At 66.2% G+C, this 57,671-nt stretch carries 48 protein-coding genes (1 of these 48 cut by a window edge); 33 read left to right on the top strand and 15 right to left on the bottom strand.

All coding sequences use genetic code 11. The features are described from left to right. Positions 1-12: the 5' end (the start) of a 1-acyl-sn-glycerol-3-phosphate acyltransferase gene (locus tag MJ797_RS01070; RefSeq protein ID WP_239330538.1), read on the bottom strand. The gene continues 738 nt to the left of window position 1, outside the view; only the first 12 of its 750 coding nucleotides appear in the window; its start codon is at positions 10-12; its stop codon lies off the left edge, out of view. A 245-nt stretch (positions 13-257) separates the two neighbouring features. Here MJ797_RS01070 and MJ797_RS01065 point away from each other — a divergent pair, with 245 nt between their 5' ends. The 6 genes from MJ797_RS01065 (at position 258) to MJ797_RS01040 (ending at position 6,054) form a co-directional block, all read left to right on the top strand. Continuing rightward, positions 258-932 (top strand): M50 family metallopeptidase, encoded by a 675-nt coding sequence (locus MJ797_RS01065; RefSeq protein ID WP_239330535.1) that lies wholly within the window; start codon positions 258-260, stop codon positions 930-932. A gap of 60 nt (positions 933-992) precedes the next feature. Continuing rightward, positions 993-1,730, top strand: a complete 738-nt coding sequence (locus tag MJ797_RS01060) for an SOS response-associated peptidase (RefSeq protein ID WP_308128266.1) — start codon at positions 993-995, stop codon at positions 1,728-1,730. Between the two features lie 388 nt (positions 1,731-2,118). Next, positions 2,119-3,039: a ComEA family DNA-binding protein gene (locus MJ797_RS01055; RefSeq protein WP_239330514.1), complete on the top strand. Its 921-nt coding sequence runs from the start codon at positions 2,119-2,121 to the stop codon at positions 3,037-3,039. A gap of 55 nt (positions 3,040-3,094) precedes the next feature. Then, entirely contained in the window at positions 3,095-4,672 is a 1,578-nt protein-coding gene (locus MJ797_RS01050) for a ComEC/Rec2 family competence protein (protein WP_239330511.1), read from the top strand. A 78-nt stretch (positions 4,673-4,750) separates the two neighbouring features. Continuing rightward, positions 4,751-5,746 carry a DNA polymerase III subunit delta gene (gene holA, locus MJ797_RS01045; RefSeq protein ID WP_239330508.1) on the top strand — a complete coding sequence of 332 codons (996 nt, stop codon included), beginning with the start codon at positions 4,751-4,753 and terminating at the stop codon, positions 5,744-5,746. Between the two features lie 83 nt (positions 5,747-5,829). Next, positions 5,830-6,054 carry a hypothetical protein gene (locus tag MJ797_RS01040; protein WP_239330489.1) on the top strand — a complete coding sequence of 75 codons (225 nt, stop codon included), beginning with the start codon at positions 5,830-5,832 and terminating at the stop codon, positions 6,052-6,054. Between the two features lie 253 nt (positions 6,055-6,307). On the opposite strand, the gene rpsT is transcribed toward MJ797_RS01040, so the two are convergent. Further along, complete coding sequence (gene rpsT, locus MJ797_RS01035; protein ID WP_239308347.1) at positions 6,308-6,577, bottom strand: 30S ribosomal protein S20; 270 nt, start codon at positions 6,575-6,577, stop codon at positions 6,308-6,310. A 363-nt stretch (positions 6,578-6,940) separates the two neighbouring features. Between rpsT and lepA the strand changes: the two genes are divergently transcribed. Beyond that, entirely contained in the window at positions 6,941-8,833 is a 1,893-nt protein-coding gene (gene lepA, locus MJ797_RS01030; protein WP_239330486.1) for a translation elongation factor 4, read from the top strand. A 222-nt stretch (positions 8,834-9,055) separates the two neighbouring features. Here the strand turns inward: lepA and MJ797_RS01025 are convergent, their stop codons facing one another. Continuing rightward, positions 9,056-9,217, bottom strand: coding sequence for a hypothetical protein (locus tag MJ797_RS01025; RefSeq protein ID WP_239330469.1), 162 nt, complete (start codon positions 9,215-9,217; stop codon positions 9,056-9,058). A 243-nt stretch (positions 9,218-9,460) separates the two neighbouring features. Between MJ797_RS01025 and hemW the strand changes: the two genes are divergently transcribed. The 10 genes from hemW to MJ797_RS00975 all read left to right on the top strand — a co-directional run bounded on the left by hemW (position 9,461) and on the right by MJ797_RS00975 (position 19,658). After that, positions 9,461-10,705 (top strand): radical SAM family heme chaperone HemW, encoded by a 1,245-nt coding sequence (gene hemW, locus MJ797_RS01020; RefSeq protein WP_239330466.1) that lies wholly within the window; start codon positions 9,461-9,463, stop codon positions 10,703-10,705. A gap of 243 nt (positions 10,706-10,948) precedes the next feature. After that, on the top strand, positions 10,949-11,968 hold the full coding sequence (gene hrcA / locus MJ797_RS01015; RefSeq protein WP_239330444.1) for a heat-inducible transcriptional repressor HrcA: 1,020 nt from the start codon (positions 10,949-10,951) through the stop codon (positions 11,966-11,968). Further along, a complete protein-coding gene (dnaJ, locus tag MJ797_RS01010; protein WP_239330431.1) occupies positions 11,968-13,116 on the top strand; it encodes a molecular chaperone DnaJ in 1,149 nt (382 codons plus the stop codon). The genes hrcA and dnaJ overlap by 1 nt, the downstream gene beginning before the upstream one ends. Positions 13,117-13,208: 92 nt before the next feature. Then, entirely contained in the window at positions 13,209-13,994 is a 786-nt protein-coding gene (locus tag MJ797_RS01005; RefSeq protein ID WP_239330428.1) for a 16S rRNA (uracil(1498)-N(3))-methyltransferase, read from the top strand. A gap of 122 nt (positions 13,995-14,116) precedes the next feature. Continuing rightward, on the top strand, positions 14,117-15,145 hold the full coding sequence (locus MJ797_RS01000; RefSeq protein WP_239330425.1) for a PhoH family protein: 1,029 nt from the start codon (positions 14,117-14,119) through the stop codon (positions 15,143-15,145). A gap of 108 nt (positions 15,146-15,253) precedes the next feature. Beyond that, entirely contained in the window at positions 15,254-15,730 is a 477-nt protein-coding gene (ybeY, locus tag MJ797_RS00995; protein WP_239330422.1) for an rRNA maturation RNase YbeY, read from the top strand. An 80-nt stretch (positions 15,731-15,810) separates the two neighbouring features. Then, positions 15,811-17,268: a hemolysin family protein gene (locus tag MJ797_RS00990; RefSeq protein ID WP_239330405.1), complete on the top strand. Its 1,458-nt coding sequence runs from the start codon at positions 15,811-15,813 to the stop codon at positions 17,266-17,268. A gap of 75 nt (positions 17,269-17,343) precedes the next feature. Beyond that, positions 17,344-17,871 carry a cytidine deaminase gene (locus tag MJ797_RS00985; protein WP_374581160.1) on the top strand — a complete coding sequence of 176 codons (528 nt, stop codon included), beginning with the start codon at positions 17,344-17,346 and terminating at the stop codon, positions 17,869-17,871. Positions 17,872-17,882: 11 nt separating this feature from the next. After that, positions 17,883-18,800, top strand: a complete 918-nt coding sequence (gene era, locus MJ797_RS00980; protein WP_239330400.1) for a GTPase Era — start codon at positions 17,883-17,885, stop codon at positions 18,798-18,800. A 51-nt stretch (positions 18,801-18,851) separates the two neighbouring features. Further along, complete coding sequence (locus MJ797_RS00975) at positions 18,852-19,658, top strand: N-acyl homoserine lactonase family protein (RefSeq protein WP_239330380.1); 807 nt, start codon at positions 18,852-18,854, stop codon at positions 19,656-19,658. Here the strand turns inward: MJ797_RS00975 and MJ797_RS00970 are convergent. Together MJ797_RS00970 and MJ797_RS00965 are read right to left on the bottom strand one after the other, a co-directional pair. Further along, positions 19,651-20,163, bottom strand: coding sequence for an NUDIX domain-containing protein (locus MJ797_RS00970; protein ID WP_239330363.1), 513 nt, complete (start codon positions 20,161-20,163; stop codon positions 19,651-19,653). The genes MJ797_RS00975 and MJ797_RS00970 overlap by 8 nt on opposite strands. Before the next feature lie 53 nt (positions 20,164-20,216). After that, on the bottom strand, positions 20,217-22,709 hold the full coding sequence (locus MJ797_RS00965) for a S8 family serine peptidase (protein ID WP_239330360.1): 2,493 nt from the start codon (positions 22,707-22,709) through the stop codon (positions 20,217-20,219). 342 nt (positions 22,710-23,051) lie between these two features. Here MJ797_RS00965 and recO point away from each other — a divergent pair, with 342 nt between their 5' ends. The 4 genes from recO (at position 23,052) to MJ797_RS00945 (ending at position 26,640) form a co-directional block, all read left to right on the top strand. After that, positions 23,052-23,783 carry a DNA repair protein RecO gene (gene recO / locus MJ797_RS00960; protein ID WP_239330343.1) on the top strand — a complete coding sequence of 244 codons (732 nt, stop codon included), beginning with the start codon at positions 23,052-23,054 and terminating at the stop codon, positions 23,781-23,783. A gap of 117 nt (positions 23,784-23,900) precedes the next feature. Further along, a complete protein-coding gene (locus tag MJ797_RS00955; RefSeq protein WP_239330332.1) occupies positions 23,901-24,719 on the top strand; it encodes an isoprenyl transferase in 819 nt (272 codons plus the stop codon). Positions 24,720-24,773: 54 nt separating this feature from the next. After that, positions 24,774-25,100: an antibiotic biosynthesis monooxygenase family protein gene (locus tag MJ797_RS00950; RefSeq protein WP_239330311.1), complete on the top strand. Its 327-nt coding sequence runs from the start codon at positions 24,774-24,776 to the stop codon at positions 25,098-25,100. Between the two features lie 154 nt (positions 25,101-25,254). Beyond that, a complete protein-coding gene (locus MJ797_RS00945) occupies positions 25,255-26,640 on the top strand; it encodes a glycine--tRNA ligase (RefSeq protein ID WP_239330308.1) in 1,386 nt (461 codons plus the stop codon). A gap of 134 nt (positions 26,641-26,774) precedes the next feature. On the opposite strand, the gene MJ797_RS00940 is transcribed toward MJ797_RS00945, so the two are convergent. The 4 genes from MJ797_RS00940 to MJ797_RS00925 form a co-directional block, all read right to left on the bottom strand. Next, positions 26,775-27,464, bottom strand: coding sequence for a hypothetical protein (locus MJ797_RS00940; protein WP_239330895.1), 690 nt, complete (start codon positions 27,462-27,464; stop codon positions 26,775-26,777). A gap of 57 nt (positions 27,465-27,521) precedes the next feature. Beyond that, on the bottom strand, positions 27,522-29,093 hold the full coding sequence (locus tag MJ797_RS00935; protein WP_374581158.1) for a VWA domain-containing protein: 1,572 nt from the start codon (positions 29,091-29,093) through the stop codon (positions 27,522-27,524). 71 nt (positions 29,094-29,164) lie between these two features. Continuing rightward, positions 29,165-30,409, bottom strand: a complete 1,245-nt coding sequence (locus MJ797_RS00930) for a toxic anion resistance protein (protein WP_239330286.1) — start codon at positions 30,407-30,409, stop codon at positions 29,165-29,167. Further along, positions 30,409-31,509 (bottom strand): hypothetical protein, encoded by a 1,101-nt coding sequence (locus MJ797_RS00925; RefSeq protein WP_239330283.1) that lies wholly within the window; start codon positions 31,507-31,509, stop codon positions 30,409-30,411. Before MJ797_RS00925 ends, MJ797_RS00930 begins: the two co-directional genes overlap by 1 nt. 432 nt (positions 31,510-31,941) lie before the next feature. Here MJ797_RS00925 and ppdK point away from each other — a divergent pair, with 432 nt between their 5' ends. Continuing rightward, entirely contained in the window at positions 31,942-34,641 is a 2,700-nt protein-coding gene (gene ppdK, locus MJ797_RS00920; protein WP_239330280.1) for a pyruvate, phosphate dikinase, read from the top strand. A gap of 630 nt (positions 34,642-35,271) precedes the next feature. Continuing rightward, a complete protein-coding gene (locus MJ797_RS00915) occupies positions 35,272-37,146 on the top strand; it encodes a transketolase (RefSeq protein ID WP_239330277.1) in 1,875 nt (624 codons plus the stop codon). Positions 37,147-37,265: 119 nt separating this feature from the next. Here MJ797_RS00915 and MJ797_RS00910 read toward each other — a convergent pair whose 3' ends face one another. Together MJ797_RS00910 and MJ797_RS00905 are read right to left on the bottom strand one after the other, a co-directional pair. Further along, entirely contained in the window at positions 37,266-37,805 is a 540-nt protein-coding gene (locus MJ797_RS00910) for a PH domain-containing protein (RefSeq protein WP_308127769.1), read from the bottom strand. Between the two features lie 46 nt (positions 37,806-37,851). Beyond that, complete coding sequence (locus MJ797_RS00905; protein ID WP_239308370.1) at positions 37,852-38,007, bottom strand: hypothetical protein; 156 nt, start codon at positions 38,005-38,007, stop codon at positions 37,852-37,854. Positions 38,008-38,102: 95 nt separating this feature from the next. Between MJ797_RS00905 and MJ797_RS00900 the strand changes: the two genes are divergently transcribed. The 3 genes from MJ797_RS00900 (at position 38,103) to MJ797_RS00890 (ending at position 42,718) form a co-directional block, all read left to right on the top strand. Then, positions 38,103-39,353 (top strand): deoxyguanosinetriphosphate triphosphohydrolase, encoded by a 1,251-nt coding sequence (locus MJ797_RS00900; RefSeq protein WP_239330274.1) that lies wholly within the window; start codon positions 38,103-38,105, stop codon positions 39,351-39,353. Positions 39,354-39,606: 253 nt separating this feature from the next. Next, positions 39,607-41,496 (top strand): DNA primase, encoded by a 1,890-nt coding sequence (dnaG, locus tag MJ797_RS00895; protein WP_239330257.1) that lies wholly within the window; start codon positions 39,607-39,609, stop codon positions 41,494-41,496. 40 nt (positions 41,497-41,536) lie between these two features. Next, positions 41,537-42,718 carry an RNA polymerase sigma factor gene (locus MJ797_RS00890; protein WP_239330237.1) on the top strand — a complete coding sequence of 394 codons (1,182 nt, stop codon included), beginning with the start codon at positions 41,537-41,539 and terminating at the stop codon, positions 42,716-42,718. Positions 42,719-43,329: 611 nt separating this feature from the next. Here the strand turns inward: MJ797_RS00890 and MJ797_RS00885 are convergent. Then, the gene (locus MJ797_RS00885; protein ID WP_239330234.1) at positions 43,330-44,586 is read right to left on the bottom strand and encodes a hypothetical protein; all 1,257 of its coding nucleotides are present in this window, start codon (positions 44,584-44,586) and stop codon (positions 43,330-43,332) included. Between the two features lie 82 nt (positions 44,587-44,668). Beyond that, the gene (locus MJ797_RS27325; protein ID WP_374581108.1) at positions 44,669-45,499 is read right to left on the bottom strand and encodes a class I SAM-dependent methyltransferase; all 831 of its coding nucleotides are present in this window, start codon (positions 45,497-45,499) and stop codon (positions 44,669-44,671) included. Positions 45,500-45,930: 431 nt separating this feature from the next. Here MJ797_RS27325 and MJ797_RS00875 point away from each other — a divergent pair, with 431 nt between their 5' ends. Continuing rightward, a complete protein-coding gene (locus MJ797_RS00875) occupies positions 45,931-46,950 on the top strand; it encodes a GDP-mannose 4,6-dehydratase (RefSeq protein WP_239330228.1) in 1,020 nt (339 codons plus the stop codon). Between the two features lie 61 nt (positions 46,951-47,011). Here the strand turns inward: MJ797_RS00875 and MJ797_RS00870 are convergent, their stop codons facing one another. Further along, a complete protein-coding gene (locus tag MJ797_RS00870) occupies positions 47,012-48,046 on the bottom strand; it encodes a glycosyltransferase family 4 protein (RefSeq protein ID WP_239330225.1) in 1,035 nt (344 codons plus the stop codon). A 524-nt stretch (positions 48,047-48,570) separates the two neighbouring features. On the opposite strand from MJ797_RS00870, the gene MJ797_RS00865 reads away from it, so the two are divergent. From MJ797_RS00865 to MJ797_RS00855, 3 genes are all read left to right on the top strand, one after another. Continuing rightward, positions 48,571-50,070 carry a DUF362 domain-containing protein gene (locus tag MJ797_RS00865; RefSeq protein WP_239330222.1) on the top strand — a complete coding sequence of 500 codons (1,500 nt, stop codon included), beginning with the start codon at positions 48,571-48,573 and terminating at the stop codon, positions 50,068-50,070. After that, positions 50,070-51,410, top strand: a complete 1,341-nt coding sequence (locus tag MJ797_RS00860; protein ID WP_239330219.1) for a phenylacetate--CoA ligase family protein — start codon at positions 50,070-50,072, stop codon at positions 51,408-51,410. Before MJ797_RS00865 ends, MJ797_RS00860 begins: the two co-directional genes overlap by 1 nt. Before the next feature lie 136 nt (positions 51,411-51,546). Then, entirely contained in the window at positions 51,547-52,305 is a 759-nt protein-coding gene (locus tag MJ797_RS00855) for a bifunctional 2-polyprenyl-6-hydroxyphenol methylase/3-demethylubiquinol 3-O-methyltransferase UbiG (protein ID WP_239330216.1), read from the top strand. Between the two features lie 276 nt (positions 52,306-52,581). Here the strand turns inward: MJ797_RS00855 and MJ797_RS00850 are convergent, their stop codons facing one another. After that, positions 52,582-52,827, bottom strand: a complete 246-nt coding sequence (locus MJ797_RS00850) for a hypothetical protein (protein WP_239330936.1) — start codon at positions 52,825-52,827, stop codon at positions 52,582-52,584. On the opposite strand from MJ797_RS00850, the gene MJ797_RS00845 reads away from it, so the two are divergent. From MJ797_RS00845 to MJ797_RS00835, 3 genes are all read left to right on the top strand, one after another. After that, positions 52,723-54,414 carry an asparagine synthetase B gene (locus tag MJ797_RS00845; protein WP_239330892.1) on the top strand — a complete coding sequence of 564 codons (1,692 nt, stop codon included), beginning with the start codon at positions 52,723-52,725 and terminating at the stop codon, positions 54,412-54,414. The two genes, MJ797_RS00850 and MJ797_RS00845, sit on opposite strands and share 105 nt — an antisense overlap. Before the next feature lie 251 nt (positions 54,415-54,665). After that, positions 54,666-55,538 (top strand): bifunctional 2-polyprenyl-6-hydroxyphenol methylase/3-demethylubiquinol 3-O-methyltransferase UbiG, encoded by an 873-nt coding sequence (locus tag MJ797_RS00840; protein WP_239330213.1) that lies wholly within the window; start codon positions 54,666-54,668, stop codon positions 55,536-55,538. Positions 55,539-56,145: 607 nt separating this feature from the next. Continuing rightward, positions 56,146-57,546 (top strand): O-antigen ligase, encoded by a 1,401-nt coding sequence (locus tag MJ797_RS00835; protein ID WP_239330210.1) that lies wholly within the window; start codon positions 56,146-56,148, stop codon positions 57,544-57,546. Positions 57,547-57,671: the final 125 nt, after the last annotated feature.

The raw sequence follows: 57,671 nt of genomic DNA, 5'->3' as shown, positions 1-57,671 counted from the left end.
GAGATCCGCCACCCGCTCCTTACCTCCAGACGTTCCCTGTCGTGACGATGACTCGATCGGAGGCCCCGACCGACCACGAGAAGTGATTATCTGATTGTACCCTTGGCGCGATGACCCGGCGGAACCTCATACCGCCTGGTGCTTGACGCCCCTTTTCTCGAGCATTGCATACTCGGGTCCTGGCGGTCGCACCGACACCGCGCCCGCCCGTCGGCGGCGACAGTTGAGACAGGAGACGTACGACGCCTGACGAGTGGATGCAGTTGCTCACCACAGGGGACCCGCCACGATGGACAGCCATTGCCGGTGGCGCGGCAGCCCTCCTTGTGGTGCTCAGCAATCGCCTGTGGCCATTGGCCCGACATGTGATCACTATTGCGCACGAGGGCGGGCATGCGCTTGCGGCGGTCGGAAGCGGCCGGCGCCTTGGCGGCATCCGGCTGCATTCGGATACATCCGGGGTAACTGTGTCGGCGGGCCGCCCGACCGGGCCAGGCGTCGTCATCACGGTAGCGGCCGGCTATGTTACGCCCTCCGTCCTCGGGCTTGGCGGTGCCGCGCTGCTGGCGGCCAACCAGGTGAGCCTGTTGTTGCGACTGAGCGTCGCGCTGCTGCTCGGGGTCTTGGTGGCCATCCGCAACGCCTTTGGCGCACTGTCGATAGTGCTGAGCGCCGCGACAGTCGTCGCGGTGTCCATGCTGGCACCATTTCGTTCGCAGGAGGTGTTCGCGGCCTTCATCACCTGGTTCCTCCTCATCGGTGGGGTGAGGCCGATCATCGAGGTGCAGCGGACCCGTCGCCGCGGTGCGCCGACGTCCGACCCGGACCAGCTGGCACGCCTGACCCGCATACCGGCGGGGCTCTGGGTGGCCTTGTTCGCGATGGTGGCGCTGTTCTGCCTGGCTGTCGCGGCCGCGTGGCTGTTCCGTTGATGATCGACACCCGACGCGATCAGACGGTGCTGGCCGATCGGCGATGGCCGGGCCGGTGCCGTGACGGCCGGATGCCGGCCGGGCCGCTCGCTGGCAGACTGTCATGCTGTGTGCGGTCGTTACGCCAACGCTTTGAGCGCACGGCAACTGACGGAGTCGTTCGCGGCACGTGATGAGACTGACGGCGTCCAGCCGAACTTCAACGTGTCACCGACCAACGTCGCTCCGGTGGTTGTCATTCCGTCTGAGCGGCCGCTGGCAGGCGCGCGGTTGCGGACGGCCCGCTGGGGGCTGGTGCCGTCATGGGCACGTGATGTCGCGATCGGTAACCGTCTGATCAATGCTCGGGCGGAGACGGTCGCCACCAAGCCCGCGTTCCGTGCCGCGCTGCGCGCCCGCCGCTGTCTGGTACCGGCAACCGGCTATTACGAATGGCACCGGGCCGACGGCGCCCGCCGTGGGCAGCCCTACCTGGTACGGCCGGCTGATGATACGCCCGCCGGGCTCGCGGGCCTTTACGAGGTGTGGCATCCGCCATCGGGCGGTGTACTCGCGACCTTCACCATCATCACCACCACCGCGGCCGGTGGGCTGGAGTTTCTGCATCCACGTTCGCCCGTGCTTCTCCCACGGGCCTCCTGGTCGCGCTGGCTCGACCCGCGCGTCGACGACCCGGAAGTGGTGACGGGGATGCTCGGGCCGGCACCCGCCGGCATGTTGCGGGCGTACCCCGTCAGCTCGAGGGTTGGGAACGTACGCAACAACGACCCCCACCTGCTCGACCCGGTTGTCGTCTGATCTTGCGGTTCACCTGGCTTGTTGGGCGTCGAGCGGCCGGCAGCTCCTTCGTTCCTCCGCCGGGCAGGCGAAGCCGAGGAGAGTCGACAACGACAGGCCGTAGCCGCCCCATCGGCCCGCGGGCCATCGGTGATTGTCAGCGAGCTGAGCGCCGCCGCACGCATGCCGCCAGCATCTCAGCCGGTGACGGACACCGGCTGACCGATTGGCTGTGGATAAAACCTGATTATCCACAGCCAATCGGTCAAAGGAGCCATAGCGGACGCAGGCTCCTACTGTCGTGGACATGATTGTTCCTTCGTTTACTCGTGGTAGCCGCGGCGCCGGTATCCGGCCCCCGAGCGGATATGACGGTCACCCGTCGGCGAGCCCTCCTGGGGAGGACGGCGTGGCGCCGCTGACCGTTCCGGCATGGTGGACGCCAGCCATGGCCGGTACGGTGTCCTCGGCTGCGGATCCCGACGTTGCGGAGCGGCCGGCAGGCTCCGGCACCCTCACCGGGGAGACCAGCGGGCTTGCCGCGCTCGGCGAGCCCTCGGCCGAGGACACCCCCGGTCGATCGGAGCGGCAGCCGGTTGTTGGGTCCGGCCCGCCGGGTCCGGCCGGACGCTTCCCCCGGGTTCCGCGCGGCGCCCTGGTCGATCCAGCCATCCGTGGAGCGCTGTTGCTCGTGGTGGTGGCGCTTGCCGCGGCGTTGATGGTTGGCTGGTTCGCCTGGCGGAACAGGCCGGTGTCCGTGACGGCTCTCCCCAGCGGGACGCAGTCGGAGCGGGCACAGGGCCGTGTGCCGACAGACGCGGACAGCGCTGGTTCGAAACCGGTGCTCTGGTCATCGGGCGCCGCAGCCCGGAGCCCGGCGGCGCAGATCGTCGTCGAGGTCGTGGGCAAGGTGCGCAGCCCTGGCGTCCTGACTCTGCCCGCCGGATCCCGCGTGGTGGACAGCCTCGCACAGGCTGGCGGAGTGCTACCGGGAACGGAAACCACTGGTCTCGCGCTGGCGCGCCGTCTGGTGGACGGAGAACAGATCCTGGTGGATGGCCGTCCTGGGCCAGCGCCTCCGCAGCCGGCTGGCGCTGGCACCAGCGAGGGCGCGGGATCGTCGGGTGCCGTGCCCGCGGCACCGTTGAATCTCAACACCGCCACGGCCGAGGCTCTTGACGGCTTGCCAGGGGTGGGTCCGGTGCTGGCACAGCGGATCGTCGAGTGGCGCAAGGCCCACGGTGACTTCACCTCGCCCCGGCAGTTGGGGGAGGTGACCGGCGTCGGTGACCGGCGGCTCGCCGACCTCCTGCCATTGATCGCGGTCTGATGGGTGGCAGGCAGCCCGGTCGGCCCGGAACGACCGCACGGCGCGGGCGGGCGGCGTGACGAGGGCCGGACCCGACGGGGAGGAGCGCCCCGTTGATCTCCGGCTCGCGGGGCCAGCGCTCGCCGCCTGGGCTGGTGCGGCGGGTGCCGGCCTGGCGGACCTGGCCCCGGCCGTGCTGCTGATCGCCGGGATGCTCCTGGGCGCGGCGTTGGTGTGCGCTGCCGCCCTGGTGCGGCGTCCGCGGGTCTGGCGGCCCGCAGCAACAGGACTGGCGGTGTTGGCCTGCCTGGCGGCCGGGGTCCTGACCGCGGGCGTCACGACCCGCGCTCGCACCCACGGCCCATTTTCTGATCTTGGTGCCACCCGGGCGGTTGCCACCGTCGAAGGTAAGATCACCGGCGATCCGCGAATAAGCCGTGGCGGTGGCACCCAGCTGGTCGTAGTCCCGGTACGGGTGGAACGGCTGCGAGCGGGCGGGCGTGAGTTCCGGTTGCGTCAGCCGGTGCTCGTGCTGGCGACCGCGACCGGTTGGGCGGGCTTGTTGCCGAGCCAGCGGGTCCGCGCCGAAGGTAATCTTGCGCCACCGCGCGCGGCTGACACCGTCGCCGCGGTCCTCTTCGTGCGGCTCCCGCCAGTAGTGGTCGGCGGGCCTTCGGCGGTGCAGGCGGTGGCGGCTCATCTCCGGCAGGGGCTCCGTGATGCCGTGTCCGGTCTGGACGCCTCGCCTCGCGGGCTGCTGCCGGGTCTTGTCGTCGGCGATACGAGCGATCTTGATGAGAGCCTCAAGGACGACTTCCGAGTTGCCGGGATGTCTCATCTGGTCGCTGTGTCCGGCGCGAACTGCGCGATCGTCATCGCGGCGGCCACGCTGCTCGTCCGGCGTAGCCGGTTGGGTCCGTGGCTTCAGGCCGGCTGGGTTGCGTTGGCCCTGTCCTGCTTCGTCATCCTGGCCCGACCGTCACCCAGCGTTCTGCGCGCAAGTGTCATGGGGATGATCGGAATTCTCGCGGCGGGCAGCGGACGGCAACGGGGGGCTCTGCCCGCACTCTGTGCCACTGTGCTGATGCTTGTCCTTGTCAGTCCCGATCTTGCTCGTTCGGTCGGTTTCACTCTTTCGGTGTTCGCTACCGCGGGGCTGGTGATCATTGCTCCAGGCTGGCGCGAGCGACTGTCGCGACAGATGCCGACGTGGTTGGCGGAACTGCTCGCGGTCGCCGCGGCGGCACATGTCGCCTGCGCACCGGTGCTGGCCGCGATCGGTGGTGGGGTCAGTCTCGTCGCCATCCCGGCCAACATGCTCGCCGATGCGGCAGTGGCCCCGGCGACGGTCCTCGGGGTACTCGCCACAGTGGCCGCAGTCTGCTGGATGCCGCTGGCCCGATTGTTTGCGGCCCTTGCCGGTGTGCCATGCAAGTGGTTGATCATGATTGCCAGCGTCGCCGCGCGAGCGCCGGGAGCGCAGATCGGTTGGCCGGCCGGCCCACTTGGCGCCATGGTCCTGGTCGCAGCCACCGTGGCGACGTTCAGCGTGCTGCGCCGCCGCGGCGGCCGGCGTGTTCTCGCCGCGGCGGGGATCGGAGCGTTCACCGCCCAGGCGATCTTTATGTTTCGATCATGGATGGTCACGAGATGACGATCCATACTGAGGCCGGGTGCGGGCAGGCGGCACCTTTCAGCGAGGGCATCGCAGTCCACGGAGCACACGCATGACATGCTCCCCAACGTGTCGTCGACATCCGCACCGCCACGGCTGGTCCTTGTCGCCGGGGACGAGGAACTGCTGGTCGCCCGCGGGGTCCACGCGGTCGTGAACGCGGCTCGGGCCCACGATCCCCAAGCGGAGATCGTGGATCGGGCGCCTGGCGAACTGACCGACAGCGACCTGGTTGATCTGTCCAGCTCATCGATGTTCGGTGGGCTGCGCGTCGTGGTGGTTCGCGGTGCGCAGGAGCTGGCGGACGACCTCCGAGATGCGCTGCTCGCCTACCTGGCCCGACCGTTGGATGACGTTGTGCTTGTCGTCGTGCACAGCGGCGCCGTGCGTAACCGCAAGCTGGCGGACGCGATGAAGGCTGCCGGGGCACGGGTGGTTGCGGCGGCGCGCCTCACCCGTCCTCGCGACCGGCACGACTTCGTCGCGGCTGAGATCCGCCGGCTGGGTGGTCAGATCAGCCCGGGCGCGGTGAGGGCTCTGGCGGACGCTGTCGGCAGCGATCTGCGCGAGCTTGCGGCTGTATGCGATCAGTTGGTTGCCGATTCGGGCGGCCTGGTCAACGAGGCTGTGGTGGCTCTTTATCATCGCGGGCGGGCGGAGACAACCGGTTTCACCGTGGCGGATGCGGCGATCTCCGGAGACCTGGCCCAGGCGTTGACCGCGCTGCGACAGGCGCTGGGCAGCGGAGTCCCCCCGGTGCTTGTGGTGAGCGCTCTCACCACCGGGCTACGGGATCTCGCCCGGGTGGCCGCGACCGGTGGCGGCTCCACCTGGGAGATAGCCCGTAGCCTGGGCATGCCTGACTGGAAGGTGGAACGCTCTCTGCGGGCGGCTCAGGCCTGGAGCGATGAGGGGCTGGCGCGGGCGATGCGGGCCATCAGCGCGGCGGATGCGGCCGTCAAGGGCGGGGCCGCTGATCCGGCCTACGGGTTGGAACGCCTGGTCACCGAGATCGTGGCGGTTCGTGGCCGCGCGGCGGGAGTTCGCCGGTGACTTCCGGCACCTCACCCGGTTCGGATCGGGAGCACTCAGCCAGGATCGAGCGACCCGGTGTCAGCCGTGGTGACGACAGTGCAATGGGCGCCGAGCCGGCGGATGTCGTACCGCTGGGCCGTCACCGGTTACGAGGGTTCCTCGGCGCCGGCAGCGTGATCATCGGGATTGTCATTGCCCTGACGGATCTGGCAAGCGCATGGGTGATCGTGGCGCTCCCGCTGGCAGCAGCTGGCATGGCGGCTTATGACAACATGATCAAAATCATGCTGCAAGCGCCCACCAACAAACGCAGCCTCCGGCAATAGGACGGCTCGGCTCGCGCCGCTCGGGCGGCACCTCGCATTGTCGCTGGTCGACGCCGAGTACCTCCGGTGCCTCCCGCCGCCGCCTCGCGATCCAGCCACCCGGCGGACGGCGCTCCCTGGCCGAACGCCCTGCTGCCGGGTGGGCTGAGCACGAACATGTTGACCAACCGGGACGACTCACGACCGGCTCAGGCCCGTGCATGAGCGGAAAACCCGCACGGGCCCGCGGCGTGACAGGTGTGGTGGAGCGAGCTCAGGCGTCGGTCAGCGAAGCGTGCCGCGCGGCCATGGCCGACTTCTTGTTGGCGGCCTGGTTGGCGTGGATGACGCCTTTACTGACTGCCTTGTCCAGCTTTCGCGAGGCGACGCGCAGCTCAAGGCCGGCGCGCTCCGGGTCACCGGCGTCCGCGGCCGCGCGGAAGCGGCGGATGACCGTCTTCAGTTCGGACTTAACGGCCTTGTTGCGCAGCCGCCGCTTCTCGTTCGTGAGGTTGCGCTTGATCTGCGACTTGATGTTGGCCACGCGAAAGAACCCCTGGTCGTCGAATCGGTATGGGCGGCGGTCGGGCACCGGTGTCGGTTCACCGCCACCGAGCGGCGTACGTCCGCCTTCCGTCCCCTGGAAAGCAGAGCCGCCCAGGAGACGTCGGTAAGCCTATCAAGGTTTCAACGAGCCGCTCGCGGGCGGGCGTCGGTTCCTCCCGGCCGCTCGCGGATGTCGACGGTTGCGAGGTGCCGGCCGCGTGCACGCCCAGGCGCGAGCCTGCCGCGCCGGTGTAACGCCGGTGCAGCGCGATGGCCGTCGCCGAGTGCTTGCATGACGGGCCTGGCACGATGGGTGTAGTGCCCCCGACGGGCGTGACCCCGCTGGGCACGGTCCGTCCTGATGAAACGAGAAGACTCCCGCGTGCCCGCAGCCTCCGGCCCCCGTCGTGTCAACCAGGCCTCGGTTGACCAGGCGTTGATCCGCAACTTCTGCATCATCGCCCACATTGACCACGGCAAGTCGACCCTCGCGGACCGGATGCTTGGTGTGACCGGCGTCGTCGAAGCCCGCAACATGCGTGCTCAGTATCTGGACAAAATGGATATCGAGCGTGAGCGTGGCATCACGATCAAGGCGCAGAGCGTCCGGCTGCCCTGGCAGGCCGATGACGGTCGCGACTATGTCCTGCATCTGATCGATACTCCTGGCCATGTGGACTTCACCTACGAGGTGAGCCGCTCGCTGGCGGCATGCGAAGGCGCGGTCCTGCTGGTCGACGCGGCCCAGGGCATCGAGGCTCAGACGTTGGCAAACCTCTATCTGGCACTCGAGAACGATCTTCAGATCATCCCCGTGCTTAACAAGATCGATCTTCCGGCCGCGCAGCCCGAGAAGTACGCGGCTGAGCTGGCGCAGATCATCGGCTGTGATCCTGACGATGTCCTGCGAGTGTCGGGCAAGACCGGACTGGGTGTGCCCGAGTTGCTCAACGAGATCGTCCGCCGGGTCCCCGCGCCCATGGGTGACCCGGATGCACCCGCTCGAGCCATGATTTTCGACAGCGTCTACGACAGCTATCGAGGCGTCATCACGTATGTGCGGGTGGTCGACGGCCGGCTGACCACCCGGGACCGTTGCCTGATGATGTCCACGCGGGCCAGCCACGAGACCCTTGAGGTCGGGGTGATCTCGCCGGACCCGATTGCCCGCGACGGTCTGTCGGCGGGCGAGGTCGGTTACCTGATCCCGGGTGTCAAGGATGTCCGGCAGGCTCGCGTCGGCGACACCGTGACATCGGCGAGTCGGCCGGCCGACCGGCCGCTGGGTGGATACCGTGATCCGCGCCCAATGGTTTACAGCGGTCTGTATCCGCTTGATGGCAGCGAGTATCCGGCGTTGCGCGAAGCCTTGGACAAGCTGCAGCTCAACGACGCCGCGCTGACCTACGAGCCGGAGACGTCCGCGGCATTGGGTTTTGGGTTCCGCTGCGGTTTCCTCGGGCTTCTTCATCTGGAGATCGTCCGGGAGCGGCTGGAGCGGGAGTTCGGCCTTACACTCATCTCCACCGCGCCGAACGTGGTCTACCGCGTGCTTCTGGACGATGGTACCGAGACTGTTGTCACCAATCCGAGTGACTGGCCCGCCGGAAAGATCACCGATGTTTACGAGCCGGTTGTGGAAGCGATGGTGCTGTTGCCGGCGGACTTTGTGGGGCAGGTGATGGAGCTGTGCCAGGGCCGCCGGGGCACACTGCGCGGAATGGACTATCTATCCACAGACCGGGTGGAGCTCAAGTACACGCTGCCGCTCGGCGAGATTATTTTTGACTTCTTCGACGCGTTGAAATCCCGTACTCGCGGGTATGCCAGCCTCGATTACGAACCTGCCGGGGAACAGGCGTCCGACCTGGTGAAGGTCGACATTCTTCTGCAGGGGGAAACCGTGGACGCATTCTCCGCGATCGTGCACAGGGACAAGGCGTACGGCTATGGCGTGGCGATGACATCCCGGCTGCGGGAGCTGATCCCGCGCCAGCAGTTCGAGGTGCCGATCCAGGCGGCGATCGGCAGCCGGATCATCGCCAGGGAGAACATCCGCGCGATCCGCAAGGACGTTCTCGCGAAGTGCTACGGCGGTGACATCACGCGTAAGCGCAAGCTGCTGGAGAAGCAGAAGGAGGGCAAGAAGAAGATGAAGACCATCGGCCGGGTCGAGGTCCCGCAGGAGGCTTTCATCGCGGCCCTGTCGACGGATGCCGCCCAGGCCTCGAACACCTCGAAGGGCACGAAGTAGCGGCGAGCGTCGCCTGGGCCTCATCGAGGTGACGAGGCCCAGGCGACGCGGCCCGGTCCAGCCGGGCCGCGGGTGGGGCCTGGGGGCGCCGCCTCGGCCGGGCTGTACATGCCGGGACATATTGCGTTGATCATTTGGTCGTGCTGGTCGTGCTGGTCGTGCTGGTCGTGCTGGTCGTGCTGGTCGTGCTGGTCGTGCGGATGGGGTTGGGCTGCGGCGCGTTCAGTTGATCCGGGGAGCGGGCGAGGGCAGTCGGATGGGTTCGGTGACGGGTTCGTCGCGATCGGTGGAGCCGGTTTGCGCGCCGGATCGGTACTCCGTCGCGTGGGGGGGAAGAAGGTCCTCGATGTTGTCGAGGACACCGCGCGCGGTGTCGTCATTCATGTGAATCAGCTTTCCTGACCGGGGACCACGAGTTCACGACGCTTCGCCCATATTGTCTGGTTGATTATCAACGACTGCCCAATATGATTGTCCGCCGGGTGGCGGTTCTCTCCGGGTGCTGGATGTCACGCCCGGGAGCGGGGCGTTCGGCCTGGCTGGCGGCCGTGATTGCGGTAACGAAAGTGGATTCAAGGGGCAGACACAGCGTTGCTGTTCGGGCACACTATGGTCATGTCACGGGTCATGTCACGCATCACCGCGGCCGCTTCCGGTCGCGGGCTGTCCGGTGAAGCCGTCCCGGCTGGTGGTGGGCTTCCAGCGTCGGCCACAAACACGGTGGGCACCCGCCCGTTCGGCGTCTACGTGCATATCCCGTACTGCACGACCCGGTGCGGCTACTGTGACTTCAACACCTACACGGCCACCGAGCTCGGCCCGGGCGTCGCGATCGGGACGTTCGTCGAGACCCTTGCCGCCGAGTTCCGCTTGGCCCGTGCCGTGCTCGGCACGGCGGACGTGCCCGTCTCCACGATCTTTCTTGGTGGCGGGACACCGACCCTGCTTCCGATCGAGGATCTCCGGTCGTTGCTTCGAATGATCGATACGGAGTTCGGTATCGCCCCGGATGCCGAGGTGACGACGGAGGCGAACCCCGAATCCGTGGACGCGAACATGTTGGAGCAGCTGCGCGCCGCGGGCTACACACGGGTCTCGTTCGGTATGCAGAGCGCCCGGTCACACGTGCTTGCCGCACTTGACCGCCGGCATACCCCCGGGCGGGTACCGGACGTGGTCAGCTGGGCGCGCAAGGCGGGATTCACCCATGTCAACCTTGATCTCATCTACGGCTCGCCGGGCGAATCGGATCAGGACTGGCAGGCGAGCCTGGATGCCGTGGCCGAACTCGCTCCCGATCACGTGAGCGCGTACGCCCTGACCGTCGAGGACGGTACCCGGCTGGCCCGCCGTATCCGGCGCGGCGAGCTGCTCCCGCCGGACGACGACATGATGGCCGACCGCTATCAGCAGGCCGAGGAGACACTGACCACGGCGGGCCTGCGTTGGTATGAGATCAGTAACTGGGCCCGCGAACCCGACGCCCGCAGCCGGCACAACCTCGGCTACTGGCGCGGTCATGACTGGTGGGGTTTCGGGCCGGGGGCACACAGCCATGTCGGCGGCGTGCGCTGGTGGAACGTCCGCCATCCGGCCGCCTACAGCGCGTTGCTCGCCGGGCAGGCGAGTCCTGCCGCGGCCCGTGAGGTGCTGGACGGCGAAGCCAGGCGGACGGAGCGGGTGATGCTCGGGGTGCGGCTGGCCGACGGCCTCGCCGTTGACGAGCTGACCGAAGCAGGCCGCGCGCGGACCGGAGCGCTTGCCGCTGACGGGCTGATCGAGCCGGCGGCGCTGGCGGCCGGACGAGTGCTGCTCACTCTGCGCGGCAGGCTCCTAGCCGATACTGTCATTCGCGGCCTTCTTCCGGACTGACGGGCACCGCTGTTCCGGGCTGACGGACACCGCTCGCCGGGGTGGGCCTTGAGTTTCCGCACTCGGTGACGCGCTCGACCGTCTCGGCGGGAGGCCGAGACGGCTACAATTGGCACTCGAGGCAATGGAGTGCCAGGACCAAGCTGAGCTGGGTGCTGGCCTTGGTCGCCTCATGCGGTCGTGGCTGGCCCTGTCAAACGGCTTCGCCAAACGGGCCTCAACGTGGCGAAGGGGTGATACGACGTGCTGGAGGAACGGCGGTTGGACGTACTGCGCGCCATCGTTGAGGACTTCGTGCTGAGCAACGAGCCTGTAGGGTCCAAGGCGTTGGCGGAGCGTCACCAACTGGGGGTCTCTCCTGCTACGGTGCGTAACGACATGTCCGCGCTTGAGGAGGAAGGGTACATCACCCAGCCGCACACGAGCGCAGGGCGGATCCCTACGGACAAGGGCTACCGGCTGTTCGTCGACCGGCTGTCAGGGGTCAAACCCCTGTCGCGGGCGGAGCGGCGGGCGATCCAGAGTTTCCTTGAGGGGGCGATCGACCTCGATGACGTGGTCCGGCGGTCGGTTCGGCTGCTGGCGCAACTGACTCGCCAGGTCGCTGTCGTACAGTACCCGTCGCTGCCGTGCAGCAGCATCCGGCATATCGAGATTGTGACGATCACGCCGGCTCGACTACTGCTTGTATTGATTACTGACACCGGTAGGGTCGAGCAGCGGGTGGCCGAGGTGCCCGCGCCGGTTGACGATCTGATCGTCGGCGAGCTGCGGGGAGTGCTCAACGCGGCGTTGAATGGGCGCAGGCTCGTTGACGCGCCCGACGCGGTTGCCGACCTGTCGGACGCCGCCCGCCCTGATCTGCGTCCGCATCTGAACACGTTGATCGCGGTGGTGATGGAGGCGCTGATCGACAAGCCTGAGGAACGGGTGGCGCTGGCGGGTACGGCCAACCTGACGCTGTCGGCCTTCGACTTTGCCGATACACTGCGTCCCCTTCTGGAAGCTCTGGAGGAGCAGGTTGTTCTGTTGAAACTGATCGGCGAGGTACGCGACCTCGACACCGTCACGGTACGTATTGGTCAGGAAAACAGCATGGATGCGCTACGTTCCACCTCGGTAGTGGCCACAGGATACGGTCGCGGAGCATCGGCTTTGGGCGGCCTGGGAGTGGTCGGCCCGCGGCGGATGGACTATCCAGGGGCAATGGCGGCCGTACGAGCCGTCGCCAAGTACGTGGGTGATCTTTTGGGTGCCGACTGATGGCCACCGACTACTACGAAGTGCTGGGCGTACGCCGGGACGCTTCGAACGACGAACTCAAGCGGGCGTATCGCAAGCTCGCTCGGGAGCTGCATCCCGACGTCAACCCCGACCCGGCGGCGCAGCAGCGCTTCAAGGCCGTGACCGCCGCCTACGAGGTGCTGTCCGACCCGGAGAAACGCCAGCTCGTCGATCTCGGCGGTGATCCACTGGCTCCCGGCGGGGGAGGCGGCAACGGGGCTCCCTTCGGGGCGGGCTTCGGCGGCCTCGGCGACATCATGGATGCCTTTTTCGGCGGCGGGGCCAATCGTGGGCCGCGCTCACGGGTCCGCCGCGGCAACGACGCGCTGCTCCGCCTCGAGCTCGACCTTGCCGAGACCGCGTTCGGAACGACCCGGGAGATCACTGTCGATACGGCGGCGGTCTGCACGACCTGCTCCGGCGAGGGAGCGGCACCGGGCAGTCACCCGGCGACCTGCTCGGTGTGCCACGGTCGCGGGGAGGTCCAACAGGTGACTCGGTCGTTCCTGGGCCAGATGGTCACCTCAAGACCGTGCACCCGGTGTGGCGCGACCGGGACCGTGATCGAACATCCGTGCCGGGAATGCGGTGGCGACGGGCGGGTGCGTAAGCGGCGCAACCTGACCGTCAAGATTCCCTCGGGTGTCGAGGACGGGATGCGGATCCGGTTGTCCGGCGAAGGCGAGGTCGGACCGGGTGGCGGGCCCAATGGTGATCTTTATGTCGAGGTGCAGGAGCGTCCCCATCCGGTCTTCACCCGGGAAGGCGACGATCTCCACTGCGAGCTGCGCATCCCGATGACGGCCGCCGCCCTCGGTACCACGTGCGGGCTGGAGACCCTCGACGGCGGCGAGACCCTCACGGTCAAGCCCGGCACCCAGCCGGGGCATGTCATCACGATGAGCGGTCGAGGGGTACCGCATCTGCGTTCGGTCGGCCGTGGTCACCTGCATATCCATGTGGTGGTGGAGACGCCGACCAAGATTGATCCTGAGCAGGAGAAGCTGCTGCGGGAGCTGGCGAAGCTGCGGGACGAGGAGCAGCCGGCGGTGGTGACCAGCGGTAACGGGACCGTCGACGGGCAGGGCTTCTTCTCCAGGCTCCGCGGGGCACGCGGCACGCGGTAGGTGGCTGCGGTGGGCCGGATGGGAGCCACTGGGGACGGGACCGGGACGGGGGGAGTCGACCGCTGACAGCGCCCCTTTTCCAGCAGGGCGTGGTGCCGGACGAACGGGAGCTGACACTGTCCGGCCCGGAGGGCCGTCATGCGGCGACGGTCCGCCGGCTGCGTCCTGGTGAACGCGTGGATATTACCGATGGTTGTGGTGTTGTTGCTGAATGTACCGTGCTGCGCTGCCGGCGTGACGAGATCGACTGTGCGGTCGAACGCAGGGTTGTGTATCCGGAACCCACGCCTCGGCTGGTCGTGATCCAGGCGCTGGCCAAGGGCGACCGCGGTGAGCTCGCCGTCGAGCTCATGACCGAGGTGGGGGTTGACGAGATCGTCCCGTGGTCGGCCGCCCGCTCGATCGTCCGCTGGGAGGGGGAGCGCGGTGCCCGGGCACACGCGCGTTGGTCGGCCACCGCGCGGGAGGCCGCGAAGCAGTCACGGCGGGTTTTCTGGCCCCAGCTGGCATGCCTCGCGGACACCGCCACGGTCAGTGCCCGGCTCGCGGCCGCGGACGTCGCGGTGGTCCTGCATGAGGAGGCGAGCGAACCGCTCGCCGTGGGGCTGCGGGCGGCGGGGGTGACCTCCGCCCGGCCGCGGCCCGCCGCGCCAGCGGGCGCCCAGCTGCCGGCACCGGCGGGATCGTTGGAAGCGGGATCGTTGGAAATCGTGCTGGTGGTGGGGCCGGAAGGCGGGATCACCGGAAGTGAGCGTGAGGTGTTCGGCGCGGCCGGGGCCGTGCCGGCTCGGCTTGGCCGCACGGTGTTGCGGACGTCGACCGCGGGGGTTGTCGCGGCTGCGATTGTGTTCTCTCATACCTCCCGCTGGGATCGGTAGACCGACGGTGGCGCGATGCTGGTTTTCGGTATCCGACCGATGGCTGCCGAGGATCGTTAGACTAGGGGCCGTACTGACTCATGTCGTTTGAGAGGTCTCGTGGCCGCAGCCGGCCGCAACCCATGACCGATTCCATTTCCCCGTCCGACCAGCGGACCGTCACGCGCATCGTCGTCCCGGCCGTGCACAGCATGCTGAGCTTGCTGGGCCACCAGGACGAGTTGCTCCATGTCATCGAGCAGGCCTTACCGTCCGATATTTACGTCCGGGGCAACGAGATCACTATTACCGGTCAGCCGGGCGAGAACGCCTTGGCCGCCAAGCTTTTCGCCGAACTGATCGCTTTGTTGGAGTCCGGCACGGAACTGACGCCGTCCCATGTCAACCACTCGTTGTCGATGTTGCGCAGTGGCAGCGAGGAGCGGCCGGCCGAGGTTCTCACCCTCAACATCCTGTCCAGCCGAGGGCGGACGATCCGCCCGAAGACGTTGAACCAGAAGCGGTATGTGGACGCGATCGACGTCCACACGATCGTGTTCGGCATCGGCCCGGCTGGCACCGGCAAGACCTATCTGGCCATGGCCAAGGCCGTGCAGGCGCTGCAGTCCAAGCAGGTGAACCGGATCATTCTGACCCGGCCGGCGGTCGAGGCGGGGGAGCGGCTGGGTTTCCTGCCCGGTACTCTTTATGACAAAATTGATCCTTATCTGCGGCCACTGTACGACGCCCTGCACGACATGGTCGACCCGGACTCGATCCCACGACTGATCCAGAGCGGGACCATCGAGGTCGCGCCGTTGGCGTACATGCGTGGCCGGACCCTGAACGACGCGTTCATCATCCTGGACGAGGCGCAGAACACCTCCGGTGAGCAGATGAAGATGTTCCTCACCCGGCTCGGTTTTGGTTCCAAGATCGTTGTTACCGGGGATATCACCCAGGTGGACCTGCCCAGCGGCACCCGCAGCGGTCTGCGGGTGGTCCGGGAGATTCTCGACGGCGTCGACGACGTCCACTTCGCGACCCTGACCAGCACGGACGTGGTGCGTCACCGGCTGGTCAGTGACATTGTCGACGCCTATGCCCGCTGGGACGCGGCAAGCGCGCCCAGCCCGCGACCCGCGCAGGCCGGTCGCCGAGACCGACGATGACCAGCGCTCGACCGGGCGCGACCGGGCGCGACCGATGGAAGCACAGGTGGATGAGACACAACCGGTGGTGTGCCGCGGGTGGTGGCGCCGGACGAGGATGGATGGCTGATGGCCGTTTTCGTAGCTAACGAATCAGGCACTGACGCCGACGAGGTCGCCCTTGCCGCCCTTGCCCGGTTCGTGTTGGACGAGATGAAGGTCAACCCGCTGGCGGAGTTGTCGATCATGCTTCTGGAGCTGTCCGCCATGGAGGAGCTCCACGTCCGTTACATGGGTGAGGAGGGGCCGACCGACGTGCTGGCCTTCCCCCAGGACGACGCCTTCGACCCGTCCGCGCCCGACTCGGGTGAGGACGACCCGGCCCTGCTTCTCGGCGATGTCGTCCTGTGCCCGGAGATCGCCCGCAGGCAGGCGGCAAAGGCGGGCCACTCAACCGAGCGCGAGCTGCATCTGTTGTGCACGCACGGCATCCTGCACCTGCTCGGCTACGACCACGCCGAACCGGAGGAGGAGCGCGAGATGTGGGCTGTGCAGTCCCGCCTGCTGACATCGTGGGACGCCGCCCGGAGCGCTGGCACGCGCTGAGCGCGGCGATTGCTGAACGTAGCGACTTCCGGGCATGGCACATACTGAGCATGGTGCGGGGGAGTTGACGGGACGAGCCCATGGGCTACGGTGATGTTCCACTTCTGCTGATCGCGGTGGTTGCCGCGTTGGCCGCCGCCGGGATCGGGTGTATCGACGCGGCGCTGACCCGGGTCTCCCGAGTGTCGGTCGAGGAGTTCCTGCGGGCTGGCCGGCCACGGGCCATCCGCCTGGCCGCGATCGTCGCGGACCCCGGTCGTTATCTGGCGCTGCTGCTGTTGCTGCGGATCGTCGGAGAGATGATCACAACAGCCTGCGTGACGGTCATAGCCGTGCACACCTACGGAGCCGGTTTCGCCTCGGTCGCGCTCGGGGCACTGGTCGGCACGCTGTTCGCGTACATCCTGGTGGGAGTGGTGTTCCGGACGCTGGGCCGGCAGCACGCACCGGTGGTGGCGCTCGCGACCGCGGGACTTACCAGCTGGCTCGGCCGGATGTTCGGCCCGTTGCCCCGCCTGTTGATCGCGTTTGGCAACGCGGTGACCCCTGGGCGGGGCTACCGGGACGGTCCGTTCGCCACCGAAGCGGAACTGCGTGATCTTGTTGATCTCGCTCAGGAGCGTGACGTCATCGAGCGCGGCGAGCGTGACATGATCGCTTCTGTTTTCGAGCTCGGGGACACCCTGGTGCGCGAGGTCATGGTCCCTCGTCCCGACATGGTCCACATCGAGTCGGCGAAAACCGTCCGACAGGCCATCTCGCTGGCGTTACGCAGCGGTTTCTCACGGATCCCGGTGACCGGGGAGACCGTGGACGACGTGGTCGGGATCGCCTTCCTCAAGGACATGGTGGGCCGTGAGCGCGAGGGCTTGGACGCCCGGCCCGTTTCGGAGGTGATGCGCCCGCCAGCGCTGGTGCCCGAGAGCAAGCACGCTGACGCCCTGCTGCGTGAGATGCAGGCGTCCCGGACCCACATGGCGATCGTCATCGACGAGTACGGCGGTACCGCTGGGCTCGTGACCATCGAGGATATCCTCGAGGAGATCGTCGGAGAGATCACCGACGAATATGACACCGAGACCGCGCCGGTGGAATGGATCGGCGACGACGCGGCCAGGGTGACCGCCCGGCTGCCAGTGGACGATCTGCGTGACCTGTTCGGAACGGGCGAGCTGCCCGGATCCGGCGACGTCGAGACCGTCGGTGGGCTGCTGGCGAGCGCGTTGGGACACGTGCCGATCCCGGGAGCGACAGCAACCGTCGGTGTGCTCACGCTCACCGCCGAGAGCGCCGCCGGGCGCCGGAACCAGATCGGTACGGTGGTGGTCCGGCGGTCGTCGTCTGCTGACGAGGACTCCGCTGGCGGATCCCTGGCCGACGTGGTCCGTGCCGGCGGTCATCGAGGTGGCTCCGAGCGGGGCGGCCAGGAGCGCGGGGACGAAGGCGGGGATGAGGACGCGAAACATGGTGACAGCGGCTGCGGCGGGAACGCCATCGGCCCGGTCGCGCGCCGTACCGCATCCGGGACGCGCACATGAGGGACCCGTATATGGATCACATGAGTGACCCGCGCATGCGTGCGCATGGGTAAGGGCGAGAAGGACGAGACAGGGATGGGTGTGCCGGAGCGGGAGTCGGACGGACCGGGTTCGCAGGGGCAGAACCCGGGCGGAGCGCGTCCGGGCGCGGGCGCCGCGCCGGTTGCCCCTGGCGTGCTGGAGCCGGAGGACGCAAAGCTCGTGACCCTGGCCCGGTCGGCAAGGCCGCGTGCCTACGTGCCGCGAGGCGGAGCCGCCGCGGCCGAGGGCGCGGCCGTCCGTGACACCGATGGGCGAACATACGCGGCGGCGACCGTGGAGAATGCCGACGCTCGACTGAGCGTGTCGGCGCTGCGGGCGGCGGTGGTCGCGGCGGCGTCCAGCGGTGCCCGCAGCTTCGAGGCCGCGGCGATCGTGTCCGAGCGGGTGGCGCTCCCAGCCCCGGACGGCGGCCCAGCCCCGGACGGCGACGCACCCCCGAGCGTGCCTGGCACGGCCGCGCCAGCCGCCGACGACCTGCTCGTGCTCGGTGAGTTCGGTGCCGGCGTCCCGGTGTTCCTCGCCAGCCCGGACGGGGTGGCGCGCGGCCGGGTGACAACCTAGTGGCTCTCGCCGTGGGGACTGAACCGCGGTTCCGGTCAGGGTTCGCGTGCTTTGTCGGACGTCCCAACGCGGGTAAGTCCACCCTGACCAACGCACTCGTCGGAGCCAAGGTCGCGATCACCTCCGGGCGTCCGCAGACGACCCGGCACGCCATCCGGGGTATCGTGCACCGCGCCGATGCTCAGCTTGTGCTGGTTGACACCCCCGGGCTGCACCGCCCTCGGACGCTGCTCGGCCAACGCCTCAACGACGTGGTGCGCACGACCTTGTCCGAGGTGGACGTGGTCGCCTTCTGCGTCCCGGCGAACGATCCGGTCGGCCGTGGTGACCGCTTCATCGCCGAGGAGCTCGCCCGGCTGCCCAAACGGACGCCGGTGATCGCAGTCGTCACCAAGACCGATCTGGTGTCTGACCGGGACGAGCTGGGCGCCCAGCTGCTCGCGGTCTCCTCGCTGGCCGACTTCGCCGAGGTGGTACCGGTCAGCGCGGTGTCGTCGTTTCAGGTGAACCTGCTCGCGGACCTGCTGGTCGAGCGGTTGCCGGCCGGTCCGCCGCTGTATCCGGACGGCGATCTGACCGATGAGCCTGAGCAGGTGATGGTCGCCGAGCTGGTACGCGAGGCCGCTTTGGAGGGCGTGCGGGACGAGTTGCCGCACTCGCTGGCCGTCGTTGTGGAGGAGATGATCCCGCGTGCGGACCGGCCCCCTGACCGCCCGTTGCTGGACGTCCATGTGAACGTCTACGTCGAGCGGCAGAGCCAGAAGGCGATCGTCATCGGCGCGCGGGGCACCCGCCTGAAGGACGTCGGGACGCGGGCCCGTACCCAGATCGAGGCGCTGCTGGGCACCCCGGTCTTTCTGGACCTGCACGTCAAGGTCGCCAAGGACTGGCAGCGCGATCCCCGCCAGCTCCGAAAGCTCGGCTTCTGACCGCCGCTGGCCGTTGCACACCTTCGGCCCGGTCGGCGGATAGTGACGCTCATGGCTGGCGTGCGGCGGGTGATCCCGCTGACTCTGGGGTGGGTCGAGGTGCCGTACTCGATGTCGGTGTATGGCGCCCCGGACGGCATCCGGCTGTGGGAGCCCGTCCCGGCGCTGCTGCTGGAGGTCGACGGGGGCTGGTTACTGGTCGACACCGGGCTCAACCCGGCTTTCGTCCGGGATCCGGCCCTGTGCCGTCGGTTCCACCAGGACACCGGCGTGGAGGTACGGCTCCCGGCCGGCGCCGGCGACCCGCTGGAGGGCGAACTGGGACGAGTCGGGCTCACGCTCGACCAGATCGACGCGGTTGCCGTCTCGCACCTGCACAACGACCATGCCGGCGGGCTGCGCCACTTTGCGCGGCGGGACACCCCCGTCCATATTCAGCGCCGGGAGCTTGATCATGGACTTGGCGCGCACCCGGCGCGGCTGGAGGCTGACGGCATCATCCGGGTCGACTTCGATGATCCGGCGATCGCCTGGCGGCCGGCCGACGGTGACAGCGAGATCGCCACGGGGGTGACCGCGATCCTCACCGCCGGGCACACCCCCGGTCACCAGAGTTTTGTCGTCGAGATGGATCCCGCGGTAGGCGGTGGCGGGTATGTCTTCGCGTTTGACGCCGCGGATCTGCGGGAGAACATCGACTCGGAGCGAGCGGTCGGTGGGTCGATCGGCGTTCCACCGGAGGCGACCATCGAGCCGATCCGGCGGTTGAAGGCCATCGCGTCCGCCCGCGGGCTGCGCCTGGTCCCCGGGCACGACCCGGTCGTGTGGCCGGCGCTCACCACGGAGCTGGCTACCTGAACCCGGACCCGGACCCGGACCGGTCCCGGTCTGGCGCCGGGTCCGCGACAGCCTCGAGGAGGGCGTCCCGGTTCGCCAGGATGAAGTCCTTGAGCGCGCTGGGCTGGAGGGCGAACCGGGCCAGGTCCTCGCCGCGCAGGTCGATGCGCTCGACGTCGTAGCGTCCCTTTGCCGGGTTGGTGAATTCGTCGCCCGTCCTGGCGGCAAGATTCATCGAGGTGAGCCGGCAGACGAAGAAGTGCTGGACGGTGATGCCCGGCGTGCCGCCCCCGCTGTGTCTTGTCGCGCTTGTGAGGAACACCTGCTGGACGCGGTCGACGGTAGCGCCCAGCTCCTCGGCGACCTCCCGGTGCAGGGCAGCCTCGACCGAGGTGTCCTGCTGATCGACCCCGCCGCCCACGGTGGCCCAGTAGGGGGGCTGGCCGGGCAGGCTCCGGCGGAACACGATCAGCTGCCCGCCGGAGTCGATCAGAATCGCTCTGGCGGCCCGTCGCACCACTCGCACCAGCCCATCATTGTCCGCAGCGGAGATCTGCGTCCGGGTACGCCAGGAACCCGCTACGGTTCCTGGCTGATCCGGGTCACCCCCACCCCGAGCAGGTAGGTGCCACCGAGATCCGTCCAGCCCACGTCCAGCGGGGCGGATGCCGCCAGTCGCCGGCTGTGGAGCGCACGGTCTGTGCCGGCGGCGAAGGCGTCCACCGTCCCGTTCCCGGCCCGGACGAAGGCGGGCGGCCCGACTGTCCGCCCACCGGCGTCGATGAACCGTATGAACGGCACAGCGGCGTAGGCGAGTGTTCCCGACGCCAGCCGGCAGCCGACGAACGCCCGCCCGGCCCCGTTCGGGGCAGGATGATAACCCTGGTCACCGTGGGATCCGTAGGCGTCCGGGTAGGTGTCTGCGTAGGTGTCGTTGCCGCCGGCACCTGGCGCCCCATCGCACCGGACGCCGAGCACCTTCCAGAACGAGGTGGCTGTCCGCCGGTAGAGGTTGGCCGCGGGTGGGGCGCTGTCGCTGGCGCGGGTGATGAACCAGGTGACGGCCCCGTCCACGACGGCCACCGCGGGAGCGGCGTCGGTCCGCCCGCCGTAGTTCGTCCACCAGGTCACCCGGGCTGGCTGGCCGGTGGTGTCGATGGGCACGGCTGTGACGTACAGTGCACGATCACTTCCGCGGCATCCCAGGTGCAGCGTTGATCCGACGACGATCGCGGCCTGTCCGTAACACTGTGTCCCGGGTAGGCCGAGCGGGGACCATGCATCATCGGTATCGCCCCGCATCCAGAGATTCCCGTCGGTGCCACCCACGATGTAGGTGACCCTGCCGGCGGCCTGGATCACTGTCGGAACTGATGTGGCCTGGCCGCCCAGCGACATGGGGCGGGCCTGGTCGGACCGTTTCGCCCAGACGGCGTGATCGACGCCTACGCCAGCGACGATCGTGTACCCGGCCGGGGCTAGGCCCAGGGGCCGGCTGACGAGCGCCGCGGCAAGCTTGTTCCACAGCGGAGCGCCACGTCCGGTCACCAGATCGAATCCGGCCGTGGCGCTGTGGGCGCCGTTGCCCCCGGTGATGACGTCCCGAAATGCTGCGGCGGGCGCCTGGTACAGCTGGTCGTGGATGTCGCCGTACCCGCCCGAGCGTTGCCCGCCCGACGCCCACACGGCCGCGAGCATCCCGGCGGCGGCGGGTGCGGCGAGGCTGGTGCCACCGAAGCGCAGCCAGCCGGGTGTGACCGTGCCGCCGTGGCTCTCCCAGTAGCGGTGATCATAGACGGCAAAGCCGGTTGCCGGGTCGGCATCCATGGCGAGGTCGGGCAGCGCACGTGACGCGCAGCTGGTGGCCGGTTGCCAGCCTGGTCGGGCGAACAGCGTCGAACATCCCCCACCAGAGCCGGCCCAGGCCGTTTCCGACACGGTCGTGCTGGCCGGGTGGAGCATGCTCGTGCCACCTACCGCGATCGCTGACGGTGATGACGCTGGATAGCTCGCGGTGGCGGTGCCGTTGCCGCAGTCGTCGGAACCGCTGTCGCCGGATGCGGCGAAGGTGGTGACGCCCGCGGCCGCGATCGCCGCCAGCAGCGTCTCGGCGGTGCTGACGAAGGCGGCGCTGTTGTGCGGCTCGCACAGCCCCCAGGAGACGTTGAACGCCACCAGGTTCGCCGCCGGATCGGCGGCGTCGGCGCGGACCCGGTCAAGGATGTCGAGGAAGCCCTGGTCGGTGTTGGGGCCGAAATAGACGCGTTGACGCGCGGTGGGCGCGACCGCCAGCAGCGCCTCCTGGTCGAGGGCGACCTCGCTGTCCCCGTCGCCGTCCCGGGCCGGGTCGTAGCCGGGTTCGCGCCCTACGCTGACCGCTGTGTAACGCCCGTTCATGACCGGGTCGGGTATGCCCGCCGCCGCCGCGTAGGCCCGCAGGTCGGCGGAGTCCCAACCGGACAGCTGAAGGCTCGCGACGGTCGGCTCCGGTCCGCCGTCGCCGCGGCGGCCGTCCGGGGCACCATAGGCGGTACGCAGGTCAGCGCCGGTATAGCCACTGTTCGCCGGGATGGCCGCGGCGGTGCGCGCAGGGGCCGGCGCCGTCTTGGCCGCCGATGTGCCCAGGGGACGGAATGCCGGTCGGGTCTCGTCACCGCCAACGGCGACCGAGACAAGGCCGTACAGGGACGGGGGGACGGTTGGCAGGCTCTGCGCGTAGCGCAGAGCGGGACGAGAGCGCCGGGCGCTGCCGAACAGCTGCCGGAGATGGCCTGCCTCGCCGCTGGCGGTGACGCTCCATGTCGTGCTCCTGATCACGCGCAGGCCCAGTTCGTCAAGCTTGTTCGCGACCGTGTCGTGGGTCGCCCGCGAGGGCAGAAACGCTCTCAGCCGGGCGGCCCGGTCCTGCGAAGATCCGGTGACTGTCCCTGCGGCCGACCGCGCGAGGCGGTCCAGGCCGGCCGGGTCGGGCGCGGTGAGATAGACGGTGACGGTCTGGACGGCCGCGCTCTGGGCGGTCGTGGCCGCGGTCGCGGCGATGTGGACCTGGGTCACGATTAAGACGAGAGCCACGTGGAAAACCGTCATTTTTTCGCTGATACATACCAATCGTCTACATGCCAATCGTTCCCGCATCGCCAGCACTATTACTCCTAGTTCTTTTATGGATTCTTAAAGTGACTATTGCAGAGTGTGGTGGCCGGGAGCGGGCAGGCATCGCATCGCATCGCGGGCCGGCAGGCGAACGGGCCACCGCCAGCCAGCCCACCCACCGCCGGATGGGCCGATACTCCGCAGCGGCTACGGCGTGTTTCAGAACACGCCCCAGGCCGCTCCCCGGGCGGTGGCATGTCACGATCGGCCCGAGGGGACCGTGTCCTGCCCGCTTACCGGGATGCGTGCAACCATGGGTGGGTGCCGGTCTACCGCGATGAAGGCGTTGTCCTGCGAACGACGCCGCTCGCGGAGGCCGATCGCATCGTCACCGTGTTGACCCGGCGGACTGGACGGGTACGCGCGGTGGCCAAAGGGGTGCGGCGCACGTCGTCCCGCTTCGGCGCCCGGTTGGAACCGGGTACCTACGTCGACCTCCAGCTGCATGAGGGGCGCTCCCTCGACACCGTCACGCAGGCCGACATCCTCAGCCCCTATGGCGCGGTGATCGCTGGCGACTACTCTCGGCACACGGCATCGGCTGTCATGCTGGAAACGGCCGAACGGCTGACCGGTGAGGAACGTCAACCGGCCATGCGCCTGTTCCTGCTCCTGGTCGGCGGTCTGCGTACCCTCGCCCAGAGTGAGCGTGCGCCGGGTCTCGTCCTGGACGCCTTTCTGCTGCGCGCCTTGGCTGTCTCGGGCTACGGAATGGCGTTGCAGGCATGCGCGCGCTGCGGCGCGCAAGGGCCCCACCAGGCGTTTTCCGTGTCGGCGGGAGGCGTAGTGTGCCCGCAGTGCCGACCGCATGGTGCGGCTTCGATGTCCCTGGCCGCCGTGCGGCTGCTGTCCGACCTGCTCACCGGCGACTGGGCCGCCGCCGACGCGAGCGAGGTCCGCACCCGGCGTGAGGCTGGTGGCTGCGTCGCGGCCTACCTGCAGTGGCATCTCGAGTACGGCTTACGCGCGCTGCCCCACCTGGAGCGGGCGTGAACCGGGCTGGGCGTGTCGTGGGTGGCGCACTCGACGAAGATGCGTCGATGATGTTTGTGGGCGCGGGAGGGGCAATGATCGCGCTACCGTTGGCTGGCGGTAGAAGGGAGGTGTCCGGTGAATCGACGTAACGGGAGAGCCGGACGGTTCCGTGAGCCGCACCCGCATCCTTCCGGCGCATGCCGGCCGGAGATTCCTTCCGCGTTGATCCCGCGGCATGTTGCCATCGTCATGGATGGCAACGGTCGCTGGGCGAAAATGCGTGGCCTGCCGCGTACGAAGGGCCACGAGGCCGGTGAGGAGGCCCTCTTCGACTGTGTGGAGGGCGCGATCGAGCTGGGAGTCCGGTGGCTGTCGGTGTACGCCTTCTCCACGGAGAACTGGAAGCGTTCGCCGGACGAGGTCGCCTTCCTGATGCGCTTTACCGACGGGGTGTTCGGCAGGCGCATCGACGACATGGACTCCCTGGGAGTACGGGTCCGGTGGGCCGGCCGGCGGCCTCGCCTGTGGGGCAACGTCATCCGGCGGCTGGAGGCGGCCGAGGAGCGTACCTGCGGTAACGACCGTCTTACGCTGGCGATGTGCGTGAACTACGGCGGGCGCGCTGAGCTCGCCGATGCCGCGGCCGCCATCGCCCGCGATGTCCGTGACGGTCGGCTGCGAGCGGACCGCATCGACGAGAACACCGTCGCCCGCTATCTCGACGAGCCGGAGATGCCCGACGTCGACCTGCTGATCCGTACGTCGGGGGAGCAGCGGCTGAGTAACTTCCTGCTCTGGCAGGCCGCCTACGCGGAGTTCCTGTTTGTCGAGCGGTTGTGGCCTGACTTCGACCGTCGCGACCTGTGGGCAGCCTGCGAGGATTTCGCCAAACGGGACCGCCGGTACGGCGGGGTCGTGGGCCATCCGTCGGGAGTCCGCTCGGTGCTGCCGTGACATCTCTGGCGGGCGGCTCGCGGCCGGACGGACGCGAACTGATAGAACCGTGCGGTGCTTGCTGTCATGCGGCTGCGGGTCCCGGTCAGCGAGGCCGAGGCCTTCCGCGAGCGTGCGGAACGGGTCCTGGCCGCTCTCGCCGGTGAGCGTGGCTATCGCTGGGCCCGGCTGGGCCGTGCCGTGGACGATTCCGGGCTGTGGGTGATCACATCCGAGTGGGACGGGGCGGGCGCCTGGCGCCGGGCGGTGTCGGCGTTCGCTGTCCGGTTGGAGCTGACGCCGTTGATGGTCTACGCCGTCGATGAGCCGGGCGCGTTCGAGGTGCTGCTCGCCCATGACGGCGTCACGGGCGCTGTGCGCCGGGCATCGGATCTTGCCTGACCTCTCTGCTTCGGCTCGGCCCGCGGCCCGTACGCTGGGCACCTGTCTGCCTGATCGGTACCTGCCCGCCTGATCCCCACCTGGCGCGGGTGTACGCAGGATGCGACCGCCCAGCGTCACCGATGATGCTGGGCGATAGGAAGGGAGTGCCCACATGGCCAGTGCGTCCGACCGTATGGACACCATCGTCAGTCTGTGCAAGCGCCGTGGGCTGGTCTTCCCCTCGAGCGAGATCTACGGTGGCCTGCGGGCGTCGTGGGACTACGGCCCGCTCGGGGTGGAGCTGAAGAACAATGTCAAGCGTGCCTGGTGGAAGGCGATGGTCCAGGGCCGCGAGGACGTGGTCGGCCTCGACTCGTGTGTGATCCTCGCACGCGAGGTCTGGGAGACCAGCGGGCACGTGCAGGTCTTCGTCGACCCGCTGACCGAGTGCCTCACCTGCCACAAGCGCTTCCGTGCCGACCATCTTCAGGAGGCATTCGAGGCCAGGCGCGGCCGGCCGCCGGCCGCGCTCACCGAGGTCAACTGCCCCAGCTGCGGCGCGCGTGGCACGTTCACCGAGCCGCGGATGTTCAACGGCCTGCTCAAGACCTACCTGGGACCGGTCGAGGACGAGTCGGGCCTGGCGTACCTCCGGCCGGAGACAGCCCAGGGCATTTTCATCAACTACGCGAACGTGCAGGCGACCGCCCGGCGCAAGCCGCCGTTCGGCATCGGTCAGATCGGCAAGTCGTTCCGTAACGAGATCACCCCGGGAAACTTCATCTTCCGGACCCGCGAGTTCGAACAGATGGAGATGGAGTTCTTCGTCCCGCCGGGCGAGGACGAGACCTGGCACGACTACTGGATCGACGAGCGGATGAAGTGGTATCGAGACCTGGGCGTCCAGGACGAGAACCTGCGCCGTTTCGAGCACTCCAAGGAGAAGCTCTCCCACTACTCGAAGCGGACCGTCGACATCGAGTACCGGTTCAACTTCGCCGGGCTGGAATGGGGTGAGCTGGAGGGCATCGCGAACCGCACGGACTACGACCTGACCGTGCACGCGAAGGCGTCCGGCGCGGATCTGACCTATTTCGAGCAGGCCACCGGCGTCCGCTACACCCCGTACGTGATAGAGCCCGCGGCCGGAGTGGACCGTGCCACCCTGGTGTTCCTGCTGGACGCCTACGCCGAGGACACCGCACCCAACACCAAGGGCGGGGTGGACCGCCGGGTCGTGCTCCGCCTTGACCGCCGGCTCGCCCCGGTCAAGGCGGCGGTACTCCCGCTGTCGCGCAACGCCGATCTGTCGCCGGCCGCCCGCGACCTTGCCGCCGAGCTGCGTAAGCACTGGAACGTCGATTTCGACGATGCCGGCGCGATCGGGCGCCGGTACCGCCGGCAGGACGAGATCGGCACGCCGTTCTGTCTCACGGTCGACTTCGACTCACTACAGGACCACGCCGTCACGATCCGGGAGCGGGACACGATGGCGCAGGAGCGCGTGGCCATGGACCAGGCGGTGTCCTATCTCAACACCCGCCTCGGCCCCTGCTGACAGGTTCACATGGATGCCGCGGCGCTCGCTCCTCGGGGATGATGTGTCGCCGGGGGCAGCCGACGGCCGTGTTTTCATCCCACCAGCGTTGTACGTGCCGCCGGCCGGACCGCGAGCCGCCCGCACGGCAGCTGTCATACCGGTGGCTGCGGGGATGGGGCCGGCAGCTCGAGGTCGCTCGACCCGAACCGGTCGGCCAGGAAACGGCCGTGCGACAGCAGCTTCGCGGTGTCCCCGGCCGCCGCTGCCTCGGTGACGTCACGGATGCCCGCTTCCAGCAGACCGAGCTGGTCGATGACAACCCGGCGCGGTGTGCGCCCGTCGTCCAGCCGGTGCGTCTCGGCGTACTGCGTGGGCAGACCGAGGTAGACCTCCAGCGCGGTCGGCAGGTAGTCGGCGATGGTCCGCACGACCACGAACGTCTCGGGCGAACCGGCCCGCAACAGGTGCGGGCGGTCGAGTACCTCGCGCAGCGCGGCGGCGACCCGGTCCGCGGCGGCGGTGACCTCGGCCGGTGCACGTCCAGCCAGGGCCCGCAGCTGGGCGTCGACGACCGTGCGCAGCTCGGCGGCGCTCGGCTGGGTACCCGCGGGCGCCGGGCGACGGGCCGGCGCGATCAGCGCGCCGACCGCGTACAGCGCGGCAACGACCAGCGGCCACTGCGGTGGCCCGACCACACCGGCGGCGGTCAGCCCAAGCCCGCCGAGCGCACCGGTGCAGCCGGCGATGTTCTTCAGCGATCCCATCCAGGCCAGCGCCTTCTCCCGGCGCCCACGGGCGGGCGGCGCCGGTGGTGGGGCCGGCCGCGGCAGCCGGAGCGGCATCACCACCAGCAGCCCCGACCGGGAGCGGGCCCACCGGCGGGCATGCTGGGCCCGGCGTCACTGGTAGCCACGGATGTCCTTGAACACGTCGGTCAACGAGGACGCCCGCGCGTCGAAGGCCGCGCCACCGGTATCGGTGGCGATCGAGCGAAGATCGTCTGGACGGGCTTCGCCGAAGATGACGCAGAACGTGCGGACGGCCTGCGCGGCCGGGGGGAGGCCCCGGTAACTGGCGCGAAACTGGCTGGCTGACAGCCCGGCGTTGTTCTCGCCATCCGTCATCAGGACGATCGATGTCAGGTAACCGGGCTCCCTGGCGATCGAGTCGGACGCTCGGCGGTACGCGTCCGCGAGCGCGGAGTAGATGGCCGTTCCCCCCTCGGCGTGCAGGCTGGCGACGTACGAGCGGATCGCGGCCAGATCGGGTGAGGACGCCTCGGTGGCTGTCACGGTGAAGTCGCGTGCCCCGACGACCGAGCCGTTGAAGGTCACAAGTGTAACTTTCTCCCGGTCACGGAACCGGGTGAACCGGCCGGACAAGGATGTATCCGCACCAGCGAGCCCTGTCAGCGCGGATGTCAGGTCGGCCAGCCGCTGGCCGGCCATGGAACCGGACACGTCCAGTACGAAGATTGCGTGTGCTGGCCGGCGAAAATGATCGAAATAGGAGGTGAGCAGCTCGTCGGCTACCGCCTGGGTGGCGGGGAAGGGCAGTTCGGCCAGCGCGGCCGCGGTGAACCGCGGGTCGAGCGCGACGCCCGGGACAGCTGGCCGGCGATTGGTGTCGGTCTGTAGCCGCTGTTGGACGGCCGGGCTGCGTAACCAGTTCACCACCCGGTTGTATTCGTCCCGCCGAGCCGGGTCGAGCAGCAGCATGGGGTAGTCGGCTGTGATGATGCCGTCTTTTGGATAAATGATCGTGAGTGGTTCGCGCAGCCGGCCCGAGCGTTGCAGGGACAACAGCACCGACTCGTAGTTTATGATCCCGTCGGCATCCTGGGGACGATTGACGAAGGCGTCCGCGAGCCAGCCGGAGCTGCCCGAGGTGAGCGTCTGTCCGGAGAAGAACGACGTCAGAGCGTCGGTGCGGATGTCGGACGCCTGGAGCGCGTCTGACTTCCCGGCGAGCGCGGCCGCGACGCCGACCAGCGCGCTGAAGCCGGAGTTGGACGCCGCCGGATTCGTCATGGCGTACGTCAGCTCGCCGGTGGCGACCTTCGCGGCGACGTCCGCCCAGGTGACGCTGGCGGTCCCCGTCCAGCCGAACCGGCTGGCGAGCGAGGTCCGGACACCCAGGACCACCGGCGATGTCATGGTTGGCGTGCGCGCGCTGGCCGCTGTCGCGCCACCGGGCAGCAGACGCAGGTAACGGTCAGAGGACAGCCAGGCCGCGTCCACGTCCGCGGTATGTCTGACGATTGTGTCGGTGGCGTCGAGCGTTCCGGTGTAGACCGGTTTCACCGTGATGCCGGTAGCCGCGCGCAAGTCGCCGAGCAGCGGTTCGATGTCGGCGAGTTCCGAGCCGGCGAGCACCCGCAGCACGCCCGGTTTACCCGGGCTGGCGCTCTGCCCCGGGCTGGCTCCCGGCCGCGTGGCGGGGGCGGAGGCACAGGCGGTCATGACCACCATGGCCAAGGCGCCCACGCAACTGGCGAGCAGAGCGGCAGCGCGCGCCCGGCAACTGGAGACGCGGCGTCCGGTCACGGCCCGCCGCCGGAGATCTCCAGTTCCCCGGCCGTTGCCGGGACGATCTCGGCGGGAGCGGCCGCGGCGGCCCGGTCCAGGTACGCGGTGGCTTTCCCGACTTCTTCGGACAGGGCCGAGACCGTCGTGCGCATGGTCTCCAGGGCGGCGGTCTTGTAGCCGTCGATCGTGTCGATCGTGGCGTAGATGTTGGCGAACGCCTGCTGGAGAGCCTGCACCGACACTGTCGAGGAGGCCGCCTGCCCGTGGATCTCCACCGTCTGGCGCCGCAGCAGCTCCGAGGTACCGACGATGATGCGCTCGGTGGTCTCGTTCAACGCGGTGATCTGGTCGAGCACCAGTTTCTGGTTGGCCAGGGCCTGGGCGACGAGCACCGCCGTCCGCAGGGCCGCGACGGTCGTGGTGCTTGCCCGGTCCACACCTTTGATCAGCTCGAGGTTGTTGCGTCTGATCATTTCCAGGGCCAGGTACCCCTGTGCGCTGACCGCGAGCTGGGTGAGCAGATCCTGGTGTTTCTGCCGGACGTAGAACAGGACGTCCTCGCGGAGCATCCGTGCCCGCTCCGGGTCGCCGGCCTCGATCCGGTCTGTCCGGGTGACGAGCTCGGCGTCGAGGCTCGAGGCGAGCTGGGTGTACTCGCGCAGCCTGCCCATGGTGGTCCACAGGTTGTGCTTCTCCTGCTCGATCGCGGCATTGTCCCGCCGTAACTCCTCCTGCCCGTTCTGCAGCGCATGCAGGATGGCGTCCAGCTGCGCCTGCGAGGACTGGTAGGAGGCGAAGTAGTCCCGCAGGCGGTTCCCGAACGGGATTATGCCGAGCAGCTTTTTCGGGCCCAGCAGATTCACCGTGGACGGGTCGAGGTCGCCGACCACCCTGCGCAGCTCAACCAGCGATGTCGACACCGACGACGTCGCGTCGAAGGCACCGGAGCTCATCGCCCGCGTCGGTTTGTCCAACAGCCGGTTGGACACCGCGGCTGAGGCACGGATCTCTTTCTCGCCCATCCGGTGCACGGCGGCGACCTTGGCCGTGAAGGCGGGCGAGGCCGGGTCGATGCCGACCAGCGCGTCGGCGAAGGCCACCGCCTGGCCAGCCAGTCGCGAAGCCGCCTCCGGGCTGATCGGGACGGCGGGTCCGGCCTGTTCCGGGGCGACCGGTGCGACCGGCGCGGGCGGCACCAGGACCAGCTGTGCGCCGGGGTCGCCCGCGGCCGGTGGCGGGGTGGGTGGTGGGAGGGTCATCAACCCGGCCCCTTCTGGTACTTCATCTCGATCTGACCGATCATCCGTTCGGATATCTCCGCGCTCGGTGGTTCGACGATATTGACCAGCTGCGGTGGCGGGCTGGCGCCGCGTTCGGTGGCGTACTGCCGGCCATAGCCGACGTCCGCGGTGCGGAACCCGTGCCGGACAGCGAGACGCTGGAGCTCCGGGTCGGTTGTCAGCAGGCGCCCGACCGCGTCGCCGGCAGGACTGAGCGGGACGACGGTGTGTTTGGCATAGATGGTCGGATTCGGGTACATCAGTACCATGTCACCGCCCAGGGAGCCGTCCTTGGCGAGCAGGTGGGCTCTGAACTGGGCCTCATAAATCATGACCATCGGCGTCTTGCCCATACCGATGGTCAGGAAGTCGTCGAACGGCTCCTGGGACGACGCATCCAGGTAGCCCTGCTTGAGGAACAGGGGCGCGAGCCGATCTGCCATACGGTCGGCCGTCCCGGTGTCGGTGACGATGTTCCCGCCGTTGCTCGCATAGGAGGCGATCGCCAGATAAAGGGCCGCCGAGTTCGACGTCCGCACATCCGTCGAGCTGATGAGAATGGACTTGTCGGTCCGGTAGACGCTGTTTGCGGGCAGCTGTGACCAGCGGGTGCCGCTCGCCACCAGATCGAGGTACTTACGCATGTCGAACAGGTAGTGGTCGCCCTCTCGGCTACTGACATCCGCCGCGGTCAGGAGTGTCGCGATCGGGGCGAAGGTGGCTATTGCCATCGGTGTGAAGAAGGGTACGTAGGATGCGTTGATCTTTCGATCGCGCCTGATGCGGTCCGCCTGCGGCGCATCGGCCGGGAACGCCAGGTCGAAGCCGGACAGGTCGCGGGTGGTGGCGATCTCGCGCGATCCAGCGGAAGTGATCTCAAGTCTGTAGCCGGCCCGGGCGAGGGCGGCCACCACCTCCGGGTCAGCGAAGAAGGACTGTTTCTCGGATGAGATCAGCGCGCGGACCTTGGTCGTGCCCGCACTGGGGCCGGATCGGATCCGCGGGACGACGATCAGCCCGACGACGCCGAGCGCGAGCAGCCCGGCAAGCGCGAGCCCGAGAACCCGGCGACCCTGCACGGTGTCTTCCTCCTCTTCGTGCCTGTTGGCCCGAGTATGTCAGCGCGCGTCATGATCGTAAGTGTCGTACCCGACAGCTTCCCTGCCGACGAGGCCTGGCATCCGGACGAGTCCTGTTCCGCGTTCCGCTGTCAACCGGATATTCGGTATTCATGATATTTGGACCGTTTTATAGTGATAGGTCGGTAATATTTTGGTTGCTGACAGTAATATATCGACTGGATGAAGTGTTTCGCTAAACATCTCTTGTGACGGCGTAGGGCGGTAACCTCCTGTGCCACTACAGGGCCAACCGGACGAACCACTGGGCGACAAGCCGGGATGGCTGCCGCGGATCCTTCGGCGGCCTGACGCGGGCCGGGGCGGCGTGCCACGGTCGATTCGGCGGCGGTCCGCGGGGACGTTCGTGGGGCGGGAGACGAGAGGGCAGCCATGGTCATCTATGTGTACGATTTCCACCAGGGAAACAAGGAGCTGAAGGATCTTCTTGGTGGCAAGGGAGCCAATCTTGCCGAGATGACGAAGATGGGCCTTCCCGTCCCGCCCGGCTTCACGATCACGACCGAGGCGTGTCGCGAATATCTTGCGCATGGCAGGGAGCCCGACGCGTTGCGCGACGAGGTAACTGCGCACCTGCATTCCCTCGAGCAGGCGATGGGAAAGAGCCTGGGGCAGGCGGACGACCCGTTGCTGGTGTCGGTGCGGTCAGGCGCGAAGTTCTCGATGCCGGGAATGATGGACACCGTTCTCAACATCGGGCTGTCGGACGCCTCGGTCGCGGGCCTCGCCAAGCAGTCGGGTTCGCAGCGTTTCGCCTGGGACTCCTACCGTCGCCTGTTGGCGATGTTCGGCCAGACGGTCCTCGGCGTGGACGGCGAGCTGTTTGGCCAGGCCCTGGACGCGGCGAAGAAGGCACGGGCGACCACCAGCGATCTCGATCTCGACGAAACCGACCTGCGGGGCCTGACCGAGACCTTCAAGACGATAATTCGGGACCAGACCGGCCGGGACTTCCCGCAGGATCCCCGGGAACAGCTGGATTCCGCCATCCGCGCGGTCTTCGAGTCCTGGAACGGCGGGCGCGCCCGTCTCTACCGCCGGCAGGAGCGTATTCCGGCGGATCTCGGCACCGCGGTCAACATTGTTGCCATGGTGTTCGGCAACCTGGGTATGGACTCGGGTACCGGGGTGGCTTTCACCCGGGATCCGGGCAACGGTGAACAGGGCAGCTACGGCGACTACCTACAGAATGCCCAGGGCGAGGACGTCGTCGCGGGCATTCGCAACACCCTGCCGCTCACGGCGTTGGCGTCCATCGACCCACCGGCCTACGCTCAGTTGCTCGCGATAATGACGACCCTGGAACAGCACTACCGGGACCTGTGCGACATCGAGTTCACCGTCGAGCGCAACAAGCTGTGGATGTTGCAGACAAGGGTGGGCAAGCGTACCGCGGGCGCCGCCTTCCGGATCGCGACCCAGCTTGTGGACCAGGGCCTGATCAGCATGGACGAGGCGGTGACCCGGGTCACCGGCGCCCAGCTCGCCCAGCTGATGTTCCCCCGGTTCGGGCCGGCCCGGTCGGCCGAGAAAATCGCCCAGGGCATGAACGCCTCGCCCGGAGCGGCCGTCGGCCAGGCCGTCTTCGATTCGCACCGGGCCGTGGAGCTCGCGGCCGCCGGGACGCCGGTGATTCTGGTGCGCCGGGAGACCACCCCCGACGACCTGGACGGCATGATCGCCGCGCAGGGTGTGTTGACATCGCGCGGTGGGAAGACTTCACACGCCGCCGTAGTCGCCCGCGGTATGGGCAGGACCTGTGTGTGCGGGGCAGAGGAGATCGATGTCGACACCCGGGCCCGCCGGGCGGTCGCGCCGGGCGGCGTCGTCATCGGCGAGGGGGACGTGATCTCGATAGACGGGTCTTCCGGCGCCGTCTACCTCGGCGAGGTGCCGGTGGTGCCCTCGCCGGTCGTCCAGTACTTCGAAGGGACGTTGCTGGCGGACGGGAGCGACCCGCTGGTCGACGCCGTGCACCGGATCATCACCCATGCCGACGAAGCCCGCCGGCTCGGCGTGCGCGCCAACGCCGACACCGCTGACGACGCCGACCGGGCCCGCCGGTTCGGCGCGGCAGGCATCGGGCTGTGCCGAACGGAACACATGTTCCTGGGCGAGCGCAGGCAGCTGGTCGAGCGGCTCATCCTCGCCGATGACGACGAGGCCAGACAGGCCGCCCTGCTCGAGCTCCTCCCGCTCCAGCGGGACGATTTCGTCGCGATCTTCACGGCGATGGACGGGCTGCCCGTCACGGTCCGCCTGATCGACCCCCCGCTGCACGAGTTCCTCCCGGATCTCACCGAGCTTTCGGTACGGCTGGGCGTTGCCGCCGCTACCGGCCAGCCGGTGACGGATGGTGATGCCTCGCTGCTGGCCGCGGTCCGCCGGCTGCACGAACAGAATCCGATGCTGGGCCTGCGCGGGGTGCGGCTGGGGCTGCTGATCCCGGGCCTGTTCGCCCTGCAGGTGCGAGCGATCGCCGAGGCGGCCGTACGCTGCCGCCAGGCTGGCGGAGATCCACGCCCGGAGATCATGGTGCCGCTGGTGGCCACGGTCCAGGAGCTGGAGGTCGTCCGTGAGCAGGCCGAACAGGTACTGCGGACGGTTGCGGCCGAGACCGGAGTGGACGTTCCCGCATTGATCGGAACGATGATCGAGGTGCCGAGGGCCGCGCTGACCGCGGGCCAGATCGCCGAGGCCGCCCAGTTCTTCTCGTTCGGCACGAACGATCTCACCCAGATGGGCTGGGGCTTCTCCCGGGACGACGTGGAGTCCTCCTTCTTCTCCCGCTACCTCGATCTGGGGATCTTCGGCGTCTCCCCGTTCGAGTCGCTGGACCGTGATGGAGTCGGCCAGCTTGTGCGTATCGCGGTCGAGGCGGGGCGCGCGACCCAGCCGAAGATCAAACTGGGCGTCTGTGGAGAGCATGGCGGAGACCCCGACTCGGTGCACTTTTTCCATCAGATCGGTCTTGACTACGTTTCGTGTTCGCCATTCCGGGTGCCGATCGCTCGGCTGGAAGCTGGCCGGGCCGCCATCCTCGACCGTGCCGAACAGACGGAAGCCAGGTAGGGCGTGTCCACAGGATCTTAGTGCGACCGACGACCGACGACCGACGACCGACGACCGACGACCGACGACCGGGGACCGGGGACGCGGCGTCGCGGGGCTGGGGGGGCACGCACCTCGCGTCATCGCTCCCATCCATCGCCACACGATGGATGGGCACCCCGGCTTGCCGGTCGCCACCCGGCACCTCTGGTGACTGCCCGCGCCGCTTTGCGTTGCCCACGCACCAGCCTTGCTTCTTGATCCACACGCCTGTTGCCAGGCGCTCTTACCAGGCGTGGCCCAGCCGGGACGAAGGTACTCCCCGCCCCGCGAACGTCCCGCGCAGAGTGCCTGTTCGTCACCGTCGTGAACTTCTGTCGCTGATACCGTTCGGGGCGGTGGGACCCGGGGTAGGGCCCTGGCTGTCGAGGAACAGCCGACCAGCCGGGGTGGCGGGGACTCACGTACGACACATCGTGACTGCGACACATCGTGACTGCGACCTGGCCAGCTGGGCCTGTCCTTGATTACTCTCGCCCGCGACAGGTAGTCATGACATGTGGTCAGCCACGGATATGTAGTCAGGTGTGCCGGACTGCTGTGCACGGCAGCTACCCATACACAGATACGCAGGCGTATTAGGAGGCTGGCGTGGTAACTCCCGTATCCGAGGTCGTGATTGACCCGACCGATTTTGATCAGATCCGGGAACTGGCTCAGCAGCTGCGGGTCGACTCGGTCCGATCGTCGACATCCGCCGGTTCGGGCCACCCGACATCGTCGATGTCAGCCGCGGATGTGATGGCGGTTCTGCTCGGCCGACACCTGCGGTATGACTGGGACAAGCCGGACGATCCGGCCAACGATCACCTGATCTTCTCCAAGGGGCACGCGTCCCCGCTGCTGTACGCGATGTTCAAGGCCGTCGGCGTGGTCTCCGATCACGAGCTGATGACCGGATATCGCCGTTTCGGTCACCGCCTGCAGGGCCATCCGACGCCGATCCTGCCATGGGTTGACGTGGCAACCGGCTCGCTCGGGCAGGGCCTGCCGGACGCGGTCGGGGTGGCACTCGCCGGCCGGCTTCTTGACCGGCTCCCCTATCGGGTGTGGGTGCTGTGTGGCGACAGCGAGATGGCTGAGGGCTCGATCTGGGAGGCCTTGGACAAGGCGGCCTACTACCAGCTGTCGAATCTGACAGCGGTCGTGGATGTCAACCGTCTCGGCCAGCGCGGTTCGACCGAGCTCGGCTGGGATCTTGATGCCTACGCCCGCCGGGCTGAGGCGTTCGGCTGCCAGGCGCTCACCGTCGACGGGCATGACATCGCCGCGATTGACAAGGTCCTGACCGAGGCCGCCGAATCCGACCGGCCGGTGGTCGTGTTCGCCCGCACTCGCAAGGGGGAGGGTTTTTCGGAGATCGTCGATGCCGACGGATGGCACGGCAAGGCCCTGCCGCCCGACATGGCCGAGCGCGCGATCGCCGCCCTCGGTGGCGAACGCAACCTGCGCGTGCGGGGGCCGGTGCCGTCGGCGTCCATCCGGCGGCCGGCGCAGCCCGCGCCGGTCGCTGTTGAGCTGCCGGCCTACCCTCTCGGCGCGAAGGTCGCTCCCCGCAAGGCATACGGCGAGGCGCTCGCCGCGCTCGGCGCGCGGCCAGCGGTGGTCGCCCTGGACGCCGAGGTCAGCAACTCCACCCATGCCGAGGACTTCGCCAAGGTCTACCCGGACCGGTTCTTCGAGATGTTCATCGCTGAGCAGCAACTTGTCGCCACGGCGGTGGGGCTGTCGGTACGTGGTTACATTCCATTCGCTTCCACGTTCGCCGCGTTCTTCTCGCGCGCCTATGACTTCATCCGGATGGCCGCAATCTCGCAGGCGAACATCCGGCTGGCGGGATCGCACGCGGGTGTGGAGATCGGTCCGGACGGTCCGTCGCAGATGGCGCTGGAGGACCTCGCGATGATGCGGGCGGTGCACGGTTCGACCGTGCTGTACCCGAGCGACGCGACCAGCGCAGCCAAGCTTGTTGAGATCATGGCGGATGTGGACGGAGTCAGCTACCTGCGTACGACTCGTGGCGCCTATCCGGTGCTCTACGGAGCGGACGAGTCCTTCACCGTCGGAGGTTCGAAGATCCAGCGCCAGTCGGACGCGGATGCCGTCACCCTGATCGGCGCGGGAGTCACCCTGCACCATTGCCTGGAGGCCGCGGACATGCTCGCGGGCGAGGGCGTCCCAGCACGGGTGATCGATCTCTACTCGATCAAGCCGGTGGACGAGGCCGCTCTGGTGGCCGCCGCACAGGCGACCGACGGCCGGTTCGTGGTGGTCGAAGATCACTACCCCGAGGGCGGCCTCGGCAGCGCGGTGCTGGAGACGCTCGCCGCGGCCGATGTGCCGGTGCGCCTGCGGCATCTGGCTGTTCGCGAACTACCGGGGTCGGGCACACCGACCGAGCTGCTGGACGCGGCGGGAATCTCGGCGAGCCACATCGCGGCGGCGGCCCGCGCGCTGCTGCGCTGATCTCCACTCCACAGCGCTGGATCTCCCCAACGGCACCACGGTGCGTTGGAACAGCACGAGGCTCCCCCGCTACCGGCATCCAGGTAGCGGGGGAGCCTCGTTCGTCCTGTACTGCCTGGTCAGTCGTCGGAGCTGCTGGGAGCCGGGGCTCCCCCGAACATCATGTCGCACATCGTCAGGTAGAGCCGGTCCGGCCGGGGCAGGAACTGGATTTTCGACAGAGCCTGGTCCTGCCCGGCCGATTCAACGATGAACTCGCCGTACCCGAGAAGCCGACCCATCGGGTCTCGGTTGTAGGTGAGATCTGTCACTTTTTCCAGCGGCATGGTCTGCACCTTGCGGAAAAAGATGCCCGAGACCTTCATGAGGCGTTTGTCAGTGATCATCAGGTGGTCGACATGCCAGTCGGCGACCCGCCACAACATGCGCAAGATCATGAAGAGGGCGAACCACCAGGGGAGTGAGGCGATGCCCCCGCCGACTTTCAGCCCGTCGAGCAGGACCGTGAGCAGGACAGCGAGCACGATGGAGCCCAGCGTCTGCAAGAAGATGGGCAGCATGATGGCCCAGTGCATGCGGACCATCATGACCAGCCGCTCACGGGTGGCGAGGTACTTGTCGTCCCTGGCAGTGGGGTCGGGAATCCTGATTCTCACCAAGGTCGCCGCCACCGTCTCCTGGATTGCACCGGCAGTTCGCGCCGTGTCACAGAACTGTGTCGGTCACGAAGTTGGACAAGCCGTGTCCAGCAGATTGTAGGCCGTCGATAGCTCGATTGATGATGCTCGCCGCACTTTCAGGGGCGGTGACAACGAAAAAGATGACAAACGCGATGAGACCGTATCTGACGATCTTGTCCACGGCGGGCCTCCGGGCCGAAGTTGGGACGGCTGACCACAAAGTATCGCCGCTTCGCACCCCGGACGTGTGGAAATCGTGCCTATACGCTCGGCGCCGTGGCCGGTGAGTGGTACGAAGCGTCCGACGTGGTCCGTTGGGGCGAGGAGCGTCAGAAGAGTACACCCGACGATCGAACCTGGTTCGAGCGGGACCGCGCGCGTGTCCTGCACTCCAGCGCACTGCGCCGGCTGGCCGGCAAGACACAGGTCGTCGGCCCGCTCGACGACGACTTCCCGCGTACCCGGCTCACCCATTCGCTGGAGACCGCACAGGTCGGCCGGGGACTGGCCCGTTCCCTCGGCGCGGATCCGGACCTGGTCGACGCCGCCTGCCTCGCGCATGACATCGGGCATCCTCCGTTCGGTCACAACGGCGAGGCCGCGCTTGACGCCGCTGCCCGTGGCTGTGGGGGTTTCGAGGGCAACGCCCAGAGCCTGCGTGAGCTCACCCGTCTCGAGGTCAAGATCGTGGATGTGCACGGGCGCGAAGCCGGGCTCAACCTCACCCGCGCCACCCTCGACGCGGCCCTGAAATACCCGTGGCCGAAGCGGGGCGATACGCCCAAGTTCGGTGTCTACGCCGACGACATGGCGATTTTCAGCTGGGTTCGCGATGGCGCGCCGGCTGGCCGGCGATGCATGGAGGCGCAGCTCATGGACTGGGCTGATGACGTTGCGTACAGCGCGCACGATCTGGAGGACGGTGTCGTCGCCGGTCTGATCGACCTGGGCCGGCTGGCGGACCCCGGGCAACGGGCCGATCTCGTGGCCGCGACCGCGGCCCGCTATCCGGCGGCGCCCGAGGCCGCGCTTGACGAGGCCTTGGAGCGCCTGCGGCGGCAGCCCTGGTGGGTCGCGGGGCCGGTGACCACGCCGACGGCGCTGCGCGCGGTGCGGACGATGACCAGCGAGCTGATCGCGCGGCTGTGCGTCGCCGCGGTCACGGCCACCCGCCGGCTGCACGGCGAGCGTGCGCTCCGCCGCTACCACGCGGACCTGATCCTGCCCCCCGCGACGGTCGCCGAGTGCTGCCTGCTCAAAGGGGTGACCGCGCGCTTCGTCATGGACCGCCGCGACGCGCATGACCGGCAGCGGCGCCAGCGCGAGGTCATCGCGGAGCTGCTCGCGCTGCTCGTCGTGCGGGCGCCGGAGGCACTCGACCCGCTGCTGCGCCCGGCCTGGTCCGCCGCCTCCGATGACGCCGCCCGCCTGCGGGTCGTCGTCGACCAGGTGGCCCGTCTGACGGACGCGAGCGCCGTCCGGCGGCACGCGCAGCTGACTGGCCGTTCCTGGCCGGTGACCCTGTGACGGCGGGTGACACAGCCCTGGTGACGGCCGGCCCCGTGCCGCTGCCCCCGGCCCGTGTTGCCGTACCCGGCGGACGTGACTGTCGCTGTTTGCGCACCGCGTGCTTGGAAGATCGGCACTCTGGCGCGTTGACAAGTATCATCACGGGGGAAAGGGCGGACCCGCGGGGGCGGTGGCAAGCCGGTGGCATCAGCTGAGGGGCGGCGGCCCCGGTGTGACGCCGGCACCCCGCCCGGGATGCAGGGAGGGACGTGTGGCCGGACGCATCCGCGACGCAGACGTCGCTGCCGTGCGTGATCGCTCACCGATTGCGGACATCATCGGTGACTATGTGCAGCTGCGTCCCGTCGCTAGTGGCCAGCTGCGCGGCCTGTGTCCGTTTCACGATGAGAAGACCCCATCGTTCAATGTTCGTCCGCAGGTCGGTGCCTATCACTGTTTCGGGTGCGGCGTCGGCGGCGATGTGATCGCGTTTGTCCGGGCGATCGATGCCCTGTCGTTCCCGGAGGCGGTGGAACGCCTGGCCCGTCGTGCTGGGGTTACTCTCAGCTATGAAGGCGGTGGGGTGACCAGCCGTGTGGTCACCAGCCAGCGCCAGCGGCTCCTTGACGCCCACCGGGCGGCGGCGGACTTCTACACCGAGCGGCTGGCATCGGCTGAGGCCCGTGAAGGCTGGGAGTTTCTCGCGGCGCGGGGCTTCGATCAGGAGGCGGCGTCGCGGTTCGGCGTCGGCTATGCGCCAGCGGGCTGGGACACCCTGACCCGTCACCTCATGGGCCGGCACTTCACCGCCGCGGAGCTCGTCCTCGGTGGCCTGGCGAAACAGAGCAGCCGCGGGAGACTGATCGACAGGTTTCACCGAAGGCTGGTGTGGCCGATCCGTGATCTCGCGGGAGACGTCGTCGGCTTCGGCGCCCGTCGGCTCGCCGCCGACGATCCCGGGCCCAAGTACCTCAACACCCCTGAGAGCCCGCTGTTCAAGAAGGCCAGCCTGCTCTATGGCGCGGACCTCGCCCGGCGTGAGATCGCGCGGCGGTATCAGGTTGTGGTCGTCGAGGGTTACACCGACGTGATGGCCTGTCATCTCGCCGGCGTGCCGACCGCGGTCGCCTCCTGCGGCACCGCGTTCGGCAGTGAGCACGTGACGGTGTTGCGGCGGCTGCTGATGGACCAGAGTGAACACCGCGGTGAGGTCGTGTTCACGTTCGACGGTGACGAGGCCGGCCGCAAGGCCGCCATCCGCGCCTTCGAGTTCGAGGAGCGGTTCGTCACCCAGACCTTTGTGGCGGTCGAACCGTCCGGGCTGGACCCGTGCGATCTGCGGATGGCGCGGGGCGACGGGGCTGTTCGTGATCTTGTCGCCGGCCGTGTCCCGCTGGTGGAGTTCGCGATTCGCGGGAAGCTGGCCGAGTTCAACCTCGACACGACCGAAGGGCGGCTGGCGGCGCTGGACGCGTCCGCACCACTGATTAACAGGCTGAAAGACCGGGGCCTGCGGCACCGTTATGCGGTTAACCTTGACAACTGGCTTGGTTTTCTGGACGAGGAGTTCGTGGTGCGGCGGGTCGCTGAGCACTCCGCACGTGTCAACGGGGGTGACGTGTCCCGTGCCGGCTCCGCCCGCCCGGCGCGGCTGCGCCCACGCGACGCCACCGCGGATGACGCGGTCGTGGCGGTCGAACGGGAGGTGCTCAAGGTCGCGCTCCAGTATCCCGGCCTGGCCGGCCCCGCCTTCGACACGTTGCCGGCCGAGTTGTTCACGGTTCCCGCGCATCGCGCTGTCCGTACGGCCATGATGACGGCCGGTGGTGTATACGCTGGGCTGTCAGCGGCTGGTGATGTCGCGGGCTGGGTTTCCCTGGTGGCCACGGCGGCCGGGGAGGACGCGCTCCGGCGGTTGGTCACCGGGCTTGCCGTCGAAGCCGTGTTCTGCGACCGCGATGTCGACGACAGGTACGTCGATGAGCAGCTGTCACGTATACAGGAGTTGCATGTGACCCGTCGTATCACGGAGCTGAAGTCGCGTGTGCAGCGGCTCAACCCCGTGACCGACGCCGAGACGTTCAAGCGCGCATATGGTGAGCTGATCGCCTTGGAACAGCACAAGCGCCAACTCCGGGAACGGGGCCTGGGTGCCGCGTAACCTGGGTCGATCCCGAGAAGGAAGTGACGAGATTCCGCCCATGAGCAGTCCAGCCGTCCTACCGCGCGAGGCCCAGGTGGACGAGGTCAAGGACCTCATCACCAGGGGCAAGGAGATCGGTTTCCTCACCACTGAGGACGTCACGGTCGCATTGCAGGCGGCCGAGCTGCCGCCGGAGCAGACCGACGCCGTTCTGCAGGTCCTCAACGACGAGGGCATCGAGATCCTCGAGGCGGGTGGAGAGGACGCCGACGAGGCCGACCTGCTCGCCCGGCGTCGCCGTGAGGAGGAGGAACTGGCGCTCAAGGCGCCGACCTCCGATCCGGTACGCATGTATCTCAAGGAGATCGGCAAGGTTCCGCTGCTGACCGCGGAGGAGGAGGTCGACCTCGCCAAGCGTATCGAGGCCGGTCTGTTCGCCTCCGAGAAGATCGCGGCAGCCACCCGCAAGACCTCTCCGCAGATGCGTCGTGATCTTGAAGCGATTGAACGTGATGGCCAGGTTGCCAAGCGTAAGCTTGTAGAGGCGAACCTGCGTCTTGTCGTGTCGATCGCCAAGCGCTATGTGGGTCGCGGCATGCTGTTTCTGGATCTCATCCAGGAGGGCAACCTCGGTCTGATCCGCGCTGTGGAGAAGTTCGACTACACCAAGGGCTACAAGTTCTCCACCTACGCCACCTGGTGGATCCGCCAGGCGATCACCCGGGCTATCGCCGACCAGGCACGCACTATCCGTATCCCGGTGCACATGGTCGAGACGATCAACAAGCTGATCCGCATCCAGCGACAGCTGCTGCAGGACCTCGGGCGCGAGCCGAGCCCCGAGGAGATCGCCAAGGAGATGGATCTCACACCCGACAAGGTGCGCGAGATTCTCAAGGTCTCCCAGGAGCCGGTGTCGCTGGAGACTCCCATCGGTGAGGAGGAGGACTCCCACCTCGGTGACTTCATCGAGGACTGCGACGCGGTCGTGCCGGTGGACGCGGCCAGCTTCATCCTGCTGCAGGAGCAGCTTGACTCGGTCCTGCACACCCTCTCCGACCGGGAGAAGAAGGTCATTCAGCTGCGCTTCGGGCTGACCGACGGGCATCCGCGCACGCTGGAGGAGGTCGGCCGGGAGTTCGGGGTTACCCGCGAACGGATCCGGCAGATCGAGTCGAAGACGCTGTCCAAGCTCCGCCACCCGTCCCGCTCCCAGAAACTCCGCGACTACCTGGAGTAGTAACCGGCTTCAATCTCCGCTGATTCAGGATTTGGACGATCAGGTTTTCGCGCCAACGGTCGTCCGTTGGCGTTGGCCCAGTCAACCTGGATCTGCGCGGTCGTGGCCGCACAATTGAGAGTCGGCCTACGCACTGGCGACGGCCCGCTGTGGCCTGCTGCCATAGCAAGGTGCACGTCCAGGATGACTGGGCCGCGCTGATTCATGATGATTATCGCTGTGCCGGAGGACGGACGATGCGAAACCGATTTTCGGTGGACACGAGCGTGTGGACAGGCCGACTATCGGTGCTGAGGGACTGTGCTTCAGCTGGTCGAGGTGCTCAGGCGGCTGCGGGCCTGTGATTCGGGCGAAGGTGGTATGTCGTGGACAGCGATGGCGGGAGCGCACCCAGGGCCCGGACGGCCGGTCGGTGGCGGCAAGGCGGTGGGAGCTTGACCCGTGTTTGCCGTCGTCAGTGCTGATCGTCTCGCGTTGATCGTCTCGCGCTGATCCACATCCGGACACACGCAAGGGCCCTCTGCAGAAGGGCGTTCGGAAACGTGACCGCCAGATCGAGGTCTGTCATAGACCACTCGTGGAATTCTCAGGAAAGAAAAAATTTTCGGTATTCAGGTTACAATTTCTGAGCCGAGTTCTTGAGATGGAACGGAGACAGCACGACGGCGGTGGTACCACAACGCCTCCCCGACTATGAGCGCGGCCATTGTCGACAGCACATTCATCCAGGCGAGACCGATCATCGTCGGTTCAAATACCACGCCAACGGCGAAGCTAACAGCGCCGACGCCCTGCGAAACGGTTGCCGCCCGCTGCCCCATGACACCGATCAGACGCCATGTGCAGCCCTGGAGGCAAAAGACGGCAACGCCGCCAAGAAGGAGCACCTGTGCCACCGGCACAGCCTGCACATAGACAGTACCGAAGACCAACGGAAGCACGGTAGGTGCGAGAGCACAGCCAACAAGCGCAGCGGCAGCGACCGCCAGGGCCCCGTGGATGTCGATACCCGGCGAGCGGCCCGCAAGGCCCCGGAGCGCATTTGCGGTGCCCAGGAATCCGAGCACCTGACCGACTGAGACGCCGACGGCATACCAGCCAACCTCATTTTGGGTCAGCAGCAACGGAGCGAGCAAAAGATCGAGTCTGCTGTTCAGGTACTGCAAAGCAGTACATAGCTGGATTTCCCTTGCCACACGTGACAATCGCTGTGAAATTGTTGCGCGGCGTGCCCTCGTCCACGGTCTGGGTAGGGTTGGGCCGAAGAAGAGGGAGATGAACGATGAGCAAACGAGACAGCCTACCACCATGATCTCGCCATCATGGTTCAGGGCCTTGGGTATGGTAGCCAGGAGAGCGACGAGCATGAGATAAAGGAGCGGCTGGACCAAGCGGACACCCAGGTAGCGTCGGTGATTTCTCGCAACGATCAGAAGGCCGTATTGGAACTCCTGTAGCGTAGTTACCATGACGAGTATTAGAAACAAGGGGACAAGGATCGGGAAAAGAACAATCCCAAGTATGCTGGCAGCGATCAATGCGGCAGCAGTGGCTGGCCGCATAGTACTGGCCGCCAGTACGGCGAGTTGTCGGAGACGCGCCGGATCATGATCGGCCTGAATATCTTTTCCGATGACGACGATTGCTTTATCGACAGAGAGAACACCAATCCATCCTAGGAACTGCCCCCACGCGGCGAATGCTGCGACTGTTCCTCGTCCGCTGGGCCCGAGAAGGCGGGCGATAGTGACCCCAGCCGCCATGCCGAGAAGTTGCGCCACAAATAGCAAAGCGTCTGTATTCCGACTGTCCAGGATTGCGGAACGGGATATCTCATCCGGTTTTCCAGAATTTTCCCGGTCTTTCACGAGAACTTTTCCGCCGGTGTGCAAGACAACCGCTGCGGTAGTGCTGGCCCCATTGGGATCATCTCAGTCAAGCAGCCGATCATCAGCCCAATGCGATGGCGGGACCGACGATGCGCGGAAGGACGTCCTCCGATCTGACATCTTCCGATCTCCCTCCCCACGGTAGAGGCTCTGCTGGACGTTGGGCCCGTGCGACGAAAACACGGGTATACACACCGCTGCCGCGGCTCCCTGTTTCTGCAAGGTTCCATACAGCAAGGCCGCTGCTGATCATTTTCCACAATGCTGCTCGCGCGGCGCTTGTCGCGCCGTGGACATAGGGTCCACACTCACGAACCTCGAATTCCCTGAGGCCAGCTACCAGGAGTACGTGGGCAAGACTGGCTGGATCGAATCCTGTCTCGTGGGTGAAGTCGTGATATCGATGCATACCGCCCCAGGGCGACTCCGCGTTCGGCGTCTGGAGTATGACCGTTCCGCCAGGTCGCAACGCCTTTCTCACGAGGTCAAGAAATTCAATGATTTCCGCCTTGTGGAGATGTTCGATGATATCGAAACCGGTAATGAGATCAAACTCTCCAGTATGGCTGGAAAGGTAGTCCAGAACATTCTCGCACTCGACGTCGGGCCAGACCTTTCGCGCCACGGCGGCCTGTTCGGGGCTTACGTCAACTCCGCTGATGTTGTGGTATCCGGCTTCCCGGAGAAGATAGAGAAGGTTGCCGTGGCCACAGGCCACGTCGAGACAACGCGCTTCCCGGCTGCTCGGCAGCCAGCCACGCAGGCGACGTCGGCAAGCAGCTGCCCAATGCTCATAGTTGGCCTCGGTCGAGTCAAGAAGGTGTGGAAGCTTCTCGCTGGTGTACCGGGCGTATATACGGGATCGATAGTCGGATTCTATGCCTACCGGCACAACAGCTCCATTCCGTTCTTCGGTCGGTGATCAGCGCGAACCGCTGGGCGGCGCGAGGCCATTATGGATCCACCGAAGAGCACGCGTGCGGCAACACGCCGAGCAAGCGCGCGGAAGGTGCAAATATTCGAGAATATTCAAATTTTCAGTTCATCTATCATTTTTGGTCCTGTATTGGCCAATAAAAGAACTCTCGTCCTGTTTATACTCTTGGCGGAGTAGATCTTGTCGGTTTTCGGGCCCGCTGGGCAACAGGCGATGGTCAGGCTCAGCATAGATCAAGTGCTTCAGTTGCCTGTTACCACGGTGTCAGTACGTAGATCCAAAGCCGGCAAGCGGTTGCCTGAGTGTGGCGACGGTAGAAAATAACGTAAGGCAACTACGATGCGCAATATGCCGTACACTTTGAGTCGCAATAGGGAGGCTGTCGCATGCCACGGGCACTGATCACCGGCATCACCGGCCAGGATGGCCTCTACCTGGGTGAGTTGCTGAGCGACAAGGGATACGAGGTATTCGGCCTCGTTCGCGGACAGTCGAATCCGAAGATCGCAATGGTCGAGAAGATGCTGCCGGGGATCCGGCTGCTGGAGGGAGACTTGACAGACCTGCCATCCCTCATCGGGGCAGTCGAAATCGCACAACCGGACGAGGTCTACAATTTGGGCGCAATCTCGTTCGTCGGGCTGTCGTGGCGACAGGCGGAACTGACCGGCGAGACAACCGGCATCGGCGTCCTGCGCATGTTGGAGGCGATCCGGATAGTCACTTCGGACGAAATGGCTCGAATCCGTTTTTATCAGGCATCGAGCTCGGAAATGTTTGGCAAGGTGCGGGAGACCCCGCAGCGCGAGACAACACCGTTCCACCCGCGCTCGCCGTACGGGGTTGCCAAGACCTTTGGCCACTACATCAGTATTAACTACCGTGAATCATACGGCGCATACGCCGTGTCTGGCATTCTTTTCAATCATGAGAGTCCGCGGCGCGGCGTGGAGTTCGTGACCAGGAAAATCAGTCGCGGTGTGGCACGGATCGCGCTGGGCGTGCAGGAAAATATTACACTCGGCAATCTTGACGCACGCCGCGACTGGGGTTTTGCCGGCGACTACGTCGACGCCATGTGGCGGATGCTCCAGCGCGACACCCCCGAGGACTACGTTGTCGCTACTGGCGAGACGCACTCGATCCGTGAGCTTCTTGACACAGCGTTCGGCCACGTCGGCATCGATGACTGGAGCGCATACGTCATCCAGGACCCGCGATTCCTACGTCCGGCGGAGGTGGATGTGCTTGTCGGTGACGCGAGCAAGGCGCGGGATGCGCTCGGCTGGCGACCAGCCGTCGGATTCGAGGCTCTCGTCCAGATGATGGTGGATGCCGACCTCGCCACCGAACGCAATAACCTCGAGCGTGAGGAAGCCATGCGTCACAGGGCGTCCCGCCACTGATCTGACTGGCACTGACCGACTTGATTGTCCCAGGCCGGCCCACCTGCCGACTCAACCCCGGTTACCGCAACGGGATCGAGTCGGCGACCTGCCCGTCGTCGGCCCTGCACAGATGCGGGGCCGGCCGGGGTTCGGGCACGGCACCGGACGGCGCTGTGGTACCCAGAAGGAGCCGACACGCCTGCTCGGCGTAGGCTGCTGGTTCAGTCGCCGTCCGCGCCCAATCCCGGGCACGTTGGCCGGCTTCGGCGAGACGTGTGGGGTCGGACAGCAGCCGCAGTACCAGATCGGCGAGGGCTGCCGTGGACTCCTCCGCTGGCGACCAACCGGTCAGCCCGGAAATATAGGCATCGGCCGAGCCGCCGGAGAACGGGGCGACGACCGGGCAACCCGCAAGCTGCGCCTCGACCAACACGATGCCAAAGCCTTCCCCGCTGGACGGGGGCTTTACCCGGGTACGAGTACACAGGGCAAACAGGTCCGCCTTTGCGTAGAGCTCCGCCAACTGGGAATCGGACGGTGAGACCCGCAGGTCGCCTTGCGTACGAGCAAGCAGCTCGACCAGTTCGGAAGGGGCGGGCCCCTGCCCCGCCACGATCAGGCGCACTTCGCCGAGTCTCTCCCGGACCTCTTCGACGGCTCCGGCCAGCTCCACCAAGCCTTTTCCGCGCCAATCCGATAGCCGACAGACGGACAGCACAATCGGTACGTGGTCCGTGCTGGACTGCCGGGGGACTTCCAGCAGGGTCCGCCGCCACAGCGGGTCGATCCCCGGTGGGAGGACAGCCGGGAGACCGAGAGACAGCAGGGCACCCGCGCTGAAGCTACTGATTGTCAGCGGACTCGCCCCTGAGAACCGGGTGAGCAGCATCCGACGCAGTGACGTGGTACCCCAGATGTCGGCGCCGTAGAACGTGACGAACGAGCGGCGCGGACGGGCGCGTGCCGCTACCGGGACGGCCACCGGGATGAGGGCAGGATGCCCTATCAGGAGGCACCCGACGGGTGGATGCCTCCGAGCGGCGGCAAGCGCACGAGCAACGAAGGTCGCTTTGACAGCCGGGGTAGGGCGGCGCTCCGGCGTGAGTAGGTCCACTCGCCGGACCTGAGCACCCGACCCCTCGAGCGCTCGGACAACGGTAGAGAGATACCGCTCGATACCGCCACCGAGTCCAAGCGATGGTGCGAGCAGCAGCACGTCGCCAGCCTGGTCAGATGACCCTGCCAGTTGATCATTACGTACAGGATTTTTCACATCACCTATTGTGCCCGAGAAGTACGTTGGGTCGGCTGCACCGACGCGCTAACCTCGGAAATGCTCATAATTCTGTTCCTATTTTAGATAGATTCTAATGGTGCACGTTCGGGAACTGGAACATGTGCGGACGAGCAGACGCGGCTGCCCTGTGGGGAATGAGCTCCACCCAGCAGGCTACTTGGGCCCTTGGTATGACCGGCGCGGCGCGGTTCTGGCATTTGGCAAGCAGGCTGCTACCCTGAGTACTCATCTGATCAGTCGTAGACGCCTGTCCACCGTTCTCAGCAGGATCAGCGCATTCGAGCACCGTTGCCGCAGTCGTTGTGGTATTTCGGCCAGCGTTCCTACCAAGAAGGAAGGGAATGTCCGAAAATGTTGCCCGGTATCAGGTGGCAGCAACGCGGACCGAGGTTGCCTCGTACCCGGACGCGGCGCCCTTCTCCCCTGATACGGCATATCCCGAGTACATGCACGATCACCTCAGCACCAGCGAGAACCCGGTCTACGCTGGGGTTCGCCGAGTACTGGCACTGGCCGGGATGGACGCCGCGCACGTGGAAACGGCCCGTTGGAATCCACTGGGCGATTTCGTCGGACCGGGCGGAACGGTCGTACTCAAACCAAATCTGGTGCGGGAGCGCCATCCGCGCGATGCCGGTGGATGGCGTTACGTACTCACGCACGGCTCGGTGGTCCGTGCCGTCGCCGACTATGCCTTCGCCGCGGTCGGGTCCGCTGGACGGGTGGTCGTCGCTGACGCACCACAGACCGATTCGTCATTCTCCGCGATCATACACATACTCGGCATGGACGACCTGCAGCGTTTTTATCGGGAACGCGGATTCACGTTGGACCTGATCGACCTACGGAAGGAGGAATGGACGACGGTCGATGACGTTGTCGTGGCCAGGCACCGCCTGGCGGGTGATCCCGGTGGCGAGATATCCTTCGACCTCGCCACGGCCAGCGAGTTTGTCGGTCATAGCGGCACCGGCCGCTACTATGGTGCTGATTATGACAGCCGCGTGGTGAATTTTCACCACCGTGGAGGTCGGCACGCGTACCTGCTGTCCGGTACCGTGATGCGATCTGACCTCGTGGTCAACCTCCCGAAGTTGAAAAGTCACAAGAAAGCTGGGATCACGCTTGGGCTCAAAAACCTCGTCGGGGTCAACGCTGACAAGAACTGGTTGCCGCATCATACGGAGGGTCGGCCTGACAGCGGCGGTGATGAGCATCCCAGCCGGAATACCCGGCACTCCCTTGAGCGGGCTGTTGCGACCAAGCTCCAACGGGTGGCGCTGGCCGCCCCTCGCCTGGGTGGCGGCATATTGCGAGTTGCTCGGCGTGGCGGCAGCCAGGTGTTCGGGGACGGTGACAGCGTCGTGCGCAGCGGCAACTGGTGGGGCAACGACACGGTGTGGCGCATGTGCCTGGACCTGAACAAGATCGTGGAATATGGCCGTGCGGATGGCACGGTGGCTCACACCCCGGACCCGAACCGGCGACACATCGTCCTTGTGGATGGGGTGATCGCGGGTCATCGCAACGGTCCGATGAACCCAGATGCACTTCCCTCCCGCTTGCTCGCCTGCGGGACGACCCCCGCAGCCGTTGACGCGGTTGTTACATACCTGTTTGGCTTCGACCCGGATCGGATACCGGTGGTCCGCCAGGCGTTCATGTGTCGAAGCCTTCCGTTGGCCGCTGGTAACTGGCGTGAGATCCAGGTCGTTTCCGATCACGATCCGTGGAACATCCGTCTCGGGGCGCTGCCGGTCGAGGCTACTCTGCATGCCGAACCACACTTCGCCTGGAAGGGGCACATCGAACACGAGCCGCGTCCGGCAGCGCATCGATGATGACTACCTCGTTGTTCGGATCACGGGCCGCGGCCACGGTATTCGCGGCTGCGTACACCAGCCCACTCGTCCAGGCACACCTTCGTACACTCGCCCGGTTGGAAATGGCCGACGCGGCCGAAGTCCGGGAGTGGCAGCTGGCCCGGCTGAGCAGGTTTCAACACAGATGGCTTCGATCGGTGCCCTACTACCGGGCACGTCCAGAATACCTGCACGGTTCGCTTGATAACCTTCCAATACTGACCAAGGAGGCGGTTCGTCAGGTTGCCGGATCCTTCGCCCATCCACGAGTGCCGGCTCGGCGGGTCACCACCGGCGGCACCGGCGGACGGCCTCTCGATCTCAGAATATCCTACCCGTCCTTTTTCACCGAGTGGGCGCATATCGCGTACGTGTGGGGTCGGGTGGGTGTACGGCCAACCGACCCGAAGATCACTTTTCGAGGTGGCAGCCTCGGTGAAGGTTTCGCCGGTCGTCCTATCCTGTTCCAGCCTACGTACAACCAATTCCTGGTCTCACCATTCCATTTGTCTGATCGAACGTTCGCCGAACTCCTGGATCGGCTTCGGGACTTCCGGCCTGTGGCGATCTGGGGGTATCCGTCGGCCGTAACGCCCTTCGCGCGTTGGGTGGCGCGGACCGGACCGTACCCGGAACTAAGCAGAATCCGGGCAGTTCTACTTGCCAGCGAGGGCGCCTTTGACTGGCAGTTGCCGCTCTTGCGTGATGTCTTCGGGGCCCCTGTGGTGCGCTGGTACGGGCAGAGCGAGAAAGTGGTGTTCGCAGGCGAGTGCCCGCGCCGGACCGGCGTCTATCATGTCACGCCTACCTATGGCGTAGCCGAGATCGTCGCTGGCCGAATCGTCGGAACCGGAATGACAAACGCCGCCATGCCCCTCGTGCGTTACGACACCGAAGATGGAGGGACGCTCCAGTCTCCGGATTCCGAGGGCGCACGGTGTGTATGTGGTTCACCATTCCCCGTACTGACCGAAATTCGCGGCCGGTGGGATCAGTCCTTGGTCTACGGGGCCGATGACGAACCGATCTCCACCGCTGCCCTGAACTTCCACGACAGCGCATTCGCAGTCTTCGACAGGTTCCAGTTCCGGCAGGAACGGCGTGGCGAGGTGGAACTGCGTGTCGCCGCAGCCCGGCAACCAGCGACAAACGACCTGTCCCGGGCCCACCGCCTGCTACAGGACCGGGTCGGCGACCGGCTCGCGGTGTCTGTCACCGTTGTCTCTTCGGATGACATCGTGAGCCGGCTGGGAAAGACTGTAACAGTTGATCAACGCTACCGACCGGCTCCCGCCCAGGACCAGGGTGATGCACTCTGACACGGTCTGCTTGGTCAGGCTGCAGCGGTTTCGAGGGATTTTTCGACATTCTCGCCCACATCAGCCGGATCTTGCGAGCGCGCCAGGAAAACCAGGCTATGCCAGTCAGCCTACGACGTAATATGGAGATCTACTGGTGAATGCCAACCATCTTGCCGAAGAATTTGCACAGCTCGTACGGGAGCTTCCGTCGGCCCTGCACGATGTTTCGATGAGGGACATACGAAGGCAGGTTTTCCACGTCTCGACCGTCGCGGCCCTAGCCCAGGGCGGTCGGGTCTGTGACATCGGCGGCGGCGTTGGCCTATTCTCTCTCGGCTGTACCATAGCGGGTCTCGAGGCCGTCCTTGTCGATGATTTCGCGGACCCCATCAATGCAGAGCTCGGCGACGGGGTGCTTGACATGTATCGTGCACACGGTGTGAAGGTCCTCCGCCGGGACGTGATCGAAGAGGGCTTCAGTGCGGAGCCGGAAAGCTTTGACGTTATCACCAGCTTCGACAACATCGAACATCTGCACCATTCACCGAAGACCCTGCTGCATGAGGTGAAGAAGGCCCTGCGTCCGGGGGGATGGTTCTTTCTGGGCGCACCGAACTGCGTCGACCTCAAAAAGAGGGTTACGGTGCTTCTAGGCCGAGGAAAGTGGTCGGGAATGGCAGACTGGTACGAACAGCCGCGCTTCCGGGGGCACGTGCGGGAGCCCGATTCAGACGATCTGCGGTATATCGCGCGAGACATGGGGCTCGTGGATGTCCGCATCGAAGGTCGGAACTGGAACGGTTACAGCGACAGACGTCGCTGGGTGCGTCGATCCATCGGTTATCTCGACCCGCTGCTGCAGCGACGGCCTTCGTTGTGCAGCGACATCTACATCATGGGGCGGCGGGAATGAGCGACGGACCGTCCTGGCTGCCGCTGGTCCCCAAATAGATCTGAAGAAAACGAGCTCATCGCAGTAGGTGGGATTCAGAGTTGAACATGGCAGTCTCGATGTACTCCGCGTTTGACGAGGCGAATAGGTGACACGGGCCAGGCGCCTGGGGCGGGAAATGCGGATTTTTTTCTTCCCAACAGCCACGCGATTGGCAGCTGCGGATACGCGCAATGGATTCATATGCATACGTGGTCAGCGGCACACCTGGCAACTGCTGCCTCGGCCGGAAAGGAATCAGGCATGTGCGGAATCGCGGGCGTAGTCGACGCCGAGAAGGATCGGGCGGAACATCGGGTCGCCGCACTCATCAGGATGCAACATCACCGCGGACCTGACCACAGCGCGGTCATGTATACCCAGTCGCTCACGCTCGGCATTGCCCGACTTGGGATTATCGCACCAGCCGACGCCGGTAACCAGCCCCTGTTTTCGGTCGGCGGAACCATCAGTACCGTCTTTAACGGAGAGATCTACAATCACCGCGAGGTGGCTCGCTGGTTGGGGCTAAGCGACACGCGTGGAAGCGACGGGCGGGTCATCCCGCAGCTTCTCGAGGATCACGGATCCCACGAACTGTGGCGGCTGAGGGGCATGTACGCGTTCGCCGCCGCGGACGTACAACGGCAGCGGATCTTGCTCGCCCGTGACCCTCTTGGTATAAAACCACTCTACTGGCGCCGGCTGTCAGATGGGACCGTCGCCTTCGCCTCGGAGCTACGGGCGCTTGCCGCCATAACACCCCACGGGTCCATGCGGGCTGCGGCGGTGGCTCGCTTTCTGCATCTGGGCGCCTTGGGTGGTAACGAATCACCGTTCGATGGCATCCAGGCTGTGCCGGCAAACACCTGGATCGAGATCGATGCATCCGGCGAACGCGCACGAGGAACCATCGTCGGTCCCGACCGGCTCGGTGGTCCACTCCCGCTCGGCGCACCCGAGAGAAATGCCCCACTGCGCACAACTCTCCTGGACGCCGTTGCCGTCCACCTTGGCGCGGATGTACCCACCGCTCTCCTGTTGTCGTCGGGTATCGATTCTGCCGCGATCGCGTGGGCCGCGCGGGAGCTCGGAAGCACGCTGACCTGTCTGACGATTGCACCAGGGCCGCGGCAGGGTGAGGCTCCGGGAGCCGCGGCGATCGCCGCGGCTTTCAGTCATCATCACCAGGTTGTGACCGTTGGTGGCGATCCCCTGGACATCGAGTCATTCTTTGGTCACATGCAGCGGCCGTCGATCGACGGATTGAACACGTGGATCGTGTGCCGGGCGGTACGGGACCACGGCTTCAAGGTCGCGCTTTCCGGGCTCGGTGGTGACGAGGCGTTCGGCGGCTACAGCCACTTTCGGCAGCTTCCAGCCTTGCCGGTTCTCCGCGCGCTCGATCGTCTTCCCGCAGGGCCACGGCGGTGGGTGGACCAACAACTTGACCTGCTTCCAGCGCGTGTTCCGGCCAAGGCAAAGACACTCGTCGCGCTTGGCGGTCCACGGAGTGTGTGGGAGTTTGATCTCCTACATCGGTCGGTCTGGCCCCTCGAGCGTGCCCTTGCCGGCGCCGGTCTCGTCGGCACTGTGCCGGATCATGTTCAGCCCCCGGAGGGGCTGGGCGATGGCTGCTCGTCCGCCGCTCTAACCCGGGCTGAAGTGGAGAGTTACCTCAGCGCGACGCTTCTACCAGACGCGGACGGATTTTCCATGGCCAGCTCGGTGGAGCTACGTGTCCCGTTTGTGGACCGGTGCGTTCTTGCCGCGGGGCTGCGCGCCGCGGAAGACGGTCGGGTCGGAAAAATACGATTCGCCCGCGCTGTCGGCGACCGTCGTCTGCTTCGAGCCGCACGCGGGCCCAAGCAGGGCTTCACCGTCGGGGTTCAACAGGAAATGGACGCTGGACCGCTCTCAGTCTATGTCCGGGCGCTTGCGGATCCGACGGCTGCGGTCTGGAGCTATGTCGACCCGGTGATCGGCCGCCGAGTACTCGAAAGCAACAGTCGTCGTTGGGCGGAGATCTGGGCCATCGCATCGTTGAACGCGTGGCTTGAATCGCTCGAAAGCGACAAATTTGATCACTAGGTAGACCATCTATCAATGCGCTCAAGAGCAGGCGCGCTAGCAGCCGGCAGGGACGAAAAAATGCCATGACAGGCCGCCACGAAAATCTGCTGATGCGGATGACCAACGACACCCACCATCTTTCCCATGGTGTAGCCCGCCAAAGAGAAGCCGATCGACCTGGCGACACTCCAGAGCAGTGGACACAGGAGCTCCACCCTCCTCATGGAATACGATACAGGGCATAGTCGGGAAAGTGGCGAGGAGCCTTCGTGAAATTCAAGTCGCATCGTAGCGCGGCACAGCCCATCGACAGCGTCCAGGTCGGCAATCGGGACTGGTGGACGAACAACCCGATGACCTACGACTGGCATGGGATGTCCAGCTCTGAGCCGATGAGTCGCGAATGGTTTGATGAAATGGATCGCCGATGGATCGAGGCAAGCTTCCCGTTTCTGTCCAAACGGCGGCCTTTCGACCAGATCATGCCGGATTCGCTCGATGGTAAAAGGGTACTGGAGATCGGCTGCGGAATGGGGCTGCACACCGAGGAACTTATAACTCGAGGTGCGGATGTCACCGCTGTGGACCTGACGGAGACCGCTGTCACCGCAACAAAGTCGCGGCTGGCCGTGAAGGGGCTGACTGCCCGCGTGCAGCAGGCGGATGCCGAGGAACTGCCGTTCGGCGCCGGCGAGTTTGACTTCGTATGGTCGTGGGGGGTGATTCATCACTCGTCGCGGACCACTCGCATAGTCCGCCAGATAGCCCGTGCCTTGTCAGCACAGGGGGAGGCGCGGGTAATGGTCTATAACCGTGACGCTCTCGTGACCAAAATATTGCTGGCCCGTTATTATATTATTGGCCTGGAGTTTCGCCACCGGAGCGCTGACGAAGTCCTCTGGGAGCATACTGACGGCTTTATGGCGCGATACTTTCATCGCGAGCAGTTCGAGGACCTCGGTCGAGGGTTCTTCGAGGAGGCTCGTACCTCAGTCCTGGGACAGGAGTCGGACGTCATCCCGCTGCCACGGCAGCTGCGCCGCCACGTCTCGGGCTGGTTGAGCAACGAACGCAGGGTGGCCGCCGCGGCAAAGCGGGGCACTTTCCTGTTCACGATTGCAAGGAATCCGCTGAGTCGTTGAAGCGGCCTCGGTGGGATGTCGTCCGTCACTGCTTGTCCCGTCAATATCGATGGCGACTCTGCGATCAACGATCGGAGGTTGCCAAGTAAAGGTAGATGTCGAATGATCCGTGTAGCGATCGATGCATCGTCAGCAGCGACCGGTGGTGGAATTTCGTACCTACGCCACATCCTGCCACGCCTTGCCCAACACGACATGCTCGAAGTCGGCCCGATTCTGGCTCGTGTCGAGCGGCCGCTGGTCGCGACCGCGATTCCGCCTGAACTACATGTCATACCCGCGTCCGGGCGTCTTGCAGCGCGCTCACGCACATGGCATGAGGCAGTAAAAAGCGAGCGTATCGATGTGGTCTTCGCACCGACCGAGATATCATTCTGTAGCTACGACAACTTGACCCCGCCCCTCAATTGACCCGAATGGCCGTTGGCGGGTGATTTGCCTCAAAAAGACAGCATCCCACATCGACTGCCGCCGTTCTCCGTTCAGATGTCCGGCGTGTTGCCTACCAGCTACCCGAGCCGGCGCATCTGATGATTTATAATAACCGTGTGCCGTACCGCCATTCGTGGTGGCTTTCTACCGGAGAAATGAAAGGAGTCGCTGCCGGGTGAAAATAGCCTCGGACTATCGAGCCCATATTGACTCCAGTGCGGATCATCGTCCTGCATTGCAGCGGTTCGTCGCCTGTTCCGGGCACGTGACCGCCGTTGAGCGTCCTGGTGTCCACAGCCAGGTATCCCTCATTGTACGAAGCTGGCCTTTTCTTGTCGTGGTGGCAGCATTCGGACCATATCTCACCGTCGGAGTCAGGACGGAGCAGGTGATGGTCTACGGCTCTCTGCTGTTGGCCATCCCGTTTCTTGTGTCAAAATTGAAGTTTGATGATCCACATGCATGTGTCGCGATCCTGTGGGCCTCTCTTCTTCTTCTGGTTATTGTTAATGCGAGCCGAGTACCAGTGCCCGGCAAGTTTTTCCCAGGTAACCTGCTGTCCGGCGTCGACAACTACCTCTACCCGCTGGCGGTGCTACTTCTGGTTGCATGCTGGCTGGCGGTGGGACATAAGCGACTTAGGCTACTAAATGTAGTCAGTCAGGTTTTTGTAGTTATGGTATCCCTCAACGGGATCATAGCTTTTGCCGGTCTTTTCAGTAATCCAACCAATCAGTTGCAGAGGTTCTGGGGATATTCTCCGGCCACTCTTGAAACGACGGTTGCTGTACGTGCCCTCGACAACGGTCGACTGACGGGAATCTTTGCTCAACCAGCTGAGGCCGGGGTCGCCTACTCCCTCGCGCTTCTTGCAGCCGTTTATCTTTTCGGCCGACACGGCCAAGACCGTCCGGTTCTTCTCGGACTTGCAGTGACACCTGTTCTCGTCGGTGGAGTCCTGAGTGTTTCGAAGATTTTTTTGCTGGTTGGTCTGCCACTAGCAGTGTGGCAGGCAATGGGACAAGGGCAGCGAACACGGCGACTACTGGTCCTCGGCTGCATCGCCGGGTTAGTTAAGATTTTTTCTTCCCAGTTCGATATCCCGCAGTGGCGAGGCTCCTGGATGCTGGCGTCGCTCTTCGGCGGTACCGGTAGTACGAGCGTGGAAAGTAAATATACAGCGGGACGACTGAGCTCTAACGGTTCTTTCAGTGTAGCATTCCAGTATGTCTCGGAAACTCATCCATGGTTTGGCTACGGGGCCAGCGGTCTTGCCATTCCGTACGACAGTTCATGGATTGAGATGATGGTGGTCGGTGGATTCATCGGTGTGGCAATTTTTTCCTTCATGCTGGTTATACTGATTTACAATTGGCTTAAAGGGAGGCCTGCGCGGCGGACTCCAGAGCGATCGTTCGCCACTGCGGTCCTACTTCTGAGCATGGCAGCAACAATGGGTATCCCTGCATTTACGGCGAACCGGGTCGCGCTGTTTATCTGGATTTTTCTAACTCTTCTTATACTGGTTGACGAGCAATCAGAACTTGGCCTCAAAGGGTCAGCGCACCGTGCATGAATCACGTCACATACGATATGCCGTGGATTCCACTGACCAAGGAGATCAAAGTGCGCAGCGAAGCGCCTACCACAGCGGACCGCGAAGAGATTTCCCATGGGATCACCGAGGGTTTATCGGGACCC

Origin of the sequence: Protofrankia sp. CiP3, from assembly GCF_917627345.1 — a bacterium.
Taxonomy (GTDB): domain Bacteria; phylum Actinomycetota; class Actinomycetes; order Frankiales; family Frankiaceae; genus Protofrankia.
The sequence above is the reverse complement of the archived record's forward strand: the minus strand, read 5'-3'. Positions and strand labels throughout refer to the sequence as shown.

Excerpts from the sequence above, each read along its gene's own strand:
- MJ797_RS01065 (WP_239330535.1), top strand. The coding sequence starts at position 258 with ATGCAGTTGCTCACCACAGGGGACCCGCCACGATGGACAGCCATTGCC.
- holA (WP_239330508.1), top strand. The coding sequence starts at position 4,751 with ATGCTCCCCAACGTGTCGTCGACATCCGCACCGCCACGGCTGGTCCTT.
- MJ797_RS01040 (WP_239330489.1), top strand. The coding sequence starts at position 5,830 with ATGGGCGCCGAGCCGGCGGATGTCGTACCGCTGGGCCGTCACCGGTTA.
- lepA (WP_239330486.1), top strand. The coding sequence starts at position 6,941 with ATGAAACGAGAAGACTCCCGCGTGCCCGCAGCCTCCGGCCCCCGTCGT.
- MJ797_RS01025 (WP_239330469.1), bottom strand. The coding sequence starts at position 9,217 with ATGAATGACGACACCGCGCGCGGTGTCCTCGACAACATCGAGGACCTT.
- hemW (WP_239330466.1), top strand. The coding sequence starts at position 9,461 with ATGTCACGCATCACCGCGGCCGCTTCCGGTCGCGGGCTGTCCGGTGAA.
- dnaJ (WP_239330431.1), top strand. The coding sequence starts at position 11,968 with ATGGCCACCGACTACTACGAAGTGCTGGGCGTACGCCGGGACGCTTCG.
- MJ797_RS01000 (WP_239330425.1), top strand. The coding sequence starts at position 14,117 with ATGACCGATTCCATTTCCCCGTCCGACCAGCGGACCGTCACGCGCATC.
- ybeY (WP_239330422.1), top strand. The coding sequence starts at position 15,254 with ATGGCCGTTTTCGTAGCTAACGAATCAGGCACTGACGCCGACGAGGTC.
- MJ797_RS00990 (WP_239330405.1), top strand. The coding sequence starts at position 15,811 with ATGGGCTACGGTGATGTTCCACTTCTGCTGATCGCGGTGGTTGCCGCG.
- MJ797_RS00985 (WP_374581160.1), top strand. The coding sequence starts at position 17,344 with ATGGGTGTGCCGGAGCGGGAGTCGGACGGACCGGGTTCGCAGGGGCAG.
- MJ797_RS00975 (WP_239330380.1), top strand. The coding sequence starts at position 18,852 with ATGGCTGGCGTGCGGCGGGTGATCCCGCTGACTCTGGGGTGGGTCGAG.
- MJ797_RS00945 (WP_239330308.1), top strand. The coding sequence starts at position 25,255 with ATGGCCAGTGCGTCCGACCGTATGGACACCATCGTCAGTCTGTGCAAG.
- MJ797_RS00940 (WP_239330895.1), bottom strand. The coding sequence starts at position 27,464 with ATGCCGCTCCGGCTGCCGCGGCCGGCCCCACCACCGGCGCCGCCCGCC.
- MJ797_RS00935 (WP_374581158.1), bottom strand. The coding sequence starts at position 29,093 with ATGGTGGTCATGACCGCCTGTGCCTCCGCCCCCGCCACGCGGCCGGGA.
- MJ797_RS00930 (WP_239330286.1), bottom strand. The coding sequence starts at position 30,409 with ATGACCCTCCCACCACCCACCCCGCCACCGGCCGCGGGCGACCCCGGC.
- ppdK (WP_239330280.1), top strand. The coding sequence starts at position 31,942 with ATGGTCATCTATGTGTACGATTTCCACCAGGGAAACAAGGAGCTGAAG.
- MJ797_RS00890 (WP_239330237.1), top strand. The coding sequence starts at position 41,537 with ATGAGCAGTCCAGCCGTCCTACCGCGCGAGGCCCAGGTGGACGAGGTC.
- MJ797_RS00875 (WP_239330228.1), top strand. The coding sequence starts at position 45,931 with ATGCCACGGGCACTGATCACCGGCATCACCGGCCAGGATGGCCTCTAC.
- MJ797_RS00865 (WP_239330222.1), top strand. The coding sequence starts at position 48,571 with ATGTCCGAAAATGTTGCCCGGTATCAGGTGGCAGCAACGCGGACCGAG.
- MJ797_RS00860 (WP_239330219.1), top strand. The coding sequence starts at position 50,070 with ATGACTACCTCGTTGTTCGGATCACGGGCCGCGGCCACGGTATTCGCG.